This is a genomic window from Novosphingobium sp. NBM11, assembly GCF_015390225.1.
Classification (GTDB): Bacteria; Pseudomonadota; Alphaproteobacteria; order Sphingomonadales; family Sphingomonadaceae; genus Novosphingobium.
Window position 1 is genome coordinate 796,209 of record NZ_VUOG01000001.1, and the last position, 56,976, is coordinate 853,184.

A 56,976-nucleotide genomic window follows, 5' to 3' on the forward strand; every position below is an offset into this window, starting at 1 on the left:
GCGGATCAGCATGCCCATCTTGGCTTTTTGCTGTGCAAAGACATGCTCGACCCGCGCGCGGACCTTGGACTTTGTAGCATTCCCGCGCCGGATATGATCCGGCATCGGCTTGCCCCTGGGCTTGCGGCGATGGACCCGGCTGACCCGACCCTGCGCTTTGAGCCACTTCTCGTTGGACTGGCTGCGATACGCCGTGTCGGCCCAGACATCTGAAGCCGTGTTGTCGTTTGTCACTACATCACGCAGCGCGCCCATCGAACTTCGCGCCATCGGTGACCTTGCCCTTGCGGATGAAGCCGAAGGCCCGGCAGATCGAGATGCTGCTTTTGTAGCCAAAGCTGGGAATCGCGATGTCGATCTGCGGCTTTCCGTTAGCTGCCGGGCGGCCCTTGCCGAACTTGAGCGTCCAGCGCGCGTCTACATCCTTTTGCGCTGCTCGGGCAGGTTCGTCCGGCCAGATCTCGGCGGCAGTCTTGCCTTCCTTGATTGCTGCCTTTTCGGCGTCGGTGTTCCGCTGCTTGGGCGCGGCCACCAGCGTGGCATCCACGATCTGCCCACCCATGGCAAGATAGTCGCCCGTGAAGAATTCTGAAGCCCGCGGATAGGCGCGAGTTTTGCCGTGAATGAAGTAATGCAAATCGCAAGGTTCTGAAGATTTGGGCCGAAAAGCTTGCGAATTTGCTTGGGCGCGCGCGCAGGATATTCCCCTCGAGAGCGCACGCTTTGTGATTCTATCATCGCAGACCAGATGACGAGGGTATTTGCAATGGCGCTGAAGAAGCCGAAGCTGCGCGACGACGAGCTGTTTCGGATGCAGCTGACAAACATGATCGACATGGAACATCCGCTGGTGAAGGCGGCGCAGCTGATTGACTGGTCGCAGTTTGACGAGGGGTTTGGCCGGTTCTACACGCAGAAGGGCCGGCCAGGCTTGCCCACGCGACTGTTGGCCGGGCTGCATCTCTTGAAGCACATGGAAGGCCTGTTCGACGAGGCGGTGTGCAAACGGCAGTCGAGAACCCCTATTACCAATACTTCTGCGGCGAACAGTATTTTCAGCACAAACTGCCGCTGGATCGCTCATCGATGACGCGCGGGCGGATCGGGCCGGAGAAGCTGGAGTTGCTGTTGGCGCAGACGCTGGACGTTGCGATACGCACGAACGCGGTGACACCGCAGGCTTTTGAATGCGTGACGCTCGATACGACGGTACAGACCAAGGCTGTTGCCTATCCGACCGACAGCCACCTGCTGATGCGCGGCATCGAACTGCTCAATCGGCTCGCCAAGAAGCACGGCATCCCACTGCGCCAGTCATTCCTTCGGGTGGGACGCCGCGCCAAGCGTGACGTATCCCGGCTCATCCATGGTCGCGGCCACAAACAAGCGATGCGCTGGGTGCGCAAGATGCGGACCTGGCTGGGTGGGTCGCCTCGATCGCGACATCGGCCGCAAGATCGCCGGCCATAATACGCTGGAAGCTGCCTTTGCGGTGCCACGTGAGCGGATCGCCAGGATTCTGACACAGAAGGCAGGCGACACCGACAAGCTCTACGCCCTGCACGCGCCGGAGGTCGAATGCATCGCCAAGGGAAAAGCCAGGACACGCTATGAGTTCGGCGTGAAGACCTCGATCGCCGTCACCAACGCGCGGTCCGCCGGCGGCCGGTTCATTGTCGGCATGCAGGCACTGCCCGGCAGCCCCTATGATGGTCACACGCTCACCGGCCAGATCACGCAAATCGAGCGCCTCACCGGGGTGGCTGTTGAGCGCGCCTATGTCGATCGAGGCTATCGGGGCCACAAACATTAAGGCAAAGCTCAGGTTTACATCGCCCACAGCCGTGGCATCGTAATTGCTCACGGGGGTGGCGATGAGCATTATCAGGCGATGGCGAAGTTTCCATCGACGAGATCGCGGATGGCGTTCCAGTGCGGCTGTCCGTGGAGGCGAGCGGTACCGGTGACGGAGCGGTATCCGGCATGGATCTGAGCCCCCAGTCTGATCGGAAGCCGTTGGTCACCTTTCGGAAGACGACGGAGGGCCTGATCTCCCGTTCAGAGATGTTGTTGGTGGGCGGCACGTCGCGGTCGGCGAGGAAGACGAAGAACTTGGTGCGCCACGCCTTGATCTGGCGTTGCAGTTTGCGGCTGGCGGGATGTGCGGCGGGCACAGCGACGAGCGCGTCGAGTTTGCGGTCAGCCTTTCCGGCATAGGCGGTGAGCGTGCTGTCCTTCAATTCGGATCGTCGCTTGCCGACGCGGATCGCCCATCGCAGATGGTCGCGGATCTTGGGAGCGATCACAGTATCGCCGCAGTCGATGGCATATTGGACATCGCGCAGCACATGAGCGAGGCAGACCTGGTGTCGCTGCCCGAGTTCCTGCTGGCCGGCATAGCGATCCGAGACCCAGACTTCGGGCCGATAGTCGCCCAACACCTCCTCGGCGACGCTTCGCGCCCGGCGCGGCGCGATCTCGTGGAGCACCGCCTGGTCGGACAGGAACACCCATTGCCAGTGGGTGACGCCGTCGATCCGGGTCGTGGTTTCGTCCGAAGCGATCATCCGCGCGGCCAGCAGCTTGTCCTTGATCGCCGCGCGGGCCGTCGTCAGCGCGGCCCCGGCCCGGCGAAAACCATTGGCGATGGCGCCCTCGGAAATGCTCAGGCCGAACAACTCGGCCATCATCCGCGACAGCCGCTCGAAGCTCACATGATGGCTGTGATGAAGATAGAGCAGCAGCGAACGGATGCCCGGCCCGAACGGCGTGCCCGGCTGCGTGGCGCCATCCCCTCGGGCGCCTCGGCCCGGTAGCGACGCCCGCAGTCGCTGCAGCGACCACCGAGCAGTTCGACCCGCGTCACCACCGGCCGGATCGCCGGCAAATCGATATGATCATAACGGTGCCGGCAGCGCTGCACCGCGCCCGAAACGTCCGTCCCGCAATGCGGACAGGCCCCAACCATCCGCCGCTCCGTCTTGTCGGGCTTCTCGCTCAGCGGGCGGGACACACCGGGCCGTGACGGGCGAGGCCGCTTCGGTCGGATCGGGCTGCGCTTCCGGTTCGGCCGCTCGGGACCATCCTGAGACGGCGGCGTGTGCGAGTTCGAGGATGTCTTCTTCGGCTTGCCTTTGAGTGCCGCCTCAAGCTCCGAAATCCGAACCGCCATGCGCTCGATCACCGCCGCCTGCTCCAGCAGCAGCGCATCCTTCTCAGCTTCCGTCAGGCGATAACCAAAGGGCGGCTCCATGAGCATCTTGACTCATATTCCGAGTCTCGCCGCAACCCCCTTTTTGCCACCCCCGTGAGCAATTACGTGGCATCGCGTCACCGACAATCAAGCGGGAGCAGCGTCGGCGCAATGCCGTCGAGCCGATCATTGGCCATACTAAGAGCGATGGACTGCTCGAGCGCAATCACCTGGCCGGCGCGACCGGCGACGCCATCAACGCTATCCTGGTCGCCGCCGGACATAACATGCGCCTGCTCATCGCATGGCTGACTACCTTTTGGCATGCGCTGATCACGGCGCTGTTCTCAGCCATCCTGCCAACAAGAATCGTCGCCTGAAGCGCCACGCTATCAAACCGGGGAATTTTAAAACCACACTTTCTCCAGCGACAGCGCGAACTCCACAAAACCGCATTCTTCACGGACGACAAGATAGCCGCGAGTCTTGAGCTCCAGGTCGAAGGCAGCAAACAGCGGGTCCATGGCCCCGGCATGGGTCAGCCGCTCGCGGAACATGCGGATTGTGTTGGCATCCGGCGTCGCTGCGGCGAGATCGAAACCAAGAAAACGCAGCCAGCTCAAACGGTCGCGGATCAGATATTCCATGCGCGCGTCGCTCACGTTGTTCTGCGCCGCGAGGATCAACACTTTGAACATCGGGACCGCGTCATACGGTGGCCTGCCACCACCCCGCGAGCCATCCCCGTAGGACAGTGCCGTTACCAAAGCGGGGCGAAATATCTCAAAGTCGATGAGCCCGTTCAATTCCTCCAGCGGATCGCCATTCGCTGATAGCCGATTCAAATGCTCCGATAAGCCAAAAAGTCCCGATTGCCGCATGCCATGCTCCCGATCCTCGTCAGCAATGAATCATGCCCGCAGCCGTTTGGCGAGAAGTAAATGGAGGTGCCCAGGTTGCTGACTTCTTAGCTTATGTCGACTTCGCACTTGGGCGGAAGGCACCTCCACAGGGGCTAAATAGCGACCTGTTAAATCAGGCTCCGGAGCGGAACCTGCACGTCACCCGCGGCGGCAAGGTTGACGACCGCGCGCCTGCCAACTAGCCGTCGGCCAACCGCCATGTCCGCGCCCCGGTTGACGGTAAGAACACCTTCTACAATTTTATCCGAGAGAAAGAGGGCAGTAAAGCTGTCGCCCTCCAAGTCGCCGCGCAATATCAGCCTCAAGCTGTCGTCGATGCGTCCAGCGACCTGGATGTTGAAATCGTACTGGTCGGACCAGAACCAGCAGGGCTGAACATAGCCGCCAGCGCCACCCAATATTGCAGCGGCCGCGACGTCCGCCTGCCCAGCCGCGTTCTGAAAGGTCTCCAGCCTGACCCGCGTGCCGAAGAAGCCGGGCTGGTTGCTCACGTCGCCCGCTGCCCAGACATGGGGATCGCTCGTCCGGCCCTGCGCATCGACCACGATCCCGTTGGCCACACGGAGGCCTGCGGCCGCCGCGAGTTCGACGTTGGGATCGACGCCGATGCCCACCACCACGGCGTCCGATTCCAGCCGCACGCCGTTGGTCAGGATCACGGTGCGTACCGTACCGCCTTCCCGCTCCAGCGCAGAGACGCCCACTCCGTAATGCGCGGTCACGCCCCGCGCCCTGTGGAGTTCCGATAACCACCCTCCGAAACGGCCACCCAGCGTGCGCAGCATGGCCGCGCCGCCCGGTTCCACGGCGGTGACCCGACATCCGGCCTGGACGGCACTCGCCGCGACCTCCGCGCCGATCACGCCCATCCCCACCACGACGATCGCGGCCCCCGGCCGAAGCGCCGCGCGCAGGTCGTCCGCATCGGCGCGGGTCCTGAGGTGATGCACGTTAGCCGCATCCGCGCCCGGAAGATTGAGCCTGCGCGCCCGCGCGCCGGTGGCCAGCAGGACCCGATCTGCCGGGATGCAGCGGCTGTCGGCCAGCCGCAGTTGGCCCCCGGCACGGTCCAGCGCCTCGACCCTCGTCCCGAGTATCAGGTCGATCTGATTGTCGTCGTACCACCGCTCGTCTCGAAGCTCGAACCCCGCCGGCACCGTGTCCGACCGCAACCATTCTTTGGACAGCATCGGCCGTTGATAGGGCCGCCACGGCTCCTCGCCGATCAGGACGACGCGCCCCTCGAACCCGCCGGAGCGGACGGCGGCCGCCGCCTGAGCGCCGGCAAGATTGGCGCCGACTATAGCGATCGTTCCGATCATGGTCATGCCGGCCTCGTCGGTCCCCGCTACCTAGAAGCGGATTTCCGCACCGATGCCGACGCGCCGCGGACGTTCGTAGATGATATAGGTGCCAAGCGGACCCGGGGAGATTTGCTGCGCCACCTTCGCGTTCGTCAGATTGCTGGCAAACAAATTGAAGCTGATCTTCTCGCCGGGAAGGCGCAAGCCGATCTCCCCGGACAGCATCGTATAGGAATTCTGCACCAGCGAATTAAGGAAGTCGTAATAGACCTTGCCGCTGTGGAACAGGTTCGCGCTCGCGGTGAGGCGGCTTTTGCCGATGTCGACGCCATACGTGCCGCCCAGATTGAAGGTATAGCGCGGCGTGCGGATCATCCATTTGCCAGAAACATCTGCGGAGCTAACGATATTGCCGCCGGTTGACTTGGGGATGAAGACCTGGGCCTGCGGAAACTTGTCATACTCGGCATGTGTGTAGACCGCGGACGCGCGGAGGTTGAGGTCGCGTATGGGGACAACGGTGACTTCCAGCTCCCCGCCGTAGATCTTCGCCGTCGCCGCATTCTGCAAAATGAAAGCATTGCTGGCCGAACGCGCCGTCACCTGCAGGTCGCTATAGTCATAGCGATAGGCCGAAAGGTTGGTCCTGAGCCATGACGCGGGGTCGACCTTCAACCCGATTTCGGCCGCCTTGATCGACTCCGGATTCACCGCGATCGGCGACGTGCCGAAAGTGTTGAACACCCCGCTCTTGAAGCCGGTGCCGTAGCTTGCGTACACATTGGCGTGATCGGCAAAATTATATCGCAGCGCAGCGCGATAGGTAAATTTGTTAAATGATTTGCGGGCGGTGCCGAACGGCAGCGGTGTGCCATTGACCGATTGCTCGAATGTCCGTTTCTCGGTCGTGTAGCGCACACCGCCGGTCAGAAAGAGCGAATCGACGATCTCGTAAGTGCCCTCCGCAAAGCCCGCAAAGGAGGTTGTCGTGACCTTCGGCTCAAGTAGTGTTTGGCTCGGCACCGCAGTGGGAGATACCGCGCTGTAGATGAACACCGGCTGTTCGCCGGTCAGGCGAAACGCATAGGCTCCGAGGATCCATTTGAACCGCCCGACACCGGTGGAAAGCAGCCGCACCTCCTGGCTATACGTCTTGGGCCGGACCCGCATGTCAGTATAGCCCAGCAGAATGTTCGAGGCGTCCGAATCGGCGTATTGATTGACACGCGTCGTCATGAAGGCGCCGGTAGTCTCCAGGTTCACGCCGCCCAGATCGAACTGCGTGCGCAGCGACAGATCGAACCGGTTGTAGTCGGATCTCCCGCGCCCATTGAGCGATGCCTCCCAAGCCTGGTCAGGAATAATCACTCCCGGAAATGGCGCACCGGCGGTGTTTCCCCGGAACGGCTGCTGCGACGCCACCTGATCTTTCGAATCGACATACGCCGCGGTCAGGATGATTTTTGCCGAATCGCTGGGTTCGAACATTAGCTTGCTGCGTAGCGAAATCGTCCGCGCAGCGCCCAACGTCCCACCGGTGTTGAGGTCACTGATGTAACCGTCGCTCTTGCGGTATAACACCGCAAGATCGGCTGCGACTGTTTTGCCAAGCCCTCCGGTCACATAACCGCGAACATCGACGTCATTCGCCTCTTCTCGGGAGCGACCGTAGCGCGCGGCGATCCGGCCACTCGTCGTGAAACTGGGATCCGGCGTGATGACGTTGACCAGCCCGCCAGTGGCATTGCGGCCCGAACACGGTGCCCTGCGGGCCGCGCAACACCTCGACCCGCTCGACCTGGACGAGGTCGATCTGCGTCGAATATGGGTCCGCCTGATAGACGCCATCGACGTAGATCGCGACATTACTCTCGTCCCCGGTAGAATTCCCTGCCGAACCGACTCCGCGAATGCTCGGCTGCATCACGTTCTGGTTACGACCGCCGTTGAATGCCGGAATGATCTGGGTAAGGCTGCGGACCTCGCGCACGCCCGAATTTTCGAGTGCGTCGCCACCGATCGCCGTCACCGTCACTGGAATGTTTTGAAGCCGTTCTTCACGGCGCGTAGCGGTGACCACGATGTCGGCAATGCCGCTGTTATCGGGCGGGGTCGCGGCGGGAGCCGCTGGCGTGTCCTGCGGCGTGGCCGCAGCGGAAGGAACTGGCGCGACCGCTTGCGCCTGCGCGATCGCCGGGAAACTCACCGCGCAAAATAATGCGAACGGCCGCTTCAGAACCTGCATTCCCATATTCCTCTCCCCTTTGCCTCGTTGGGCAACACCAAGATACGCGCAGCTCATCCGGCGGACTTCCCGCTCGTCAATACGGCGGCGTATGTTTATGGTCCATTCTTGTCAATACTTATGTTTGCTCGCCCGTGGCGGTGAGGTGCGCGACACCAGAGATCCATCCCGGCGCCGGCCGATATTCTTTCTGTGCGACACGGTATTGACCCGTTGCTCCCATCGCCGCGGACGCGGCGACCCATGCCAAGAGTTCGTTGGCTCCCGAACCCGCGACCGCGTCGACCGCCGCGGTATCCAAGGCGTCGAGAGCCTCCCAGTCCTGCGCCGCGATCATTTCCAGGACACAAGCGTCCCAGGCGGGATTGAGCGGCCGTACCGGCCCCTCCCCGCGCGCGGCGTCCGCTGCGACGGCAAGAACCTTAGTTTCCCGTGCTCGCTGCTCGTCACGGGTCAGCGCTGCCGCCCCGGTCAGGCGGGCCCGCACTTCCGGGCTCGCGCCAGCGATCTGGGGCACCAAGGGGTCGTGGGACAGCCCGCCCGATGCGGCGAACAGGATGCGCAGGCTGCAGCGTCGCGCGAAACGTCCTACCGCTTCACCCAGCAGACGCGCGCGGCGATAGGTCGGCAGCGGCGGGGCGGCGCAGTTCACGAAGATCGGCACAACGGGATAGCGGTCCGCCCGGCCGAGCATCAGTTCCCACATCTGCACGAAGCCGTGATCAACCACCATCGCGTAGGAAAGCGCTGCGTCCACGTCTCCTGCACGTACCGCGTCGAGCACCTGCAGCGCGAACACTTCATCGACCTTCAGCGGTTCGTCTGACGTTGCCCAGTCACCATAGGAACGCGCAGCCGTCCCAACGCAGAAGCTCGGCATCAGACCGTAGTTGAAACCGTGAAAATGGTCAGGCGCGAACTGGATGATGTGATCGGGGGCAAAGTCTTCGACGAAGTTGGCCATCCGGTCGAAAGACGCCTTCACCGCCATGCAAGTGGCATCGTCCGCGAGTTCCGGGTTGAGCATGACGGGGGAGTGCGAGGCACAGGCGAGGGCGAACGGCATCGCTATTCTCCCCCGACGCCGGCGTCGCGACCGAGCAGGAACGCCAGGTGGATACGGTTGAACGTGTCCGCATCCTCATATTGCGGCCAGTGCCCACACTCGTTCATCACGGCGAACTGGCTGCCCGGAATCATGTCGGCGATCTGCTTGCCTTCGACTGCGGTCGCGGTGGGATCATGCGAGGTCCACAACACCAGCGTTGGCGCCTTGATCGACGCATATTGTTCGGGCGCGACCATATTGCGCCGCCGGATCTCCATGTCCTGAAGGCACAGGATCTCGCGCATCACAGCTGCGAAACCCGGCTGGCTGTAGATGCGCCGGCGCACCTCGACGAGATCGTCGGTGACCTTGGTCTTGTCGTGCATCAGCATCTCGAGGCGCTCGCGAATCATCGCAGGATCGGGATGCTCCACCGCCCGCATCGACAAGCGCCTGATCCGCTCCATCACCTCCGTGTGCGCGGTCCAGCCGCCCGCGGTATTGAGCACGACCCGGTCCACCGCATCCGGGTGGTTCACCGCAAGATAAGTCGCGATCCAGCCTCCGAGCGATTCGCCCGAGACGTGCGCCCGCTCGCGCCCGAGCGCTTTCATCGCTGCCAGCACGTGCCTCGCGTAATCGCAAATTTCATAACCGCCGGTCGGCTTGTCGCTCCAGCCATGCCCAACGCTGTCGATCGCCACGGTCCAGAAGTGCTCCGCATGCGCGGCGAAGTTGCGCACATAGGCTTCCGCATGGCCGCCGGTGCCATGGAGCAGCAGCAGCAGCGGCTTGTCGCTGTCGCCGGCGCTGATGAACCGCGTTCGGACACCGCCGGCGTCGATGAAGCCCTGGCGGAACTCGGTGGGACCGAGATCGGTCCAGATGCTGTGGTACGGCGTTTCCATTGGCGTATCCTGTTATCGTTGCTGCGGGGGTCAGGCGATGTTGTGATAGCCACCTCGCCAGTGGACGAGCGGCGGCCTGTCGTGGTGGCGCGCGTGCATTACGCGGCCCAGAAAGATCGCGTGATCACCGCCGGGAAACTCGTCGACCCTCTCGCATTCGATCCATGCGAGCGCACCCGGCAACAGGGGTATGTCTGCCATGCCGGTCGCCGCACGGAGCGCAGCGAAGCGATCGACCGGAGCGCAGAATCGCCGGGACACTTCCTCCTGGTCAGCGGCCAGGATGTTGGCCGCGAAGTGGCGCGCCTTGCTGAAAACCGCATAAGAGGGCGCCGTTCGACGCAGGCTCCACTGCACCAGCGGCGGATCGAGTGACAGCGAAACGAACGAACTGACGGTGACGCCGTGGGGCGCGCCCTGCGCGTCCCGAGTGGAGATCACGGTCACACCACTGGCCAGGCACGCCATCGCGCCGCGGAACGAATCCGCGCTAACGCAGGGTGAAGCCTGCCCCTCGGACCGGCCGTTCACGCCCCCGATCCTGGCGCGGCCCCTGCGGGTTGCGGCTCCCCTGCCAGCGCCAGAGCCGCATCCACCAACCGCCGGTAATCGGTGTCGTCAACCGCCAGATAGGTGCCGGCGATGTTGCGGACGGGATCGCCTGCATAATAGCGCTCATACTGGACGAGCCGCTGGCCAAACGCCTCGCCGGCCAGATCCCAGGCGAGCTTGAACAGCTTCACCCGATCGATCGACGGCAGCTGCGCGCCGGCATAATAGGTCGCGGTATCTCCGGCGATCTCCTCCGCCGCCAGATCGGCGCCCGACGGCATCAGCATGAACCCGCCGGCGCCGATCGTCTGGAGGATTTCGATCACGCGCGGATAGGCTTGCGGCAGCATCGTCCGCAGCGTCTGGAGCGGCGCGAGCGCAGGCCGGAGCGTACCGCTCGCGGTTCGCTCCGCCTCGACCTCGGCGCGTGCCAATCCGCTCTTGAGATGCTCGACATAGCCGATGCATTCCCCCAGCATGTGCTGCACATGCAGGAAGGTGTCGGCACCGATCGATCGGGCAACCGCCATGGCGAGGCCGGTGGCGAACTGCATTTTCGCCAAGGCGCGTGTATTGGTCTGGTACGCCGTGTGATTGCGGATCGCGGTGCGGAAATACATCTCCCCCGACAATTTAACGTTGCGGTAGCTAAAAACCCGTTGCCACGGCACGAACACGTCATGGAACACCAGAAGCGAGTCGTTTTCCTCGAACCGGGTCGAAAGCGGATGGTCGAACGAAGCACGCTCCCCTGCGATAACGTAGGGCTGGCGGCAGATCTGGCGAAGGCCCGGCGCACTGGCGGGGACCGCGCAGATCAGCGCGTGGTCCTCGTCGCCGGGCTTCATCCCGGGCAAATTGTACAGCAGGATTTCATCTGCGACAGGCCCCAGCGTGGCGATCATCCGGGCGCCGCTGATGCGGATCCCGCCATCTTCCTCTCCGGTGACACGCAGATGAAGTGCGCCCTGTTCGTGGCTCTGTTTGGTGCGATCGTTCTGCGGCGGGACCAGCGCATGGCTGAGAAACAGGTCGTGGCGGCGGACATGATCGTAATACCACGCGACGCTGTCCGCATATCGCTCGCCGGCCTCGCCAAAGACGCTCCGGTCCTCCCAGAGCGCCAGCAGGGTGGTATTGAGGAAATCGGGGGACCGCCCGAGCAGGCCGACGCTCGCCTCCGCCCAAAGCCTGAACCCTTCGCGCCGCCTGCGCAGGTCGTCGACGGTCTGCGCGGGCTCGAACGCGATTCCGCAGCGCTCGCCGGTGACAGCGTCGAGCGCGGTCAGGCTGTCGCGATGCTCGGGCTGGTGCTGCATGTCATACAGCGCCGCGATCTCGCGCGCGACCGCGCAGAACGCCGGGTGATCGGCGACGTTGTCGACTCGCTGACCGCCAACCCATACGTCGCGCGGACTCGATCGCAACCCCTGCAGATACTCGGCCCCGGTCCGCACACCCATCCACTCTCTCCCGCCGATCGAAACACCGTACCTGAGAGTATCTAATCCCGGGCGACTGGTTGCCCCAAGCCGAACTTCCAGACTGTTCGTCTGGTGAACAGTCAGTTGAGGAAACCGATTCTCGCTTCGAGCCGCTCGACGCAGTCGCGCAACGGCTGCAGAAACCGAGCTGCCGCGACCGCCGGCGTCAGCACCGAAGAAAAGAAAACGATGTTGACCGCACCGATAACATTCGCGTCTCGGCGCACCGGGAGTGCGATTGCGCTAGTACCGGATTCAATCAGGCCATGGCTGGCGCCGAATCCATCCCGCCGCGCCTGCTCAATGGCCCGGGTAACTGCGCCATCAACTGCGATCTCACTAGCGTCTTCCCCCGCTGCGGCGCGCACCAGTTCAAGCGTTTTGCGCAAGCTGCCCATCGTCCATTGCCGCCAGCATCGCACGGCCCAGGGCAGAGCGCAGCAGGGGGCGATGCTGTCCGATGAGCCGGCGAAAAACCGTCATTGTAGTCCGCGGGTGCGTGGAAGCGGCGATCGTCAGGCGCCCGTCCTTGATGACGGCGTAGTCGCTCGGCCAGCCGATTCGGACGACAAGCACATCCAACTCAGACTGTGCGGCCTGCAGTTCAAGATCGTCTTGCCGAATCTCCAGCCCGATCCGTTGCACCTTCGGCGCCAGATAATAGCGACCGTCGTCGCGGCGCAGGGCGAACCCTGCCGCGGCCAATGTCGCCAGCAACCGATAGGCGCTGGACCGGTCGATGCCGGCCCGGTTTGCGAGCGCGGTCGGCGATGACCAGCCCATGTCCGCCATCGCGTCCAGCAGCGCGAGCCCGCGTTCCAGAGCCCGAACCTCTCGATAGGGGCGGTTCGGCTCGGCCATCAGTATGAGGTCACTGCATCCGTTCGGGAAGTTCGAGAAGGAATTCCAAACAGACCTCCCGCTGCGCCCGAAAGGCCTGAAGTCCGACATCTCGGTGAATGACGTTGACTCCGATGAGATGCGACAGCGCGAGCAGCGCGGCGGCGGCGGCGCGAGATTTGCTCATCCCCATGTCGCGGTAGATTTCGGCGATGATCGTAAGCCGTTCGCTGTCGACGTCGGAGATGGCGTGGCGCGCCAGTTCGGAAGACCGCGCCCATTCGCGCAGCGCATGTTCGATCGTTCCGCCAGGGACGTCGCTGCGATCTTCCGACGCTAGTCCGAGAAGGTATGAGAGGCGGTCACGGGGCGTCTCGATCTTCGTGCGCACGAAGCGGCCGACCGCGGAGGTCAGGCTTTGCTGCCAGAACCGAAGCATTTCGCCCAGCAGCGCGTCGCGGTCCTTGAAATGCCAGTAGAAGCTGCCCTTCGTCACGCCCAGGGCGCGTGCCAGCACCTCGATGCGGACCTGCGCGACGCCACCATTCCCGACTTCTTGCAGCGCGGCCACGATCCAGTCGTGTTTCGACAGACGCTCTGACTGATCGGCATTTGCATGCGCCTGTTGTTTTGCCATGTAGACCGCCACCTCCGTTATTGCCTGGGCCCATATCGCAATCGTCGGCAAACCGGAATCACAATGACTCCGGGTCAAGCATTTTCCACATCGAGAACCAGCTTTCCAATGGTGCGCCCGCCTGCAAGTTCCACAAGCCCCTCCTGGAGCGCCGCGAACGGCACTGTCGCGCCGATTATGGGACGGATAGTTCCCTCTGCCAATGCCGTGGCGAGCCCCCTCTGGACCGCAGCGATGCCGGATGGATCAGCATCGAATTTCCAGAACACGCCCCGCGCCGACGCCGCCTTTACGAGCAGGCGGTTGGCGGGGATCGCGGGAATAGCCCCGCTGGCAAAGCCGACGATAAGAAGACGCCCGCCCCAGGCGAGCGCGCGGACGCTTTGCAGCGTGATGTCTCCGCCCACCGGATCCAGCACGACATCAATCCCGCCCGGCGCGATCCCGCGTAGCGTTTCGACCCAGTCTGCGGCGCGGTTGTTGACGATGGCACTGGCACCGTTGGCGGTCGCCACCGCTGCCTTTTCCGGCGCGGCGGTCGCCGCGATGACGCGCGCGCCGGCGTTGCGTGCGAGCTGCGTCGCGGCGATGCCGGTGCCGCCCGCTGCGGCGTGTATCAGCACGGTCTCGCCCGCTCGCAAGCCGGCGGTGTCGAAGAGCGCGATCGACGCAGTCGTATAGGAGATCGGGATCGCGGCGGCCTGTGTGGGGTCTGTGCCCGGCGCGAGACGGATCAGCCGCGCAGCGTCCACTGCGCAATATTCCGCATAGGCGCCCGAGGTAACCTGCGCCATCACCAGGTCGCCAAAGGCAAGATGTGCGAAGCCACCCGTATCGACGACCTGGCCGGCGATTTCCGCACCAAGGATAAACGGCGGATCGGTCCTGACTTGATATTCGCCGCGCACGCTGATGACGTCGGCGAAATTCAAACCGGCGCGCAGCACACGGACCAGCGCGCAGCCTGCCGGCACGACGGGAATGCGAACGTCCCGGATGCTGACGCGGTCCAGCGTCCCATACCCCTCAACCACCCAAGCCTTCATCGCGCCACCCTCCTGTTGCATCCAGCCATACGCAAAGGTATGTTTTCGGGCAAGGCGCACCGACGTCAGGATATCGAGAGGATAACGACCGCCATGACGACCTCCGCAACGCGCCAGCCCTGGGCCCGCTTCTATAATCCGCGCGCCGCAGCGCTGGCGTCGCCCGACCCCATGCCGCTGTCCGTCCTGCTCGATCGGGCAGCGTCGACCTTCGGCGCGCGCCCATGTTCGTCTTTCGTCGAGGAGAGCTTTAGTTACGCGGAGGTCGCAGCCTTCGTGGAGGACCTCGCCGCCGGTTTCGCCGCGGCGGGCATCGGCGCAGGCGACAGGGTCGGCTTCCTCGCCCCGGCCCATCCTTCATTCACCGTCTTCACCTTCGCCCTGTGGCACGTCGGCGCAATCGGAGTCGGGCTGAACCCGCTCTATTCCGTCAGGCGCCTTACCGACCAGGCCAACGATGCTGGACTGAAGGCGATCTTCACGCTCGACGATGCAGCGCTGCTCGGCAAGGCGGCCCAGATCCGGCGCGCGTCGGCGGTGAAGCCGACGCTGATCGCGACGAGCGCGCGCAGCGGCGATCCCCACGCGCCCGCATCGGTTGGCAACGGCGAAGGCACGCTGACCACCGCTGCCATCATGGCTGGAGCGGGCCGGGTCGCACGCGCCACGGTCGACCCGCTCACGCAGCCGGCGGTGCTGCAATATACCGGCGGCACGACCGGCGCGCCCAAGGCAGCGGTGCTGACCCATGCGAACCTGTCGGTCAACGTCGTGCAGATGCACAGCTGGTTCCCCGAACTGAGGCCTGGTGCGGAATCCGTGCTCGCCGCAGCACCCGTCACGCATGTGTCGGGCGTCGGACCCATCCAGAACTTCATGGTCAACATCGCAGGCGAGATGGCCTGGATGCCCCGGTTCGACGCCGACGCGGCGCTGGACACCATCGAGCAGCGGAGGATTACGTTGCTGTTGGCGCCGCCGACCATGTTCACCGCGCTGCTGCATGCCGCGGAAACGCGCGGCAAGTTCGACTGGTCGTCGCTGCGCAATGCGCAATGCGGCGCCGCGCCGGTCTCAGCCGAGCTCAAGAAGCGATTTCGCGACGCGACGGGCCTGACGATCACGACCCTGTATGGCATGACCGAAACGTCGCCCGCAGCGATCTATTCCTTACCGACCCCGCATCATGAGCGAGCAACCGGCATCCCTCTGCCCTTCACCGAGGTGGAGGTCCGCTCGACGAGCGATCCGTCGATCCGCATGGCAACCGGTGAGCCGGGCGAGATCTGCATCCGGGGGCCGCAGGTCATGCCGCACTACTGGCAGCGCCCCGATGCGACCGCGCAGGCGTTCGTCGACGGCTTCTTCCGCAGCGGCGATATCGGCACCATGGACGCCGATGGCGCGGTCACCGTGTTCGACCGGCTGAAAGACGTGATCATCGCCAGCGGCTACAACGTCTATCCTGCCGATGTGGAAAGCGCGGTCCTAAAGCACCCCGCGGTGCGCGAAGCCGCAGTGATCGGGGTACCCTGCGCCTACCGCGGGGAGACCGTGAAGGCGATCGTCAGCCTGCGCGACGCCGCCGGACTCACGATCGAGAATCTGCGGCTGTTCCTGGCCGACCTTCTGTCGCCGATGGAAATCCCCAAATTGCTCGAGATCGTCGACGAGATCCCTCGCAACGAGAACCTGAAGATCTCACGCCTCGCGCTACGCGAGCGCGAGGCCCGGCGACGCGAAGGCTAGGCAGGCACCACCACGTGCAGCACGCCGTCGATGCGGCGGAGAGCGTAGGTGGCGACCGGCTCGGTGACCGGAAAGGCGAGCGGCGCTCCGCTCCGGATGTCGAATCGCCCCGAATGGACCGGACATTCGATCTCGAACCCTTCGAGCCAGCCTTCGGCCAGAGACGCCTGGCCGTGGCTGCACGTGTCGGCGATGGCGTAAAACGCGCCATCCATGCGGAAGAGCGCGACCGGGCCGGTCGCTGGCGAACACAGGCGGCGGACGTCGCCATCGCCCATGCCGTCGGCTTCGGGGACAACAATAAGCACTTCACTCATGAAAGGGTCTTTCGATCAGGCCGCGCGGGCCTTGAGCATGTCGAGCGCGACGTCGATGATCATGTCTTCCTGACCACCGACCATCTTGCGACGGCCGAGTTCCACCAGGATCTCGCGGGTATCGAGGCCATATTCGCCAGCCGCTTTTTCGGCATGACGCAGGAAGCTGGAATAGACCCCCGCATATCCCAGCGTCAGGGTTTCGCGGTCGACCCGAACCGGCCGATCCTGGAGCGGGCGGACCAGTTCCTCTGCGGCATCCATCAGCTTCATCACGTCGCAGCCGTGTTGCCATCCCTTACGATCGATCGCAGCGATGAACACTTCCAAGGGCGCGTTGCCGGCTCCAGCGCCCATCCCGGCCAGGCTGGCGTCGATCCGCACCGCGCCTTCCTGGGCAGCGACGATCGAATTGGCGACGCCCAGCGAGAGATTGTGGTGCGCGTGCATCCCGCGCTGAGTCTCCGGCTTGAGCACACGGTCATACGCACGGAGCCGATCGGCAACCCCGTCCATGTCTAGCGCACCGCCCGAATCGGTGACGTAAACGCAATGCGCACCACAGTTTTCCATCACCAGCGCCTGCTGCGCGAGCGCCTCGGCATCGATCATGTGGCTCATCATCAGAAAGCCCGACACGTCCATGCCAAGGTCGCGCGCGATCCGCATATGCTGACGGGCAACGTCCGCCTCGGTGCAGTGCGTTGCCACGCGCACCGAGCGGACGCCGAGATCGTAGGCCCGTCGCAGCTCGTCCACCGTTGCGATGCCGGGCAGGATCAGCGTGGTCAGAACAGCATGCTCCACCACGTCAGCCACCGCTGCGATCCATTCCCAGTCGGTCTGCGCCCCGAACCCATAGTTCAAGGAAGCACCCGAAAGACCGTCGCCATGCGCGATCTCGATTGCGTCGACTCCCGCTTCGTCAAGTGCCCTGCCGATGGCCCGGACATGATCGAGCGTGTACATGTGGCGCACGGCGTGCATGCCATCGCGCAGCGTCACGTCCTGGATATAGAGGCGCTGATCGGGATTGCGGGTCATGCCGCCACCGTCCGAAGCTTGCGCGCGGCGATTGCGTCGCCCGTGGCCTGGGCCGACGCTGTCATGATGTCGAGATTGCCCGAGTAACTTGGCAGGTAATCGCCCGCACCCTCCACCTCCAGATAAATCGCCGTCTTCAGGCCAATAAAGTCTTCCTGTCCTGGGATCAGGAGCGGCCGGTTCGCGCCGTACCGTTCGAATTGCACTTCTTGCTTGAGCCGGTAACCGGGGACGTAACGCTGCACCGCCGCCACCATCGTCGCGACCGAAGCGCGCACCGCATCTTCGTCCGCCATGTCCGACAGCGTGAACACAGTGTCGCGCATGATCATGGGCGGCTCTGCCGGGTTCAGGATGATGATTGCCTTGCCGCGCTCGGCCCCGCCAACGACTTCGATGGCGCGCGCCGTCGTGCGCGTGAATTCGTCAATATTGGCGCGCGTTCCCGGCCCCGCCGAGCGAGACGATACGGACGCGACGATTTCGGCGTAGCGAACCCGCGCGACCCGGCTGACCGCGGCGACCATCGGGATTGTCGCCTGACCACCGCAGGTCACCATGTTGACGTTCGGTGCGTCCTGGTGCTCGTCGATGTTGACCGGCGGCACCGTGAACGGACCGATTGCTGCCGGCGTCAGATCGATCACCTGCTTGCCGTCACGGCGCAGAACCGCGTCGTGATGGCGGTGCGCATAGGCGGAGGTCGCATCGAACACGATCCCGATGTCCGGGTAGGCGTCCATCCCTACCAGTCCGTCGATCCCGTCGTGAGTGGTCGCCACGCCTCGTTCCCTTGCCATCGCGAGCCCTTCCGAGCCGGCATCGATGCCCACCATAGCGACCAGTTCCATATTTCCCGGCCGTTTCAGCATCTTGATCATCAGATCGGTGCCGATATTGCCCGAGCCGATTATGGCTGCTTTGATTCTACTCACTCGTTCTCTCCTGGTGGCTGCTGCTCCGCCGCAAGGCCTGCGAGCGTCTTGCGGCAGATCTTGTTCGCAGGAGTCTTGGGGATCGCGTCCATCAGCGTCACCGAACGCGGACGCTTGTACGCGACCAGATGGGCGGCGCAGTAATCCGCGAGGGCGGTGGGGCTGGCCGTTGCCCCGTCGCGCAGCCGCGCGAAGGCCACGGGCACCTCGCCCTTGCGCGCGTCGGGCGTCCCCACCACCGCCGCTTCGGCGACAGCGGGATGGCGCGCCAGCACTTCCTCTATCTCGCGCGGGTAGACGTTGAAGCCACCGACGATCAGCATGTCCTTGGTCCGGTCGACCAGCCGGAGATAGCCGTCGGCGTCGAACACGCCGACATCTCCGGTGTACAGCCAGCCATCCGCCCGCCCCGCGCCCTGCCCGCGATAGGCGTGGACGACGCGCGATCCACGGATGCGGATCTCGCCCAGTTGGCCCGTCGGCACCGCGCGCTCCGGATCGTCGAGCGCCGCGATCGAAACCTCGAGCCCTGGCAGCGGGCGCCCGACGGTGCCGAACCTGTGGGTGCCGTCGGTCGGGTTGGCGCAGATTGGCCCGCCTTCGGTCATGCCGAAGGCTTCGAGGATCGGAACCCCAGTTCGCGCATACCAGGCGGTCAGCGTCTCCATCAGGAACGGCGATCCGCCGCCGGGACAGATGCGCAGCGACGACAGGTCGGTGCGATCGATTCCCGCTGCGGCAAGGAGGCCGACATAGATCGCGGCAGGCCCGCCGCTGAACACCGTCACCCGGTGCCGTTCCAGCGCGGCAAGGACCAGATCGGGCTGGTAGCGGGATATGATCACCACGGGGCTGCGGCAATAGACGGGATTGAGACACCCCATCAGCGAACCCCAGACGTGGAACACCGGCGCGACATTCAGCCACACCTCTTGGTCGATGCGGGTCGGCCACGCCTGATGCATCCCGTGGACTATCTCGACCAGGGTGCCGTGGGGGCGATCGACGCCCTTCGGCACGCCAGTGGTGCCGCCGGTGAAAAGCAAGGTGGCCAGATCGCCGCGGTCGATCCTCACCGCCGGCCGCGTGGCGGCCTGCGCCACCAGTGCCGGTGTTGACAGGTCGCCTTCGCCGACCACCAGCAGGTGGTCAATGCTGTGCGCAGCGGCGATCCCGCGCGCAGCCCGCGCGCCGCCGACCCCGGCAATGATGACCTTGGGCCGGGCGATGTCGAAGAGCGGCGCCAGTTCATCCGCGCCATAGCCCGGATTGAGCAGCGCGACCTGCGCGCCGGCGGCCAGCGCCGCGTAGATCGCGACGTTCGCCTCGATCGAATTCGGCACCTGGATCGCGACCCGCTCCCCCCCCACGCCGATCGCCACCAGCCGCGCCGCCAGGGCCGCGACCGAGGCGCCATAGTCGCGGTAGCTCAGCGTCCGCTCGCCATCGATCAGGGCGATGCGGTCGCCCGCCGCGTCGACCGCCTCCCAGAACATGTCGACGACCGTCGCGAAGTCGGCGCGGTCGAACGCCGCGTCGTCATCCGCCGGCGACGGCCCGCCACCCGCCTGCGTCACGCCGTTCATAAGAACGTATTGATGTTCTTTGCCTGCAACACCGTCTGTTGCAGGCGGATGAGCCGACGCGCGAGCTTCAACGCTCCGGTCCCGTCACGGCGGACGAGGTCCTGGCGGCGGGCTGTCAGCGTCTGCTCTTCCGTCTCGTTGCGGTGCCGTAGATTGTGGACGAGCGAGTGGACCACCCATTCGTTCGGCAGCGCCGTCGCCTCCACCTCGACGTTGCCGACCATGTGGAAGTGCCGCGTGGGCGGGTCCTCCGCCCAAGCGGTGGTCTGCTTGGCGCGATCGACGCGCTTGGTCAGATAATCCAGGTCGTCGTCGAAAAACGCCATCCGCGTCCGGCTGAGCACGTCCGACCTGTCTGCGCGGTAGCGGGCCTGGATCCCGGGCATCCAGTAATGGATGTCGGGCGCCATCATCGCCAGCCACTCGTCATAGCGCTCCGCGTCGAGAAGCCGCGCCTCGCGATAGAGGAACTGCTCGATCTCGAACGCCAGGTCGCGGTCGACGCGGGCGGCCCCCGCATTGCCTTCGATGCCGCTCATCGTGCCGGCACGTCCGACCAGCGGGGTGCGGTCATAAGGTCACTCCAGCGCTGATAGAAAGCGCGGTGATTGGCCTCGTTCACCTGATTGCGGTGCACATGCCCCTTCAGTTCGGGGTGGTCGACCTCCGATCCGAGGCCAAGGCCGGTATGCAGCTTGCGACGGCGCGTGACCACGCCCGCGTTCGACGCGGTGCAATGCTCGAAATTCTCCCCGTCATCCATCTCGAAGATCCCCGCCGGCGAGAACGTTAGCATGACGCCACGCCGGTATTTTTCCCTCAGGCTGTCCGGCGCGTTGCGATTGAGGAACACCCAGGTGTGAAGCTCGGTCTCGCTCGGGCCTTTCGGATTCCAGGTGCGGAAGGTGTTGTGCCCGGCAAGGAAGGACAGGTTGGGGAATACCGTTGCGGAGCTCAGCGAGGCAACCATTCGGCTCCGCATCTTGCCGAGGCGTTCGGCGAACTTTGCTTCGTTCTCGCGCAGATAGTCTACGATCTCCGGCTCGCACAGAGTCGCGGCGTTGCCGATGAAGTCGAGTCCGAACTCCCAGCCATGCCCATTGGCGTTGACCTGGAACGATCGATCCGCCTTCATTGTCGGCGCGCCGCCGAACAGCGCCTGCAATGCGGAGCTGTGCGTCCAGGTCGCATGGTACGCGTCGCCGACGAAGTTTTCGGCCGGGAACTTCCAGTTACATTTGAGCCGCGACTTGATGTTGCCGTCGATGAACTCGATCCCGCCCTCATCGTTGTCGAGCAGCACGTCGAGATACCAGCGAAAGTCGCCAAGATAATCCGCGAGCGAAGGCGCCTCCGGATCGAAACAGGCAAAGTGCATGCCCCCATAGCTCTCGACCCGCGCATTATGCAGCCCGAGCTTGCTGCGGTCGAAGCTGGGGTTGTCCTTGTAAAGTTCCTCGGCCGTCACCCCGGACAGCGACCCGTCCAGCGCATAGGACCAGCCATGGAAGTTGCAGGTGAACCGTCGCGCGCTGCCTGCCTCGGCGAAGCACACGCGGTTGCCGCGGTGGCTGCACGAATTGATGAAGGCATGCACCCGGCGGTCGCGGGCCCGCGCGACGATGACGGCGTCCTCACCCACATAGGTCGTGACGAAATCGCCGACCTCCGGGATCTGGCTGTCATGCGCCACGAAGATCCAGCAGCGCGCGAAGATACGTTCCATCTCCAGCGCATAGACCTGGGGATCCCAGAAGATCCGCCGATCGATCCAGCCCTGTTCGCCGTCGACCATCGCCCGTATCGTCGCGGCATCGAGCGGTGCGGAATCCGGGGCCGGCGCCCGGTCGCGCGGCAGCTCCGCCGGCGTAATGCCCTGCCCTAGCGGCGTGGTCATGCCGCCGGTCTCATCTGAGCGAAACCCAGGCCGGTCACTGCACCCTCCCACGCGTCATAGGCGATCACCTCGCCCGAGCCGCCGGGCATCGCGCCCATCACGGCCAGGAAATGCCGTATCTCCATCGCGCCATTGCCTCCTTCGCGCAGGATTTCCTCGTCGGTCAGAGCGAGCAGCGAGTCCGCGTCGCCCGCGACTATGGCATCGAGCACCATTCGATCGAACGCCGGGTTGGTACGTCCCATCTCGCCCGTGCCGACCCAGTGGCTGATGCCGCCGCTACCCAGCACCACGACGCGCTCTTCGTCGTTCGCGGCCTCGACAGCAGCCTTCACCATCGCGCCGAATGCGTGCGCGCGGCGCAGCCGCAGGTAGGGCGCGACGCCGCTTGCCATATAAACCGCCACCGTCTTCACCGAGCCGTCCTCCGGCAGGCAGAGGTGAGCCGGCGCCCCGATGGCGTGATCCACGCCGAGCGACCGCGCGACCGCCAGATCGAACCCGACATCCTGGGCATGATCGAAGATGTACCCGGCAAGCGCGGCATTGTGCGGGATCGGACGGCCGGGCAGTCCCGGCAGTTGGTCCACAGGCCCATTGAGCTCACCCAGGCAGATCAGGATCTGCGGCAGGCATTTCGGGGTGAACAGGATGTAATGATCGGCGCCGACGATCACTGCGGAGGTCGCCCCGAGCGCAACGATACGGCGCCGGATTTCGGCATACGCGTCCATCAGGTGGCTGTTGTCCAGCTTTTTGGGATTAATGAAGACCGTTGGATCGTGCGGCATCATGAAGCCGCCCACTATCTTGCCCATCATTACTCTCCCGTGCCGAGCGTCGATGCAAGGGTCGGCATCTTGCTCAGATAGTCAGCCATCGACGCGGGCCCATGAAAACCCATATAGAATCCCATCAGCAACATCGGGTTCAAGCCGCGCCGGAAGAGTTCAGCGACTTCCATCTCACGAATAAGGGCCTTCTCCTCGTCGCTCAGCGCGTAGCGCGCCAGGAAGGCCTCAGGCTCGGCGGAATAACCCTTGCGCACCCGCCCCGAATTACCAAGGTCGAATACGCATTGCTCGACAGCGTTGAGGCTCATCGCGGCGACTCCGTTGCTGCAAGGAACATGAAGACCTGCGCCAGAAATTCCTCCTCGCGCTCCAACTGCACCCAGTGGCCGCACTGGCCGAACACATGCAGCTGCGAATTGGCAATGTGGCGATGTGCCCGGACCGCGACGTCGAGCGGGATCATGCGATCCTCTCGACCGTGCAGAATCAGCGTCGGCACATCGATGGCTTCCAGTTGATCGAGCGGGACACCGCGTACCGTCGCAGGTCTCCCGTCCGTCGGACGGGGCTGAAGCTCGCGTATCGTCTCAAGCCCGGTGTTGTGCTGAGCCACTGCGAAACGCGCAGCGATCATTTCGTCGCTCACGATCGCGGGATCGAAGGGAAAGCGGCGCATCATTGCGCCCATATTCTCTAAGCTGGGTTCGAAAGCGTAGCTGTCCGCCAGGCCCCCGGTTTGCTCGAACTCGCCTGCGGGCGTCCCCATAAGCACCAAAGCGCGGACACGATCCGCATGGCGCGCCATCATGGCCAGCGACAGGGCGCCGCCGAAGCTGTTGCCAACCAGCGTCGCCTCCTCGATCTCGAGCGCATCAAGGATGCCCTCGAGGTGCGCCAGCCATAGTTTGATGCCAGGCTTCTCACCCTCAGGCTTGGGGCTGAAGCCGAAACCTACAATGTCGGGAGCTATGACACGATAGCGCTCCGCCAGTCGGGGAATGATTCGCTGCCAGTTCTGCCAGGCCGTCACACCCGGCCCGGAGCCGTGCAGCAACACGACCGCGCGGCCGGCGCCTGCTTCGTGATAGTTGGTGGTCACGCCACCAATTGTAATGGTGCGGCCGATGTCGGGAAGTACCATGGCAACGCCTCTCCATACTTTATGGTATTGTGCCTAGCATCGCCAAATTTCCAAGTCAATCTGACTGACAGGGTTTCATTCGCAGTGACGGACATTGCCACAGACAATACCAATGCGTATGTTGATCGGCGGGAGGATGCGCATGGGGTGGCTTGAAGGACAGGTGGCGATCGTCACCGGTGCCGCGTCTGGCATCGGTCGAGCGGTCGCTGTGCGATTTGTGGCCGAGGGAGCGCGTGTAGTCGCTGTTGACCGCGCCGAGAGAGGGCTCGCGACGCTGCGGGCAGAGCTCGGTTCGGCCTGCACGTCGGTGGCGGGCGACGCCTCGCTCCCGGACGCCAACGCTCGCGCCGTAGCCGCCGCAATCACCAGCTTCGGGCGCCTCGACACCGTCATCTCGAACGTCGGAGTATTCGATTGGCACAAGCGGCTCGACCGTCTTTCGCCCGAGGACTGCATGGCCGCGCACGACGAGATGTTCGCAATTAACGTGCGGTCGCACGCGTTGATGGCTCGCGAAGCCTACCCGCATTTGAAGGAGGTCCGAGGCAGCCTCGTGATGACCTGCTCCACGGCCAGTTTCCGCGGAGGTGGTGGCGGCGCGCTGTATACCGCAAGCAAGTTCGCGGTGCGCGGCCTCGTCTATCAGCTTGCCCATGAATGGGCACCCGACGTACGGGTCAACGCCGTCGCACCGGGCGGCACCGTGACCGGCCTGTCAGGGATCGATTCGTTGGGCAGCGCCGGACGCCGGCTGGAAGATGACGATCGCATCGTCGCGGCAGTTGGAGCGGCCACCCCACTGGGATTCGCGGCCGCCCCGGAGGACCATGCCGGCGCCTACGTGCTGCTCGCATCGGCGGATAACTCGCGCGGCATGACCGGCACCGTCATCGTCAGCGATGGCGGGTTGCTGGCGAGGATCTGACAGGAGGAAGAATGACCGAGGATGCTGTCCACCGTGCCGCGCTGGAGCTGCGCGAGGCCTATCACACAGGCGCAATCGACCCAGTCGTCGACCGGCTGGTGCCCAACGACCCCCTGATTGCCTATCGAATCCAGGAGATCAACACAGCCCACTGGATCGCCGAGGGCCGGCAACTGGTCGGCCGCAAGATCGGCCTTACCTCACCCGCGGTCCAGGCCCAGCTCGGGGTTGGCGAGCCCGATTTCGGCATGCTGTTCGCCGACATGGCGGTCGCGCCCGGCGGCGCCTTCGCGGCGGCGAGCGTGTCGCAGCCGCGCGCGGAGGGCGAACTGGCCTTCGGCATCCGCCGCGCGCTGACCGATCCCGCGGTCGACGAAGCCGCGGTGGGCGATGCGGTCGAGTGGATGGCGCCCGCGATCGAGATCGTCGGCAGCCGCGTCCGAGACTGGCAGATCAGGATCGCCGACACCGTCGCCGACAACGCATCCTCCGCGTGCTACGCCATCGGCGACGACCGCCGCCCCTTCGACCGCGCCGTGATCGACGCCCTGACGATGGAACTCTTCGAGGACGCCGTGCGGGTGTCGCATGGTCCGGCAACCGCCTGCCTGGGCAGCCCGGTGACGGCGCTGGCATGGCTGGCGCGCAAGATGGTCGAGGTCGGCCGTCCCCTTGCCGCCGGCGACATCGTGCTGTCGGGCGCGTTCGGACCGCTGGCGCCGATGACGGCCGGCCGCCATTACCGGCTCGCCATGTCCGGTTTCGCCGACCTCGTCGTCGACTGCGCCGATTAATCGCTCCGCCGGCTGCCTCCAAACCGCGCAATATCAGAACCCTCGCACATCGCTCCATATTCCTGGAATGCCGCTCATCTGAATCCTCGTTATGCCTGTTCGGGGCTGGACGCGGGCGAGACGGTCCTTGCGGAGAATATCGCCATGCCTGCGACCCAACCCTGGATGGCCTCATAGAAATGCAGCCGGGATTCGGTCGGTCCCGCGGTGGCCAAGGCTGCCATCGCGGCCATCCAGCACAGCACTCCAGGGCCGCCCCGACCGGCGGCCGCGATCATATCCTCGGGGTGTAGATCGTCGAACTCGCCGGTCAGTCCCGCGCTGAGGCGATCGAGAAAGCCCCGATCCCATTTGCCGGAGACGGGCAGGATTGCGCCTCCGCCGGCATGGGCCTCACGCCCTGCCACCTTGGTGCGCTCCTCGCGCGCTGCCCGCTCCCCGGCAGTGGGGTTTTGGGGATCGAGCAATCGCGAGGCGACCTCTGGCGGCGATTTCCAGAAGCTGGGGATGGGCGGATCATGGCTGAGCCCGCCCGAGGTGGCGAGGAGCACTCGCTTTCCGCTCTGCAGGGCGAACCGGCCCACCGCTTCGCCCAACTGCCTAGCCCGACGGAAGGACGGAAGCGGCGGCGCGGCGCAATTGATGAAGATCGGGATGATCGGCAGGCCCGTGGCGGTGCCGAACAGACTCTCCCAGATCTGGACGAAACCATGATCGAGCCGCATGTGATGACTCTGCGCCACGTCAAAGTCGGCGCGCAGCAGGTGCCTGGAGAGCGCGACCGCCTCGTCATGCGGGACGTCGAGTGGTCCGGCCGTCGTATCCCAGTCGCCGATCGCGTCCGCCTTCGTGCCGACACAGAATGCGGGCATCAGCTCGTAGAAGAAGCCGCTGAAGTGATCCGGCGAGAACTGGATCACATAATGGGGATCGAAGTCGCGGATCGTGGCGGCGAGCGCGGCGAATCCTCGAGACACGCCGCTGCGGACTTCGTCGGAACAAGGCCCATCCCGCATCAGCGGCGAATGGGAGGCGCAGGCGAGCTTGAGCGGCATTGGCGTTTCCTTGTCCCGAGGCGTGGCTTGAAGGGCGTGGCGAGGCGGCTCGCGCGACGGGTCACGATCCGTTCGCGAACGATAGGCGGGCGCGGTGGGGCCACAATCGCGTTGCGCGATCGGTGCATCTGGTGCACACCGCAGGCCGATGGGGACCGCCTACAAGCCGGTGCGGGCGCTTGACCGCCTCGGCCGCGCGGGCGCCGCCGCACTGGCCCGTGTACCGGCATCGACCGCACGACCGTGCACCGGCTGCTGCACACGCTCGCCGCGCGCGATCTGGTCGTCCAGGCGACCGGTGACGGCAGCTGGCTGTTGCGGCCCGATGTTCGGCGGCTGTCGGACGGCTACCTGCCCACCGACCGGCTGGTTCATATCGCGGCGGTCGAATTGGGCAGGATGCTACCCCAGCGTCCAGTGGCCCAGCGACTTCGCGACCTTCGATCGCGGCACGATGACGATCCAGGAGAGTACGCACCGGTTCAGCCGCCTGTCGATTCACCGCGCCATGGTCGGGCGACGGCGGACGATGCTGGAAGCGCGCTTGGGCGGGCCACGCTGGCCGGGGCCGATCCAGGCACGCGCGCGATGATGTTGCAGCTCGTCGATGCCCTGCCGGGGGCAGAGCCGCACCGGCCTGAAGCGGTCGCGGCGCTGGTCGAGGATTTCCGCCGCCGGGGCTATGCATGAGCGGTCGGGCAGGCCGATTCCGACGTCGGCGCGATCGCGGTTCCGATCCGCAGCGACGGGCGGGTCCTGGGCGCCATCAATATCATCTTCTTTCGGCGCGTAGTGGTGCCCGGAGAAATCGCCGAGCGGCATTTGGCGGATATCCTGTCCTGCGCCGCCGCGATCGAAGCGCGCTTCGTCTCCGATGCACCGGACGACGAGTGCGGGCCGCCGGCGCCTCAACTACAGTGGCCCCGACTTTAAGATCGGCGATGTCCGGCGGCCGATCATTCGGCCGCCTGGAGTTCCTCGATCGGTACGAGGAACGCGGCGAGCCGGCTGTCGCGCTCGGCGAGGGCGCCGGGTACCGACCGGTCCTTGATATGGCCATAGCCGCGGATCTTGTCCGGATAACGGGCCAGCGCCACCGCCGCGTCGTACTTCACGGGGTCGAGATGGGTCGCGATGCTGTCGAGCACCGCCTCATAATCGCGAACCAACTGGCGTTCCATCCGCCGTTCGGCGGTACGGCCGAACGGGTCGAACGCGGTTCCACGCAGCCGCTTCGCCCGCGCCAGCAGGCCGAAGGCGGCCAGCATCCACGGCCCGAACTCTCGCTTTCGCGGCAACCCCGTCAACGGATCCTTGCGCGCGAACAATGGCGGCGCGAGATGGACGGACACGCGGTAATCGCCGGTGAACTGCTCGCCCAGCTTCGCGCGGAATTCACCGGACGTATAGAGCCGGGCGACCTCATATTCGTCCTTGTATGCCATCAGCTTGAACAGGTTTCGCGCCACCGCGTCGCTGAGCTCGGTGCGGCCTGGCGCCACCCTGGCCTCTGCCGCGGCGATCGCCGCGATCTTCCGACCAAAACGCGCGGCATAGGCCGCATTCTGATAGTCGGCGAGAAGCGCAGCTCGCCGCTCGATCGCGTCGCCGGTATCCGTCGACAGCCGGAGCGATCCTTCTGCAACCGCGGCAACTTGGTCGCCGAGCTGCGCCTCGATGGCGCCGGGCTCGACCACGGCCAGCCGGCCCAGCGCGAAGGCGCGCAGGTTGAAGTCGACCGCGACGCCGTTCAGCGTGATCGCGCGTTCCACCGCCGCCAGCGATACCGGCAGCAGGCCACGCTGCAGCGCGACCCCGACGACGAACATGTTCGCGCCGATGGCGTCTCCCATCAGGCGGGCCGCGACCCGCGTGGCGTCGACGAACGCGGAATCCGCGGCCAGCACTTCGCGCAACCGTCGCAGCGTCTGCGCGCCGGCAAAGTCTATGCCGGTGTCGATCGTGAAGGCCGCCGTGGGAGTAAGATTTTCGTTAATGACGCCGCGCGTGTGCCCGGGCTGAACCAGCGCCATCGCCTCGGCCCCGCCCGCGGTGATCATGTCGCAACCGAGCAGCAACTCCGCGCCGGCGATCGGAATGCGCGCCGCCGCGATGGCGTCATCGCTCGGCGCGATCCGCAGATGGCTGAACACCGCCCCGTTCTTCTGCGACAAGCCGGTCACGTCGATGATGCTTGCGGACTTGCCGTCGAGATGCGCCGCCATCCCCAGCACGGCGCCGATGGTGACGACGCCGGTGCCGCCGATCCCCGCGATCAGAATCGCGAGCGCGCCTTCGACGGGCGGCGGCGGGGCGGGCAGCGGCGGAATCGCAGCCGCCGGGGCGGCGGCTGCACGCCCCTTCAGGTTGCCGCCGCTGACCGTCACGAAGGACGGGCAGAACCCGTTGATGCAGCTGAAATCCTTGTTGCAGTTCGACTGGTCGATCTGACGCTTGCGGCCGAATTCGGTTTCGAGGGGCTGTACGCTGACACAGTTCGACTTGACCGAACAGTCGCCGCATCCCTCGCACACTAGGTCGTTGATGAAGATCCGCTTTGCCGGGTCGGGGAAGGTCCCCTTCTTTCTGCGACGGCGCTTCTCCGCCGCGCACACCTGATCATAGATCAGCACGGTCACGCCGTCGATCGTGGCGAGGTCGCGCTGCACGGCGTCCAGCTCCTCGCGCGGGCGGATCGCGACGCCGTCCGGGAAACGCACTGTGGACGGATATTTGTCGGGATCGTCGGCGACGACCACGACCTTGCGCACCCCCTCCTGCAACAGCTCGGACGCGATCTGCCACGGCGTCATTTGCCCCTCGACGGGCTGGCCGCCCGTCATCGCCACCGCATCGTTGAACAACAGCTTGTAGGTGATGCCGATACCCGCCGACACCGCGGCCCGGACAGCCAGCGAACCGGAGTGATGGTAGGTCCCGTCGCCCAGATTCTGGAAAATATGCCTGGTGTCCGTGAACGGGGCGACGCCGATCCAATTGGCCCCCTCGCCCCCCATCTGCACCGGCCAGACGTGCTTGCGATGCGGCATCATCGCCGCCATCACGTGACAGCCGATCCCGGACAGCGCAACCGATCCGTCGGGCACGACGGTCGACGTGTTGTGCGGACACCCAGAACAGAAGAACGGCATGCGGTTGAAAGGGGTCAACGCCGCACTCCCCGCCGCGAGCCTTGCCTCAATCTCCGCGCGGCGCGTGCGCAGTGGCTCGTCGACAAGGCCGAGCGCCTCGAGCTGGCCGAACAGGACCGCGCCGATCTCGGTGGGTCCGAGTTCCCCGTTCTGAGGAAGCAACGGGCGGCCGGTCGCATCGGCCTTTCCGGTCAGCACCGGGCGCTCGCCGGCATCGAGGTGATACAGCAGCGAGGCGACCTGCGGTTCGATGAACGCGCGCTTCTCCTCCACCACCAGCACTTGGCGATGCCCGCGCGCGAAGGCCCTGGTCACGTCCGGCTCGACGGGCCAGGTCATCGCCAGCTTCAGCACGCGGATGCCGAGCGCGCGGCAGCGCGCGTCGTTCAGGCCGAGCTGATTCAGCGCCTCGATCACATCGAGCGCGGCCTTCCCGGCGGTGACAATGCCGAGCGTCCGGCGATCACCGTCGCGCAGCACCCGGTCGAGCCGGTTCGCGCGAATGAACGCCTGTGCCGCCGGCAGTCGGAAATCGGTCGTCCGGCGTTCCATCGACAATTGCGTTTCGCCCTGGAAGATGTTGAGGCCCTCGGGGGGCATCTCCACTTCGGGGCAGAGCCAGCGGCGCAGCGGATCGCCCAGCGACGCGGTCGCGGTCGCGTCGGCGGTGTCGTTGATGCACTTGAAGCCGGCCCACAGCCCCGAAAAGCGCGACAGCGCGATACCGAAAGCCCCAAATTCCAGGAATTCGGCAACCGATGCGGGATAAAGCACCGGGATTAGCGAGGCGACGAGCGCCTGTTCGGACTGGTGCGCGGTCGTCGACGACTTGGCCGAATGGTCGTCCCCGGCCAGGACCAGCACCCCGCCAAGCGCGGCAGTCCCCGCGAGATTGCCGTGCTTGAGCGCATCGCCGGCCCGGTCGACCCCGGGCCCCTTGCCGTACCAGGCGGCGAACACGCCGTCATGGCGCGCGCCGGGAAAGAAGCCGAGTTGCTGGGAACCATAGACGGCGGTCGCGGCCAGTTCCTCGTTCACGCCGGGCTGGAAGACGATCCCCCCGTCCTTCAGCGCGCCCCGCGCCGCCCAGAGGGCAGTGTCGAGCGAGCCCAGCGGCGAGCCGCGATAGCCCGAGACAAAGCCGCCGGTGTTGAGTCCCTGCGCCGCATCCGATCGCCGCTGGGACAGGAGTACGCGGGTCAGCGCCTGCGTGCCGGACAGGAACACGCGCCCCTGATCCAGCATGTATTTGTCGCTCAGCGCCACTTCGTATGACATGCTATCCCTCTCATACCGGATTCTCGCGTACCATGCGGTCAAGTATGGAACAAGGGTTCGCCGGCTGCCGATGCTGCACGGCGGGAATTGTCGCCCTCCCACGAAAACCGAATGCAGACTCAACCGAGCCGCTTGATCAGGACATCGGTGGCGGTGGCCTGCGCCATTCAGCGCGCCCCGTCCGCAGGAGCCAGGGCGGAGCGGCTGCGGGTGGACAGACTGCGGAACGTGGTCGACCTGCGGGGACGATCCATCGGCGATACTGTGTCCTAAGTCCGCCGTCGGTCAAGGCGGAGGGCCAGACGTCGGCCTCCGACCTCAAACGCGCGCCTTGAAAAACGACGGTAACGAATGATTCCCTTCGCAGCTCCAAGGTTATACAGTGAAAATAATCACTTAGAACCTTGGCCGACGAGGCGAGTTGGGATTTGGTAGATTCTCGGGTAACGCTCGGGTAACTCCGAGTGGATCGCTAGAGAGCCAGCGATGAAGGTCGCCCCGATGGTCTGATCGCAATGATCAGTACGGTAATTCGCTTGCGCGGTCCTCACCAGGGCGGACTAGTGGTTCTCGCCTGACGGTTGAGTCCGATTAGGGATTCCCAGTCGGCTGCGGCCGTGCGAGTCAGCGGGCATGCGCAGTGGTATCGTCATCGACCTCACGTCCGCGGACCGCGAACGTCTCGAACGGATCTGCAAGGATCGTAACGCCCCTCAGAAGCACGTCTGGCGTGCCGAGATCGTTCTTCTGAGCGCCGATGGGGTCGGCACCAGCGAGATCATGCGCCGGACGGACACGTCCAAGACGTGCGTGTGGCGCTGGCAGGAGCGGTTCATGCAGGAAGGGGTTGAAGGTCTGTTGCGTGACAAGACCCGCCCTTCGCGCATCCCTCCGCTGACCCCGGAGGTGCTCGTTTGGGTTGCCACCGGGACGCGTGAGGAACCGCCGGGTGAGACGACCCATTGGACGGCCGCGCTGATGGCCCGCGAAGCGGGGATCAGCGCCAGTTCGGTTCACCGGATCTGGCGCGCCCATGGCCTGCAGCCTCACCGCGTTCGGCAGTTCAAGCTTTCCAATGATCCCGAGTTCATCGACAAGCTGCGCGACGTTGTCGGCCTTTATATCGCGCCACCCGCCCACGCGATCGTCCTGTCGTTCGACGAGAAGAGCCAGATCCAGGCCCTCGACCGATCCCAGCCCGGCATGCCGCTCAAGAAGGGGCGAGCCGGCACCATGACCCATGATTACAAGCGCAACGGCACCACCACGCTGTTTGCGGCGCTCAACATACTCGACGGGACCGTGATCGGCCGCAACATGCAGCGGCATCGGCATCGGCACCAGGAATTCATCCGCTTTCTCAATCTGATCGAGGCGCAAGTCCCCGCCGGTAAGGCGATCCACGTGATCCTCGACAACTATGCCGCCCACAAGCACCCCAAGGTCCGCGAGTGGCTCGAGCGGCACCCGCGCTTCACCTTCCACTTTACGCCAACGTCCTGTTCGTGGCTCAACGCCGTCGAGGGCTTCTTCGCCAGGCTCACGACGCCTCAAACGAGGCGTATTCCACTCGCTCGTCGATCTTCAGGCCGCCATCAACCGCTTCCTCGCCGAGCACAACGAGAGCCCAAAACCCTTCGTCTGGACCGCCGATCCTGATAAAATCATCGCCGCCGTCAGGCGCGGGCACCAAGTGTTAGATTCGATCCGCTTGGGTATGAACTATTGATGATATCACATCTTGGAGAAAAGCCTCAATGATACTTCAACAGCGGCGAGGCTTTGTGCACAACCGTATTAAGTTAATTTGGGTAGTCACTAATAATAACCATCTTGGACTAAGCGATTACCATCAGTTTTTCGAAATTATTTCAGAAGTATTCAAGGGAGTAGAACCCAGGCTTGAATCGGTGGGTTCCCCCCACCCAAGCCCTAGCGACTTTTGAATGGCGACATAACTTGCCGTAAGAGCCGCAACAGCACTTTGAAGGTTTGATGCAGCAAGCACTTTCTGACGACCGGACTCAAGTGCGTCACTGCGGGTAATGACCTGTCGCTGGAAGCGTTGTTGTGTCAAAATGTCTGACTCGTCGGCCGATCGCTTGATCTCGGCGAGCGCTGCGACATTGCGACGTTGCTGTGCAAAGCGCGCAAGCGAATTCTCGGCGTCCTGAAGCGCACCTAGAACTAACTGTCGATACTGTGTCTCGGCTTCGTCTCGTCCAGCGCGCGCTTGCGTTATCTGGGCCGAAGTTCGTCCAAAATCGAGCAGCCCCCATTGTAGCTGGGGCACGGCAATGTTGGAGATATTTCCCAGATCGACCAGGTCTCCGACAGACGTTCCGCCGATGCCTAGGATCCCCATAAAGCTGATCTTGGGAAAACGCGCTGCTTCAGCGACGCCAATCCGGGCGGTCGTGGCCGCCAGATTGCGCTCGGCGGCGCGTATGTCGGGTCGACGGCGAAGGAGAGAGGCGGGATCGCCGATGGCGACGACCTGTGGCGGCAAGGGGACGTCACGCGGGACAGCCAGCAAGGAATCGAGCCTCCCTGGCGCCTCCCCTGCAAGCACGGCGAGCGCATTGAGATAAATTCCGATCTCCGCCTCAGCCGTAGCGAGATCGCCGTTGGTAGCCTGAATGGCGCGGTTCGCCTGACCAATGGCAAAGGCCGGCACCGTGCCCTGCTGAAAGCGTTGCCGAGCGAGGCCTAGCTGCTGCTTCTGCAGGTCCAGCCCCCCACGAAGTGCAGCGGCGCGCTGCTGCCGGTCCCGCAGATTCGTATAACTTTGCGCAACGTCGGCTGCGAGTTGAACGTGTGCATCTGCCGCGTTGTAGGAAGCCGCTGCGGCTAGTGCGTTAGCGGATTCTATTTTTCGGATCTGGCCTCCTGCAAGATCGATTTCCCAATTTGCGTTCAGGCCGAGATTGAAAAACTGGAGAGAGGAATCCGCGTCCTGGGAAGGGGGCGTTGCGCCGTTCCCCTGAGCCGACTGCAGATCGATCCCGGGAAGGTCGGCGAAGATTCCGGTCGCTTGTGCCCCAGCTTTCGGAAAGCGGTTAGCGCGCTCCTGGCGCACGGATGCACGCGCCTGACGGAGTCGCGCCTGGGCGACATCGATCGACGGATTCGCTGCAAGTGCGCGTCGCTCAAGCTCGTTCAGGACCGGATCTTGAAGAGCCGTCCACCACTCAGCAACTGCGGGGTCATTGGTGCTCGTACTCGCGGTCTGGCGCACGAACTTGGATTGGGGGGCGGCGCGACCCAATCCCGGCGGTCCGGCGTAGTCCGGGCCAACGACACATCCGCCGAGCAGCAAGGGGGCGAGAACGAGACCTCTGAAGTTTGTCATCGCAGCCTCAATGCATCGCCATGGACTGCCCTTTGGGCAGCGGGCGCAGGAACAAAACGAGTGGAAGCGTGGCCAGTGTCGCAAGCGCCATCGCCAGGAAAATGTCATTGTACGTCATGATGAAGGCCTGCTGCTGAATGGTCCCGGCAAGCGACTGAAGGGCGGCGTCCATCTGGCCGAACGTCCTGGCCATGCCGGCGAGATAATCCTGCAACCTTGGGTCGTTTGCCCAAAGGGTCTCTTCCATCCGCCGGCTATGGAGCGACATTCGCTGGTCCTGAAAGGAGGCCAGGGCGGCCAAAGCGAACGACCCGCCGAGATTTCGTGCGGCATTGAAGATGCCTGATGCATCACCGGCATCCTCCTTGCTGACCGAAGCGATGGTGGCCTGGTTCAGGAACAGCATGGTGAGGATCATGCCGACACCACGCAGTAACTGTCCGGCGGTAAAGGCTTCTCCGGCAGATTCCGCGGTGAGGCTGGTGTTGACGAGGCAGCTGGCGGCCATGAGCGCAAGGCCTGTGCCGACGGCGAGCCTGATATCGACGACGCGGATAAGCAGCGGGATGACGGGCATCAGCAAGAAGGCAGGCACACCCATGAGGAAAATCACCTGACCCGTCTCAAGGGCGTTATAGTCAGCGATCAGCGCGAGGAATTGCGGGATGACGAAGGTCGAGCCGTACATCACCATGCCCAGCGCCAGCGCCATGACGACGACGCTGCCGAATTGTCGATTCATCACGATCCGCAGCTTAAGCACAGGCTTGGCGGCCCTGAATTGTCCGATACCCAACATGACAAAACCAATCAGGGTCATGATCGTCAGCCGGACGATGTACGTCGATTCAAACCATTCTTCACGGTGCCCTTCCTCAAGCACGACCGTCAGTCCTCCCAGGCCGAGGATCATGCCGACGATCCCGAACCAGTCCGCCTCGCGGAAATAGACCCAGTTCGTTTTCTCGTGCGGCAGGCCGAGAAGCAGCAGCAGCAAGAGCAGACCGCAGACCGGCACGTTGACGAAGAAGGCATAATGCCAGCTCAGATTTTCCGTGAGCCAGCCTCCGAGCAGGGGGCCAAGAACCGGACCCAGGATGACGGTCATTCCAAAAAGGGCCATGCCGATCGGCTGTTGCGATGGCGGGAGGCGCTTTGCGACGATCGTCATCGCTGTCGGGATGAGCACGCCGCCCGTGAACCCCTGACCCGCCCTTCCGACGATCATTGTCATCAGATCCGTAGCGGTGCCGCACAGGACCGAGAATCCTGTAAAAGAGGTCACCGAGATGAGGAGAAGTGTCCTCAACCCCAAAAGCCGTTCCAGCCACGCGCTCAGCGGTATGATGATGATCTCGGCAACGAGAAAAGCCGTGGCGATCCACGTTCCTTCCGTGCCGGTCGCTCCGATCTCCCCTTGGATAGTCGGCAGCGCCGAGTTGACGATCGAGATGTCGAGCGTCGCGAGCAGCGCGCCCAGCGCGCCGGCCGCGACCGCGATCCAGGCCGTCGAGTCGGCTCGCTCGGCGCGTAACGTCCCCGGAGATGCAGCAACCGTCGCCACGCTCAGCGCTTCCGACTTACGGCCTGCCGGATTCTCTCCAGGTCGCCTTTGGCCGAACGGGTATCGACAGTAATGCCGACCGACATTCCGGGAACCAGAAGGGGCCTGACTTCGGGCGGCGCATCGATCGCGATACGGACGGGCACGCGCTGAACGATCTTCGTGAAGTTGCCGGTCGCGTTCTGCGGCGGGAGCACGGAGAACTGGGCACCTGTGCCCGGTGCGAAGCTGGCAACCCGCCCTTTCAGCTCGACCCCGGGGAGCGCGTCGACGTCGATACTGACGGGCTGGCCGACTCGCATGAGACCTAGCTGCGTCTCTTTAAAATTGGCCTCGATGAAGAGGCGCTCCACCGGCACCAGCGTCATCAGGCGCGTTCCGGGCTGTACGAACTGCCCTACCCGGACAGCGAGATCGCCGACGCGACCATCGATCGCTGCCTTGAGCAACGTCGCTTCGGTGTTCACACGCGCGGCTGAGAGCTGAGCACGAGCAGCTTCGGCCTGCGATTGCGCCTGTCGTACCTGGGCACCAAGCGTGCCAACGCGCCTTTCTGCTGCGGTAAGGCCGGCCTGAGCAGCATTGGCGCGCTCATCTGCCTGTCGTGCCTGCGTCTGAAGCTGGGCAAATCGCTCGCCTGGCTCTGCGCCAGACGCCGCCAGCGGCTGATAGCGCGCAACCTGCTGCCGCGCGAAGGCGGCCTCGGCGCGCGCCGAGGCCGCCTGAGCACGCGCCTGGACGATTGTCGCCTGCTGTTCAGCGATCTGCGAACGGCTCGTCTCGACCGCAGCTTTCGCTGTGTCGATCTGGCTGGTGATCTGCTCGCTTTGGGCTCGATATTCGCGAGGGTCTAGTTCTGCCAACTGCTGCCCTTTGCGGACCGCTTGGTTCGCGCTGACAAACACGCGCTCGACATATCCGGCAACTTTCGGGGCCACCACGACAGAGTCCGCCGCCACATAAGCGTTGTCGGTTTTCTGCATGAACTTGCCGCGGTTCTGATGGTCAAAATACCATACCAACCCCGCTCCCACGATCGCGACCGCGACAACCAACAGCGCCAGCCGAACCCGTACCGACTTGAGCGGACCAGCGGGCCGCTCGCCGACATCGTCATGGTCGCCTGAACCGACTGTGGGATCTTCCACCATTCTATTCCCGATCAACTATCGATTCAAAGAGCCGGGGGACTTGCCACGGCGGCCAAGCTTCGGCAATACCACATTATATGGAACCTCACCAATCGGGTATACGTGGGATCGCAACCACCTTCGGCTGGACCTGGTACAGGATGCGGCGGCTGATCGACGCCTATCTTGCCTGTCAGGGTGCATCGATGGCCCAACTAAAACTGCTCGCGTATCTCGCGGAACAACCGCGCCGCTCCACCGACATTGCGAGCTTTTTCGATCAGGCGCCCCGCACTGTTACTCAGGCGATCGACGCGCTCGAGCAAAATGGTCTCGTGTTCCGATCGCCTGCTCCGGACGATCGCCGGTCCAAACTGGTGCAGATAACAGACGCCGGCCGGGCCACGTTGGGACTGGCCATGCCGCTCTACGACGACATCGTAGGGCAGACCTTCGGAAGCCTGACAGCGGATGAACTCGAGGGTCTCGACGCAGCGATCAAACATTTGAACCGGCTCGTCGACCATCTGGAGACGAAGGCCAGCGTTCCCGAGACCCAAGTTCCCGCCCCGAAAAGCCGGGCGCATGATTGATCTAGCTCCTACCGATGAAGCCGATACGACTGCTCTAAAAGAAAGGGAGCGGTTCGCGCAGATTCTCGTCCTGTTCGGCCGGCACGGTCTCAAGGGGCTGGCCGCTCGGTTGGGTCTGGGGGCGGGGGGGGGGGCGAGCCGATTGAAGATACCCGGCCGGAAGCGATCGTCGCGCTTTTGCGGGATATCGGCCCTGTCGCGGTCAAATTCGGACAGATCCTCGCGATGCGAAGCGACCTTCTGGAGCCGGCATGGGTCGATGCACTTTCAAAACTGCAGGACCGCGTTCCTCCGCTTCCATTCGCGGCCGTGCAGCCGCTGATCGAGGAGGCGATCGGCGGCCCAATCGAAACGAGTTTTAGTCACTTCGACACCGAAGCGCTTGCGGCGGGTTCGATCGCTCAGGCGCATGCGGCGACGCTGCTCGACGGGCGTGACGTTATCGTCAAGATTCGCCGCCCAGGCATCGAGCGGATCGTCGATGCCGATCTTCGGCTCTTGCGAAGACTGGCCCGGGTTGCGGAGCGCCGTATCCCCGAGATCGCAAGACTGAAGCCGGACGAGTTGCTGCGCCATTTCGCCGAGAGCCTCGCCCGGGAGATGGACCTCAGCGCAGAAGCGCGCGCCAGCGACGCGATCGGTGAATATCTTAAAAACTACGGGGTTCGAACCGCACGCTTCGATTGGGAGCTTTCGGGAAGGCGAGTGAACATCCAGGAGCGGCTCCGCGGATTTCCCGCAAGCGATCTGGACGCGGCACGCCGAAGCGATCTCGATCTGGCTGCGCTTGCCCGCACCTATGCGCAGGCGATCCTGCGCATGATCATCATAAACGGTCACTTCCACGCCGATCCGCATCCCGGCAACGTCTTCTTCCTTGAAGACGGGACGCTTGGCCTGATCGATTTCGGCGCTGTGGGCACCCTCCTGCCGAGACGCCGGGAGGAACTCGTTCGGCTTGGCCTCGCGATCGCTTCGGAGGACACCGGCGGTATCGTCGATATTCTCATGCTCTGGGCCGGTGATCCGGACGTGGACCGGGTCCGGCTCGAAGAGGCAATGGCCGAACTGATCGACCGCTTCAGCAACGTCCTGCTCGATCAGATTGACCTCGCCGACATTTTTCAGATGGTATTCGCGATTCTGCGCGACTTTCATCTCGCGCTTCCACCGGACCTTGCCCTGGTGCTCCGGACCTTGCTGACCGCCGAGGGGTTCGTCCGGCGCATCGATCCGGCATTCGACATTGCTCGAGAGCTTGCTCCGATAGCAAAGGAAATGATGCGGGAGCGGGCTAGCCCTGCCCGGCTGCGCGGCGAGGCAGGCAAGCTGCTCGCAGCGCTCGGACGAGTGGTTCTGTCAACGCCGAACCTCGTCGGACAGATCGAGAAGATTGCGCGAACCGGCTCGATCACCGTCAGTATCGCGCCCAAGGACCTTGAGCGTTTACGCGGAAGAGAGCGTGCCGGCAGGGTTACTCCGCAGCTCTATCCTGCCACCCTCGCGATCTGCGCGGCGATAGTGTTTTCCTCGCCGCCGCGCACCTGGCGGGACTGTTGGCTCTCGGTGCTGTTGCACTGGCCGTTTTAGAAGGTGTGAGGCGGCGATGAGCGCGGCGCACGCAGAGCCGACCGCGAAGCATCGCTCCTGGCGCGACGGGCCTCGGGATTCCTAGCTCCCGATGGAAACGCATTCAAACTGGTTGAAGGTAAGCCTGATCGTGGGCATGCTCATGATCACTGCGATCGGATTCGCTTTATGGCTTCTCCAGGAGAGCGATGCCAAGGGGCCGACGTACGAGATTCGATTTGAACAATCTGTCGATGGCCTGCAACCAGGGTCAGCCGTGAACCTTCTCGGTGTTTCCATCGGCCGCGTAACTGAGATCCAGGTTCAGCCCAGGAATCAAGATTTCATCACCGTCCGGTTCGCGCTGACCAGTGACACGATTCTTCATCGCGGTGTGACAGCGTCGATCGAACGATCGTTATTTGATGGATCGGCAAAACTGAGCCTGAGCGGCGACAACAATCGCGACCCAGTGCTCGCGGCGCGAGAGGGGCAGCCGTTCCCGATCGTACCGGCAAAAGGCGGCGGACTCTCCCCGCGCCCGCGGGCGAAGCTTCTGAAACAAGCGATGCGAACGTATACCGAAACTGGAAAAGATCTGGTTCGAGAATAATCGGATGAATACGTCGCAGCCTGGACACTTCGGTCCCAATCGCGTCACGCCGGACCAAGGCCACATAATTGATCCAGTCTGAGAAGGGCACCGAGCACCATGCGTGAAATCCCGTCCGATATCGTACAGACGTGGGCGCCAGATCCTGCATGCCTGCCCGATTGGTTTGTCGGCGCGCTATCCGTGCCGCGGGAGGAGGGCTTCGTCGAGGTTTCTGGTGTGAGAATGCATTACTTCCGCTGGGGAGATCGTTCCGCGCCTCCTTTATTGATGACCCATGGCTTTCTCTCTCATGCACGGTGCCTGGCGTTCGTCGCGCCTTACCTCGCTGAAAATTACCATGTGATCGCCTACGACCATTCAGGAATGGGGGACAGCGACGTTCGCGAGAATTGTGACATGGTCGCGCGAGGACGGGAGATGATCGGGGTCGCGGAGGCCCTTGGACTTTTTCGCCATGAGCACAAGCCGATCATCGTCGCACACAGCTTTGGCGCGGCAGTCGCGCTCAAGGCGATCACCCTGGCGCCGGATGCCTTTGCCGGCACGGTGATCTGCGATCTGATGGTGCTGCGTCCGTCCAGCTTTGACGCCGTTTGGGGGGGCGGCCGCACCGGCCCGGGATCGGGCGACCCCGATCGCCCGCATAAGCGTTACCCCGATTACGCAAGTGCCCGCGAGCGGTATGTTCTATCTCCGCCACAGCCCGTTGGTCAGGCGTTCCTGATGGATTACATGGCCTACCACTCACTTCGACGCGAAGGCGAAGCGTGGACCTGGAAGTTTTCGCCGTCGGTGTTCAAGCGAGATAATGTGCCGAGCGAATGGCTTGAAATGGGCCAAACGCTGGTCGAGGCGCCAGGCCGCAAGGCAATAGTACACGGCGAGCAAAGCCTGCTTTTTACTAGTGATTCCAGTGATTACGTCCGCGAACTCGGCGGCATCAACATTCCGATTATCGCTGTACCCGAAGCACGGCATCATCTGATGCTCGATCAGCCGCTGGCGTTCGTCGCCGCCTTGCGCGCGCTGCTTGCCGGTTGGAGCATCGAGCAAGATTAGCCCGTCTTATTCATGGGGGGCCATCTGATCGGTTGGCGGGAATGGCATAAAGCACTGACTTGCTGTAGGGAATTGGGTGTCTAGACCAACCTGCAACGAGGCATAAAATGCCACAGGCCACACCCGCCAAGATCGGTGATAGCGCCGCTCCGATTTCGTTTCCAGCGGTCGGACGCAAGAAAGTCACAGCCGCGTTTGACGGTGGTCGGCTGACCTCTGATGGTGGTGTATTGCTGCTGGCGCGGGCTGAACGTGCGATGGGGATCTGTGCGCAACTGGCTGCCTGCATTGCCGACCGGCGAGATCCCGCCCGGGTCACCCACAAGCTGGACGACATCCTGCGGGCACGCATTCTGGCGATCTGCTGTGGCTATGAAGACGCGGACGACCTCGACACGCTGCGTGACGATCCGGGCTTTCGCCTGGCGCTCGGCAAACTGCCCGGATCGGGCGCAGGACTTGCCAGCCAACCGACCATGAGCAGGTGGGAGAATGCGCCGACCACGCGCGAACTGGCGCGCATGATGGGGGAGATGGTCGGCATATATTGCGCCAGCCATCCGACCCCGCCTGCGGCGGTGACGTTGGATATCGATGATACCTGTGATGTCGTCCACGGATACCAGCAATTGTCGTTCTGGAATGGCCATCATGGTGAGCGCTGTTTCATGCCGATCCATGTCTACGATACCGCGACCGGACGACCAGTCGCCATGCTGTTGCGTACAGGCAAGACGCCATCGGGTGCTGAGGCGGCTGGGCACATTCGACGGCTGTTTCGCCATATCCGCCGTCACTTGCCCAGCACCCACATCACGATCCGGGGTGACGGGCACTACGGCAGGTAACCGGGGCATATTTCCGGGCGGGGGTCTTTTCAAACGGACGGCGGTGTGATTCACTGTCGATGACTCGTGGACGTTCTGGCCCTTTCGATGATGTCACGTTGTCGGATGTTCGGCGGGTCATTTCGGCTATGTCGGATCAACTTGGGGCTCTTCAGGAAGCGGTCGCGACGCTGACGGCGGAGAATGCGGCGCTGAAGGCCGAGAACGAGGCGTTGAAGGACGAGATAGCGCGGCTGAAGGGGTTGCCGCCGCGGCCGAAGTTCAAGCTCAGGCCATCGGGGATGCCCACAAACGCGGTGCTGCGTGCCGATCCCATAATCGTGACAGTGGCCGATGCCTGCGCAACCCAGCGCGCCGAAGAAGATCGCCCGGTCCTGCGCCTCTCTGCCGAGACCCGCTACGCCGCGAAAAGCTGGAAGCACGAGCGCCGCGTTGTCGCCCGGATCGAAGCCCGCACCATGGGCATGGACATCCGCACCGTCGTCACCTCGTTGACCGCGCCCGGCCCGGAGAACCTGTACGAGGTCTATTACTGCGCACGTGGCAATGCAGAAAACCTGATCAAGCTGCACAAGAGCCAGCTTTCCAGCGACCGGACCTCGTGCCGGTCGGCCAACGCCAACCAGATGCGCCTAATCCTGCACACCGCTGCCTACTGGCTGATGTGGCGCGTACAGCAAGCCATCCGCAAAAAAGCCGCGCTCGCCACGGCCGAGTTCGCCACAATGCGCGTGCGTCTCCTCAAAATCGCCGCCCGCGTCATCGAAACATCCACCCGCATCCGAGTCGCGTTCGCTTCCGCCTGCCCAGATGCCGACTTGTTCCGCACCATCGCCAACGCGCTTAAACCTGCGCCACATAGTCGACGCGGCGGTGCCGCCGAACACTCGAACCCTGTCCGTAAAACCTGCAAACCTGTCGATCCGCCGCGATGAAATAGACGCAACGACGGAGTACAGCCTGCTTGGGCCTATGTCCCTGCCGAAAGCCAGACCGAACCAGTCAGCGCACCCTCACGAATAAGAGAGGTTAGTCCGGTTAGCAGGGGAATCGGGTGAAGGCATCAAGCGGCGATGAGACCTGCGAGGAAGTCATCGTCCCATGCGGCGATTTTGCGTCGCGATCGAAGCGAATCGCTGGTGTTGGGCAGTCGCAGGAGATTGGTCGCGATGTGCTTGATGGTGGTGAAATTGGCGGGAGCGTTGTCGGTTCTGACGCGGCATTCGTCATCACGGAACACCATATCCAAAACCCAGTGCAGGCTGTTTTCGACGGCCCAATGGCTGCGGACGATCGGCCCGAGTTTGTCGGCCGGCAGGTTCAGGGAACTGATATAGAAGCGGGTTTCGCGCTCTATCTTGCTGCCGGTTTCACGGATGCTTTCGATAATGACGATGGTCTTCAATCCGGGCCATTTGTGGCGCTCTTGTAGCCAGATGATGTCGTGGATGACCGTGGCGACCCGGGTCTCGATCCGGCCGTGATCGCCATCGACCGTCTCATGGCGGCTTATTTTGGTGTCGGCAAAATTCCTGGTTTTCTGCTCGGCGGCGAACAGCCTGACGTCGTCGTGAAGCGCGCTTTGATTGCCTTTGAGCGCGAGGACATAGTCGGCCTTCTGATCGATGATCTGCCGCGTGATGGCGCGCTGGCAGCCCATGGCATCAATGGTGATGATCGCACCCTCGATCTCCAGCATCTCCAAAAGCCGGGGGATGGCGACAATCTCGTTAGCCTTGTCGGCGACCTTGACCTGACCCAGCACCAATCGTTGGCGCGCGGCAAAGGCCGATACCATGTGGATCGCTGCCTTCGCACCCTTGGATCGCCGCACCGTCTTGCCGTCGATGGCAATCACCTCTGATGCCATGCCGGTCAGTGACGATACCCAGGCGACAAAACAGTGCTGAAACGCATCGGCATCGAGGGTCGCCAGTATGTCGCCGAGATGATCATGGGACGGCGTGCCACCCGCAAACGACCGAAACCGGCGTAGGAACGCCAGCTTGCGAGCTCCAAAATTGGCGATGTCCGTGATCGTCTCCGCCCCCGACAACACCGCCAGCAGGCACAGCAGAAGAACCTCGGTTAGCGGATAACGCACTTTGCCCGGCTGTCGCGCGTCGGGAAGATCCTCAAAATACCCCAGAAATAGACCCGCTTCCGCGAAAGCCCCTTCATCCACCCGTCCGCTCGCCATCCTCCCTGCCGCTCCTCCTGTAGAAAGGAGCCCCACTGATTCAGCACATCAGCGCTTTGTCACGAACTTCTTCACCCGATTGCCCTGGTCCGGTTAGGGTCAATACTGTTCACTTAAGATAATCTTTGCTATGGTATTTGCTATGATAGTAGCCGGTGCTAGGCATCGGGAGGCATTGGCATGGCACGGACAGTAGCAGAACTTCCTTCGGGTCGCAGACATCAGGCGGCGCATGATGCGCTGACCGCCGAAATCCTCGACGAGGTAATTACTTATATGGGGAGGAGTTATCCGGGATAGCATTATGGCGGCATTTCGTAAATCCTGATCATTGGCTGGATCCAAGGAGAGAACCCGTTGCATGACGCGACTCGATACCGAGCCTGATCCAACTTATATACGGTCGCTGCTCGAGGCAGCATCGCCAGCATTCCGCATTCGGCGGACTTGGGTTCATCGACGAGACCAATCTCAGCGAGCGGCTTTTCAGGCCCTGTAATTACGCGGTTCGTCATCCGAGCATCCACCCAGGGCTCGAAGCCGTGGGAGAATTCCAAAAAGGGCGTACGGAGCGCTACGCGGTGGTCAATTCGGCGCCCTCGATGATCACGCCAGCGCTAACATATTTCCATAGAGCCACGAGCAACTTGCGGGCGAGCGCGACGATTGTCGATGACGTGACCGGCAACATCCTTTGTGGCTACGACAAATTTCGACATCTTCTCGCCGTTCCCCGGCGCCAGGGACGTGACCAACCATTTCGATTGCGAGAGTTCCAGCGAGATAAAAATCGCGGTAAGCTCGGTGCGAACAGCGGACGGCGCTTGGGAACGATGAGCTGCAACCGGCATGTCGATCTCCAGAGTGAGTTTTTTAGCGAGACCAGTCTGGCAGAGCGCCGCTCGCTGTTTGACCTCCTCATGGAATCTATGCGAAGCTCTACGAACCTGGCGCGGATGGGAGCCCGCGTTTCCGGGAAGCAGCCTGCTTTGCCCATTGGCGACGCGATTTCCACGACATCTGGACGTCCCAAAAATCCGAGATCGCACACGAGGCGCTCGAGCGTATCGGGCAGCTCTATGACATCGAGCGCGAGATCGCCGGCAAGTCTGCCTATAGCCCCACATCATCGTGCTGGCCCAATCAGGTCGAGCGCTTCTTCGCCCTGCTGACCGAAAAGAGGATCAAAACGAGGGGCCGATAGCTCCAGGAGGGCGCTAATCGAGGACATCGAAAGCTTCATCGACAACACATCCAATCGACAAAGCTGCAAGCTCGCCTGTCGTCTCTTGGCTCAGTTGGTTTATCCACTCACCCCCATCGCTAGTGCTTTTTGCAGCGCGACGAACTGTGTCGTCAGGGCCATCCGGGCCTGAATCTGTAGATCCGCAGCCGCCAACTGATCGTTTTCGGCGGCAAGCGCGGCAAGCGCGGACGACCGCCCTGCACGCCAGGATTGCTGGGCGAGGCCAGCGCTGTGGTCCGCCAGCAGAGAGTTGCGCGTCTGCATCGCGAATGCCTTGCGCGCCTGGCCGAATCTGTTGAGTGAACTTTCCGCATCCTGAAGGGCCACGAGCACGGCGGCGCGATACGCTGCCGCCGCCTCATCGCGACCGGCGACGGCCTGCAACACGCCCGCCCGCCCGCGTCCAAAATCGGCAAGGTTCCATTGGATCGTCGGACCGGCGAGCGACCAGAGATTGTCGGCACTCGCAATATCGCCCTTCATGGCGCTGCCAAGACCGACCACGCCTGCCAGGCTGACCTTGGGCATCCGCGCGGCTTCCGCCACGCCAATCCCGGCATTGGCGGCATGCAGGTGCTGCTCGGCCGCCCGGATATCGGGCCTGCGGGCGAGCATGGCGGTGGGATCGCCGACCGGGACGGCGGCGGGGGGAAGCGGAACCGGGCCCGTGCCATCGAGCATGGCATCGAGCGCGCCAGGGGCTTCTCCCAGCAGCACGGCTATCGCGTCCTTGCGATCGTTCCGGTCCGCTTCCAGAGCCGCGATGGCTTGCCGCCGGACTTCCACGGTGCGATCGGCCTGATCGCGCTCGATGCGCGACAGCTTGCCCGCGCCTTCAAGCTGCGCCGTGAGGTTCGCGATCTTCTGCTGGTTGGCAAGCAGACGGCGCGCGAGGTCCAGACGTTGTCGGCTGGCGCGCAGGGCAAGATATTGGCGCGCGATCTCCGCAGTCAGGCTGAGGCGGGTATTCTCCGCATCGGCCTGCGCGGCCTCGAATTGCGCGCGCGTGGCCTCGATATTCCGCCGCGCTCCACCGAATAGATCGATTTCCCAAAGGGCGTCGAAGCCTGCGAGGAAGAGCGACGAGGACTTGGCCTCTCCACCCGTCACCAATCTCGATGCCTGGATATTCCCGGCCCCTGCCCCGGTGCCGACACCCGGCGCCAATGCCGCGCGCGAGCTTCGCAGATGGGCCCGCGCCTGCCGGACACGCGCTTCGGCGATATCGATCGCCGGGTTGGAGGACAGCGCCCGCCCGATCAGTTGATCGAGCAGCGGATCGTTCAATTCCCGCCACCATGGCGTCAGTTGCGGCGTGGCGGGCATCGAAACCTGATCCGTCCGCAAGAAGGAATTGCCCATCGAGGCGGGGGGTGGCGGTGCACCTTTGTAATTCGGCCCCATCATACATCCGCCGAGTGTGGGCAACAGCAGGAGCGGAGGGACAAAGACAAGCGCACGCATCGACAGTATCTCCGGTTCAGGGCCGTAGCGACGCAAGCTTGCTGGACAGCCACGGACGAATCACTTACTAACCGACTTAACGGTCGTTCAACAAGTGAGCATTCCATGTCCGACATGCGGTCCCAATTACTCGAAACCGCCGCCCGGCTTTTCGCCGAGCGCGGCTACGAAGCCGTGTCGATGCGCAATATCGCCAGACTGGTCGGGGTGACCCAGGCGAACCTCTATTATCACTTCCGGGACAAGGCCGACCTGATCGAGGCCACCCTCGCCTCGGTGTTCGAGGCTTGCGCCCGCGATCTGGATGCGTGGCTGGCCCAGCACCCTTCGAACCAGCTCGAGGCTTTTGTGCGATGGTTCGTCCGGAGGCTGATGACCGACCGGATATTCGCCCGCCTGCTGTATCGAGAACTGCTGGATGGAGACGAAGCCCGCATCGCCACCCTTTCACGCACGGTACTTCGGCAACCATTCCAATCGATCGTCGCTGCAGTGGAGCAAGGCAGAACGGACATATCTGCCAAGGAGGTCGCGTTGTCGCTGGTTGGCTTCGCGCTTGGACAGGTCCTGATCCTGCCCCTCGCCCCCGGCCTGACCGGAGACAGCGAGAGGTCCGAATCCGTGGATCAGGTGGCCTCTCAACTTCTCGCCCTGATCCAGTCCGCTTCGGTGGTTGGCTGACATGGAGCGCAAGCACCGTGTGGCGAAGGCGATCGCCCTGTCGTTTCCTATCCTTCTCGCAAGCTGCGGCGGTGGGGACCAGACATCGCAATCGGCGGAACCTCCCGCCGTCAACCTGCCCGTGACGACTGCATCCCTGACGACATCCATGGACGGAACTGCCGCGAGCGGCACGGTCGAATCCGATGATCGCGTGCAACTCGTGGCCCGCGCCTCGGGCACTATCCGGGCACCCGACCTTTATGACGGCCAGCCCGTCAGGCGCGGGCAAATCCTTGCGACCATCGACGCGCGGCAGGCCGAGGCCGCTGTTCGGCGCGCCAGCGCCGCGCTGGATGCGGCGCTGGCCGAACAACGCAATGCGCATGGGGATGTCACGCGCGATGCACCGCTCGCCCAAAGCGGTGCCTTGGCGATGGATGCCTATCGCAAAGAACAGCTTCGAGACAGCGCGGCCGCCGCCGGAGTCACCCAGGCACAGGCGGCACTCACCGCTGCCCAGGTGGACCTCGCCTACACCTCGGTTGCCAGCCCTTTCGACGGTTTCGTCGTTTCCCGGCAAATCCGCGACGGAGACATGGTGATGCCAGGATCGCCGCTGGTGACGGTGGAGAGCCGTGGCCAATTGGTGTTCCGCTTTGCCGCGCCCCAGGCCAGTCTCGGGATGTTCGTGCCGGGAGCGGCGACTCCCGTGCTGCTCGACGGGCGCGAAGATCGCCCCGTAACCGGCAAGGTCCGGGGCGTCGTCCCCTCCGCGGACCCGGCTACCCGCCGCTACACGGTAGAGATCGTTCTTCCCGCCGATAGCGGAATCATGCCGGGCATGTTCGGTCGCGTCCGGCTCCCATCGGCGACGAATCACGGGGTCAGCGGAGATACCGTCGCGGTGCCTGCCGCCGCGATCACCGACCGCGGCGGGCTGACCGGGGTTTTCGTGGTGGGCCAGGACAAGCGTCTCACCTTCCGCTGGGTGCGGCCGGGTGACCGGCTGGGCGATCGGGTCACCGTAACCTCCGGCCTGTCGGCTGGTGAACGCATCCTCGCCCGTGTCGATCGGACCGTTCGGGACGGCGCACGCCTCGCCGGCGGAGCCACGCGATGACCGAGGCGCCGCTCAATTTAGCGGGCCGCCTTGCCAGGACATTCATCACCTCCAAGCTGACGACCGTCTTCCTGCTGGCCGCGCTGCTGCTCGGCGCGCTCGCCGTGTTGCTGACCCCGCGCGAGGAAAATCCCCAGATCGTGGTGCCCGGTGCGATGGTCACGGTCGCCCTGCCCGGCGCCACCGCCGAAGAGGTGGACCGGCTGGTGGTGGCACCGCTTGAAGGCGTGCTCAGCGAGATGACCGGGCTCGACCACAGTTACGGCACTGCCCAACCCGGCCTCGGCACGGTGCAGGTGCAGTTCAAGGTCGGCCAGCCGCCCGAGGATTCGCTGGTCAAGCTCTACAACCGGGTGATCGCCAACCGCGGCAGGCTTCCCGCCGATGCGGCTATCCCACTGATCCAGGCGGTCGATGCCGACGATGTGCCCATCGTTACCGTGACCCTCGCTTCCTCCGCCTATGACGACTTCGGCCTCAAGCGATTGGCGGATTCGATGGCTGAGCGCCTGCGCAGCACGCCGGGCGTTTCGGTGGTTTCCGTCTATGGCGGGCGCAACCGAGAGATTGATGTCGCGCTCGATCCGGTCCGATTGCAGTCCTTCTCGATCTCGCTCGCCGAGGCACGCGGAGCGCTGGGCGCCTCCGATGTGGGCCTCAACCTCTCTGGGCCGGCACGGGCGGGCCGACTGGAACGACTGCGCTACTCCGGCGAGCTGGGATCGGTGGCGGCGGTACGCGATCTCGTGATCGGGGTGCGCAATGGCCGCACGATCAAGATCGGAGATGTCGCAACCATCTCCGACGGCCCGCATGTCGAAATCACGCGCCTCAGCCGTTTCGGATTTGCGGCGGGCGACCCGCGCGCCAAGCTCGGTGAAGGCGAAATGCCCGCCGTCACCATCGCCATTGCAAAGAAGAAGGGTGAGAATGCGGTCACCGTGTCCGAAGCCGTGGCCAATCGGGTCGCGCGGATGCAGGCCAGCTTCATCCCGCGCGCGGTCCATGTCGTAACCACCCGCGACGACGGCCAGAAAGCCGACGAGGCCGTCAACGCGCTGATGGAGCATCTGGCGATCGCGCTGATTACCGTCAGCTTCATCATGCTGTTGTTCCTCGGCTGGCGCGAGGCGCTGATCGTGTCCGTCACCGTTCCGGTCATCTTCTCGATCACGCTCGGAGCGGACCTGCTCGGCGGGGTGACGATCAACCGCATCACCCTGTTCGCGCTTATCCTGGCGCTGGGCCTGCTCGTCGATGCCTCGATCGTCGTGATCGAGAACATCCACCGCCACTACCATCACGAGCGCTCCGACGCTTCGCAGGAGGATGTGACCGTCCTTGCCACCAACGAGATCGGCGGCGCCACCAATCTCGCGACATTTGCCGTGATGCTGGTGTTCGCGGCCCTGCTGCTCGTGACCGGCATGGCGGGCGATTATTTCTATCCATCGCCTATAATGTGCCGATCGCGATGCTCGCGTCGATCATTGTCGCCTATATCGTCACGCCCTGGGCAGCGAACCGCTGGGTCAAGCGACCTGCCTCTACCGGCGGCATATTGGATGATGGAAGCGCGGAAGAGGCCGGTGCTCATGCGGAGCGCAAGCCCGACAAGTTGCGGGACGCCTATCTCTGGCTGATCCGACCGCTTCAGGAGCACTCAAAGGCACGTCGTGCCCTGATGATCGGCGCGGTCGTTGCCCTGCTCCTTTCGATCGCGCAAGGCGGCTGGCAGTTCATCCGCCCGGCGGGCGTCGGCGGGCCGGTGCCGCCGCTTGGGGTTGCCATGGGCTTCCTTCCCAAGGACAACAAGAACACCTTCAACATCGTGATCACCATGGCCGAAGCCAGCCCCGTCGAGAATACGGCCCGGATGGTTCACGAGATCGACGGCCTGCTTGCCGCCAATCCGCTGGTGGTGAACTACCAGAACTGGATCGGCCAGGCTGGGGTCCCGGATTTCAATGGATTGATGCAGGGAACGGCGGCTCGCACGGGTGAGAATGTCGCCGAAATCCGCGTCAACCTCCTGGACAAGCACCAGCGTTCGGAAAGCTCGATCACGTTCGTCCGCGAATTGCGTCTGAAGATCGAAGCCATTCGGACCCGCTATCCGGGCGCCCGGGTGAGACTGGTCGAGGATCCGCCGGGGCCACCGGTGCGTGCGACGGTGCTCGCCGAATTGCACGGCGAAGATCTCGTGGGCTTGCGCCGGCTGGCGAAGCAGGTGGAAGCCGAGTTCGCCAACACCTATGACATGGTCGATATCTCGAACAGCGAGCCTACCGACGTGTCGCAATGGCGCTTTGTTCCTGACCGCGAGAAAGCAGCGCTCTCCGGCGTGTCAGCTGCCGATATTGCCGAGGTTCTGGGACTTGTCTATGATGGCCAGGTGGTCGGGCGTGCCCATATCGATCCAGAGCGCAACCCCGTTCCGATCCGCGCCTATGTGCCGCGCGCGGATCAGCCCGCCCCCGCACGGCTCGAAGGCCTCTACGTGACCAGCAGGGACGGCCGCCAGATACCGCTGGCCGAATTGGTCCGGCGCACACCATCGACCGCCGACAAGCCGGTCCAGCGCAAGGACAATGAGCGCGTGATCTTCATCGGAGGAGAACTTGCGCAGAGCGTGCCGGTCTATGCGGTGCTCGATCTCAACCGGCGCTTGTCGAGATTGCGCACCCCGGACGGGCAGCCGCTCGCCACCGGCAATCTCAGCCTCAGCGAAAAGGCACCTGACATCATCGACGGCTACCAACTGCTATGGAGCGGCGAAATGCGGATGACGCTCGATATCTACCGCGACATGCTGATGGCGCTCGGGGCGGCGCTGACGGCGATCTATTTCCTACTGGTTGCTTATTATCGCTCGTTCCTCACCCCGCTGATTGCCATGTCCGCAGTGCCTCTGGGGGTCATCGGCATCTTTCCGGGCCACTGGCTGCTGAAAACCGACTTTTCGGCGACCTCCATCGTGGGCATCATCGCACTGTCCGGCGTGGTGATCCGCAACTCGCTGCTCATCATCGACTTCATCCAGGATAACCAGAAACATGGCATGCCGCTGGCGGAGGCGGCGCGGATGGCCGGCGCGGTCCGCCTGCGGCCGATCCTGCTCACCACGCTTGCCATCGTGCTGGGCTCGGCGATCATGATCCCCGATCCCGTGTTCGGCGGCCTTGCGATCTCGCTGATCTTTGGCACGCTCGTCTCGACCGTGCTCACTGTCTTCGTGGTGCCGATCCTCTATGAGCGCCTCATGCGCGCATGAGGCTTCCGTCCCATGCCGCGGCCCTAGGAAAGACGTTTGCGACGCAGGCTGACGAGCACGAGGATCGCCGCGCGCCGGATCCCGGTAGCGGGGCTTCCAATTCGGCTTACGTCGCGTGGTCGATATGTTCCAGCAGCGCCGCTGGCGGCGCATGGTCCGGCCTTCTCGCAAGATTGCGATAATGCCACGCGGCCTCTTCAAGGATGGAATCCGCTTCGATCCGGGCGTCTTTGGGACGACTTGATCTCAGCCCGGCCAGTTCGGCGGGCGAAAGGCCGGCCCTGAGATCGCGCAGTGCTCAGCCGTTGGCGGGCTGTCGAATGCCCCGCGCGTCGTGAGGAGGGCGAGCCGATGGCCCACCCAGCCTCCCACAGCGGCGAGAAGCCCGGCGATCTCGGGCGAAATGCCCCCTGCCCCCCAGACCGTCGTGCCGACAGCACGGTGCCGGCTTTGGGTGGGGTCAAGGTTGGCAGCAAGTTCGGCCTGCCGCACTGTACCAAGCCGCTGCGCCATCGCGAGGGTGTCCATGCCCATCGTGCTGGCCTCGATGCGGGCGAGGACGCGGCGCTGGCATGCCCATTTTTTGGCGCCGTAGTGGTCTCGGCATAATTGCGCAGGACCGGATGCTGCGCCTTCGCCCGCCTGACCGCACAGGCATCGGCAACCGTGACGATTTCAAGATCGGCGCGCAGCACGGCGTTGGTGGGCAGGCCGAGCGTACGCTTCGCGAAGGCTCGGCCATCACGGCCCCGCCATCCCTCCTTCCCAGCCGCCGCCGAGCGCAAGGAACAGCCGAACGCGATCCGAGGCGATGGACGCATCCGAGGCCGCCAGCGCCGCTTCGGTTGTGGCAAGGCTTCGCTGCGTGTCGAGCAGTTCAAGACCCGTTCCAAGACCGCCCCGAGTCATCCGGGCCTGGAGCCCGAAAGCCCTCCCGCTCTCATCACGCGCGACCCTGAGCTTGGCATTCTGGTCCAGATCGCGGGCATAGGTGCTGAGGACCGTCTCGGTTTCGCGGAGAGCTGCGAGGACGCTGCCGTCAAATGCCGCCAGCGTCGCGCGCGCCGCTGCATCGCTTTCCGCGATCCGCGCCCTGGCGACGCGTCGGTTCGGGAAGGACCACGAGATGAGCGGGCCGAAGCTGAACCGCAACGCCGAATCGTCGACCAGCCCACCCACGCTCCGCGAGGTCGTGCCGAGCGATGCGCCGAGGCTGACGCTCGGATAGAGGTCCGCCGTCGCCACTCCGATGCGCGCCGTCGCAGCCGCGAGCCGGCGTTCAGCTTCGCGGATGTCGGGCCGGCGCCGGATCAGCGCCATACCGTCGCCAATCGGCAGGGGGCGGTCGACGGAAGGGATGATCCGGCAGGTCGCGAGATTGGGCGGATAATCTTCGGGCGTCCGGCCGAGCAGCACGGCAAGACTGAATAGTGCAGCTTTGCGGCCTGCCTCGATCGGCGGCAGCGCTGCCTCGAGCTGAGCCAGAAGCGCGCGCGAGCGGGTAGCGTCGAGCGACGTGTAGAGGCCGGCGCGCACGCCTCTTTCGGTGAGGGCGAGGCTTTGCCGCTGCAGTTCGACCGAATGGCGGGCAACGGTCATCCGCGCGCCGGCCGCGCAGGCATCTCCATAGGCGCCGACCACTCCGGCCACGACCGTCGTGCGCGCAAGGTCATAGGCGGCGGCCTGCGCTTCCGCATCGGCCTGCGCGGCCTCGATCGTGCGCCGAATCCGGCCCACGACGTCGAGTTCATAGGATATGCCGACGCCGGCGTCGAATGTCGCATGGGTCCCGTTGGGCGAGCCGAGACCGAGATTGGACGGCTCGCCCACCGATACGCCGCCCGCCGTGGAAGTCTGGACGCCCGCGCCGGCCTCGACCTCCTGGACAATCGCGCGCGCGCGTTCGAGATTGGCCGCCGCGACCCTGAGGTCGGTGTTGGCCTCGATCGCTTCCTGGACGAGCGCATCGAGCTGGGGAATAGCGTAGAGGCGCCACCAGCGCTGGGGCAAGGGTTCAGCCGAATAGGCCGGCGATTTTCCTTCGGCAAAGCTCGCGGGCCGATCCGAGATGCCTGCGGGCAAGGGCGGCGCCCGATAGCTGGGGCCGACCGTGGCACAGCCAGCGAGCATCAGCGCGCCCATCAGTCCGAGCGGCCTTTTCGTTCCGACGCGCCCCATCGTCATTCGCTCCGGCCGGGGCCGAGCGCATTTTCCGCGCCATTGAGCGTCACGGTGACCGTCCGGCCCGCGATCAGATCGATGCCGGGCGGCACCTTGTCGATGGCGATCCGCACGGGGATGCGCTGGGCAAGACGGACCCAGCTGAAGGTGGGATTGACATTCGCGAGTAGCGTTCCGGACGCGGTCGTCCGTTCGCGATCGTCAATGCCCGCCGATCGGCCTTCAACATGGCCAGAAAGCGGCCTATCCTCGCCCATTACCCGGATCGTGACGCGGACGCCGGGGCGGATGTGCGAAAGCTTCGTCTCCTCGAAATAGCCGGCAACGTAGTAGCTGTCGGAATCGACCAGCGTCATCACGGGCTGCCCGGCGGCGGCATAGGCGCCGGGGCGGAGCGAGAAATTGGTGACGATGCCGTTGACCGGCGCACGCACCTCGGCGCGCGCCAGATTGATGCGGGCGAGATCGCGATCAGCGATCGCCTGGGCATAGCGTGCGCGGGCCTCCTCGGCGGTGGAGCGGCGGTCGTCACGTTGCTGCCCCGAGACGATATCAGAGAGGGCCTGATAGCGGCGGTTCTCCCGTTCGGCGGCGTTCAACGTTGCCCGTGCCGTGGCGACAGCGGCCTCGGCCTGCTCAACGGCATTGCGCAGCCGAACATGGTCGATGGTAAACAGGATGTCGCCGCGCCTGACCACCTGGTTGTCGCGAACGTGGACCTGCTCGACCCGGCCCGACACGTCTGCCGCGAGAGGGACCACATCCGCCCTGATCTTCCCGTCGCGCGTCTGTGGCGCGTAGGTGTAGTAATTATAGAGGTGCCAGAAGACGAACACGCCCGCACCCACCACCAGCAGGGTGAGCAAGGGCTTGAGCAGGCGGAGGAGGGTATCGCGATCTAGGGTCATGGCGGGCACTTCAGGATGCGGTGACAAGGCGTAGAGCCAGAAAGGCGGTGCCGGTCAGGATGAGGAACAGGGCGGTGTCGAACAGCGGGCGCTGCCAGACGAGGCGGTAGAAGCTGATGGACTCGAGCACCCGCGACAGCAGCAGGCGCATCGCGAAGCCGAGGATCGCGCAGAGGAGCAGCGGCGAAACGAACACGCCCGCGATGTCGATTTCGCCGATCATGTCGCCGGTACCCAGGCCGGCGCGCGCTCGAACAGGGCGATGCGCAGACCCGCTAAGGCATGAATGGCGCGGTCGGGGCGAGCGCCGGGCGAACCATCTCCCGGCCAGAGCGCATCAAGTGCTTCGTCGATGAGCGCGAGCAGACGGGACGACGGCTGCGGCTTGTCGAACTCGCTGCGGAGTTGATCGAGAACCCGATCCGTCGCCTGCCGCCCATCGGCGGGAAGCGCGTTGCCCATCGAGCGCAGGTCGGCGACGTTCGCGCCGACCCGCAGCCGGATGAGCAGGCCGGCGCTCCGCTCGACCTGCCCGGCTGCGGCAAGGCGCGCCGTCACCACCGAAATGCGGTCGAGCGCCCGCTGGACATAGCTGTCCCGCAACCGTCGGCTGGGCGACCGGCTCAGCCGCGCGATCTCGCGCGCTTCGATGCGGAGGACGCGCTGAAGCTGATGCTGCACGCCCCAGGTACGGAACAGGCCGGCGCCGAGAATGGCGGTGAATATGCCCAGCATGCTGGCGACGCTCGCCTCGACGAAGGTTCCGAAATCGGGCGGCGAATAATGGCCCTGTAGATTGATGTTGCTGAGCCCGAAGGCGAGGATCAGCGTCGCCATCGGACTGACGGCCGCCCAGACGCCCAGCGGCAGCATGAACAGGCCCATCATCATCGCAAAGGTCGCGAAATCGGCAGCGAGCGGGAGCAGGCCGTAGCACAGGATCCCCGCCAGCAGGGTCGCGAGCAGGGCGAAACGCGCGAACATTCCGATCGCTCTGCCAGGCTCGTCGCCGCCGCCGAAGAAGGCCAGCGCTATCGTGCTGAACAGGACAGCGTTCGCGCCCTGATGCCAGCCCGTCGCATACCAGAGCCCGCAGAGGAGGGCGTAGGTTACGAGGATTCCCGCCGCGATCCGGGCAGCGTGATCAATGTCGGGGTTGAGCGGAAACGCCTGCGTCTCGCTGACTGTTCGCGCGAGCGCGGGCGCAAGCTTCGCCTTTCCGCTCAACGCCGCCTCGATCCGCGAAACCTCGCTCCAGAGCGTCAGCATTTCCGTCAGCATGTCGGCCAGCGCATCATGAACGAGTTGCTGCCACGCGCGCGCGCGACTGGCATCGAGCGGAAGCGAGCGCACGGCATCGGCCAGATCGGGTGGCGGTTCCGTACCGGCATCGAGATGGGCCCTGGCCGTGGCGAGAGAGGGTCGGAGGGCCAAGCGCTCCGCTTCGCCAAGGCCCGCGATGCGGCTGCCGATCGCGGAAAGGAGCGGGACTATGCGCAGCAGGCGTTGCTGGATCGCGAGCGCGTGCCGCAGGTCATCGCGATGGATCGTCGGATCGTAGCGCAGCGCACCGGTCAGCTGTGACAGGGATGTGATGTCGGCCAGCGTCTTTAGCCGGTCATGCTCTCCTTGGGCGTCCGCCTCATGGCCATCAAGGACATCCTTCGCCCAGGTCTCGATGCTGGGCAGCCAGCGATGCAGGCGCGCGCGTAGCGCACCTTCAAGAGAACGCGGAGCGATCACGCCGTCAACGAGGGTCGTCGCGAGGATGCCGAGGGTGATTTCGCTGACCCGCGCCACAACGGTATCGAACATGATCTCCGGATGATCCACGCCGGCGACCGCCACCAGCATGAGCGTGATCGCGAAAAGCTGGAAGCCGTAGCTGCGCGGCGTGCGGTCGAGGAAAGAAATACCGAACGCCAGGGTTGCCACGATTCCCGACGCCGCGATCAGCAGCAGCGGCGCGCTCGCAAATAGCGCGACCATGGCAAGCGTGACGAAGCCGGCGCAGGAAGTTCCGGTGAACCGATAGACGGCCTTCGACCGGATCGCCCCGCTCATGGGGTTCATGCAGACGCAGCAGGTGACAAGTGCCCAGTAAGGATTGGGCAGGCCGATCCGCACCGCTATCGCGAATGCGATCATGCCCGCGACGAACAGCTTAACAGAGAAGATCAGCTGATCGGCGCTGACCTTCATCGGCCCGTCCGCGTCTGCTGCAGGAACTGACCGATCCGTTCCTCGAACAAACGCAGCGTGCGCGTCGTCGTTTCGATGTCCTGCGAAGGAAGATCACCAAGGAGATCGTCGCGGAGCCGCATGACCGCCTTTTCCAT

General features: G+C 64.1%; 49 protein-coding genes and 7 pseudogenes (2 of these 56 running past the window's edge). 18 read left to right on the forward strand and 38 right to left on the reverse strand.

The features are described 5' to 3' along the window. A protein-coding gene (locus tag F1640_RS25965) for a transposase (RefSeq protein ID WP_206694622.1) crosses the window boundary here: on the reverse strand, positions 1-255 show its 5' portion. Its footprint begins 102 nt before the window's first position; only the first 255 of its 357 coding nucleotides appear in the window; the start codon lies at positions 253-255; the stop codon falls past the left edge of the window. Further along, positions 239-562 carry a hypothetical protein gene (locus F1640_RS25970; RefSeq protein ID WP_206694623.1) on the reverse strand — a complete coding sequence of 108 codons (324 nt, stop codon included), beginning with the start codon at positions 560-562 and terminating at the stop codon, positions 239-241. The genes F1640_RS25965 and F1640_RS25970 overlap by 17 nt, the downstream gene beginning before the upstream one ends. Positions 563-766: 204 nt before the next feature. On the opposite strand from F1640_RS25970, the gene F1640_RS03800 reads away from it, so the two are divergent. Genes F1640_RS03800 through F1640_RS03810 form a run of 3 tightly spaced genes read left to right on the forward strand, consistent with a single transcriptional unit; the run spans position 767 to position 1,813 of the window. Continuing rightward, the gene (locus F1640_RS03800) at positions 767-1,090 is read left to right on the forward strand and encodes a hypothetical protein (RefSeq protein ID WP_194917838.1); all 324 of its coding nucleotides are present in this window, start codon (positions 767-769) and stop codon (positions 1,088-1,090) included. After that, positions 1,087-1,470 (forward strand): hypothetical protein, encoded by a 384-nt coding sequence (locus tag F1640_RS03805; RefSeq protein ID WP_194917841.1) that lies wholly within the window; start codon positions 1,087-1,089, stop codon positions 1,468-1,470. The genes F1640_RS03800 and F1640_RS03805 overlap by 4 nt, the downstream gene beginning before the upstream one ends. Beyond that, positions 1,424-1,813, forward strand: coding sequence for a hypothetical protein (locus F1640_RS03810; protein WP_052192316.1), 390 nt, complete (start codon positions 1,424-1,426; stop codon positions 1,811-1,813). Before F1640_RS03805 ends, F1640_RS03810 begins: the two co-directional genes overlap by 47 nt. A gap of 71 nt (positions 1,814-1,884) precedes the next feature. Here F1640_RS03810 and F1640_RS03815 read toward each other — a convergent pair. Next, positions 1,885-3,253 (reverse strand): annotated as a pseudogene (locus F1640_RS03815) (IS66 family transposase). 65 nt (positions 3,254-3,318) lie between these two features. Here F1640_RS03815 and F1640_RS25080 point away from each other — a divergent pair. Further along, positions 3,319-3,537 (forward strand): annotated as a pseudogene (locus F1640_RS25080) (IS5/IS1182 family transposase); the annotation flags it as partial. Between the two features lie 63 nt (positions 3,538-3,600). Here F1640_RS25080 and F1640_RS03825 read toward each other — a convergent pair. The 12 genes from F1640_RS03825 to F1640_RS03880 form a co-directional block, all read right to left on the reverse strand. Continuing rightward, positions 3,601-4,074: a transposase gene (locus F1640_RS03825; protein WP_255530212.1), complete on the reverse strand. Its 474-nt coding sequence runs from the start codon at positions 4,072-4,074 to the stop codon at positions 3,601-3,603. A gap of 149 nt (positions 4,075-4,223) precedes the next feature. Continuing rightward, positions 4,224-5,444 (reverse strand): NAD(P)/FAD-dependent oxidoreductase, encoded by a 1,221-nt coding sequence (locus tag F1640_RS03830; RefSeq protein ID WP_255530213.1) that lies wholly within the window; start codon positions 5,442-5,444, stop codon positions 4,224-4,226. 24 nt (positions 5,445-5,468) lie between these two features. Further along, positions 5,469-7,043, reverse strand: coding sequence for a TonB-dependent receptor domain-containing protein (locus F1640_RS03835; protein ID WP_206694624.1), 1,575 nt, complete (start codon positions 7,041-7,043; stop codon positions 5,469-5,471). A gap of 19 nt (positions 7,044-7,062) precedes the next feature. Then, positions 7,063-7,722, reverse strand: coding sequence for a TonB-dependent receptor plug domain-containing protein (locus F1640_RS03840; protein WP_194917845.1), 660 nt, complete (start codon positions 7,720-7,722; stop codon positions 7,063-7,065). A gap of 61 nt (positions 7,723-7,783) precedes the next feature. Further along, positions 7,784-8,731 (reverse strand): 3-carboxyethylcatechol 2,3-dioxygenase, encoded by a 948-nt coding sequence (locus F1640_RS03845; RefSeq protein WP_194917847.1) that lies wholly within the window; start codon positions 8,729-8,731, stop codon positions 7,784-7,786. Between the two features lie 2 nt (positions 8,732-8,733). Continuing rightward, the gene (locus tag F1640_RS03850; RefSeq protein WP_194917849.1) at positions 8,734-9,621 is read right to left on the reverse strand and encodes an alpha/beta fold hydrolase; all 888 of its coding nucleotides are present in this window, start codon (positions 9,619-9,621) and stop codon (positions 8,734-8,736) included. A 30-nt stretch (positions 9,622-9,651) separates the two neighbouring features. Then, positions 9,652-10,152 (reverse strand): flavin reductase family protein, encoded by a 501-nt coding sequence (locus tag F1640_RS03855; protein ID WP_206694625.1) that lies wholly within the window; start codon positions 10,150-10,152, stop codon positions 9,652-9,654. Continuing rightward, complete coding sequence (locus F1640_RS03860; RefSeq protein WP_194917851.1) at positions 10,149-11,636, reverse strand: 4-hydroxyphenylacetate 3-hydroxylase family protein; 1,488 nt, start codon at positions 11,634-11,636, stop codon at positions 10,149-10,151. The genes F1640_RS03855 and F1640_RS03860 overlap by 4 nt, the downstream gene beginning before the upstream one ends. Before the next feature lie 101 nt (positions 11,637-11,737). Continuing rightward, positions 11,738-12,055: an IclR family transcriptional regulator C-terminal domain-containing protein gene (locus F1640_RS03865; protein ID WP_194917853.1), complete on the reverse strand. Its 318-nt coding sequence runs from the start codon at positions 12,053-12,055 to the stop codon at positions 11,738-11,740. Continuing rightward, positions 12,030-12,518 carry a helix-turn-helix domain-containing protein gene (locus F1640_RS03870; protein WP_194917855.1) on the reverse strand — a complete coding sequence of 163 codons (489 nt, stop codon included), beginning with the start codon at positions 12,516-12,518 and terminating at the stop codon, positions 12,030-12,032. Before F1640_RS03870 ends, F1640_RS03865 begins: the two co-directional genes overlap by 26 nt. 10 nt (positions 12,519-12,528) lie before the next feature. Then, the gene (locus F1640_RS03875; protein ID WP_194917857.1) at positions 12,529-13,146 is read right to left on the reverse strand and encodes a TetR/AcrR family transcriptional regulator; all 618 of its coding nucleotides are present in this window, start codon (positions 13,144-13,146) and stop codon (positions 12,529-12,531) included. A 62-nt stretch (positions 13,147-13,208) separates the two neighbouring features. After that, positions 13,209-14,201 carry an NADPH:quinone oxidoreductase family protein gene (locus tag F1640_RS03880; protein ID WP_375336177.1) on the reverse strand — a complete coding sequence of 331 codons (993 nt, stop codon included), beginning with the start codon at positions 14,199-14,201 and terminating at the stop codon, positions 13,209-13,211. Positions 14,202-14,273: 72 nt separating this feature from the next. Here F1640_RS03880 and F1640_RS03885 point away from each other — a divergent pair, with 72 nt between their 5' ends. Further along, positions 14,274-15,929: an AMP-binding protein gene (locus F1640_RS03885; protein WP_194917862.1), complete on the forward strand. Its 1,656-nt coding sequence runs from the start codon at positions 14,274-14,276 to the stop codon at positions 15,927-15,929. On the opposite strand, the gene F1640_RS03890 is transcribed toward F1640_RS03885, so the two are convergent. From F1640_RS03890 to F1640_RS03930, 9 genes are all read right to left on the reverse strand, one after another. Beyond that, complete coding sequence (locus F1640_RS03890) at positions 15,926-16,246, reverse strand: non-heme iron oxygenase ferredoxin subunit (RefSeq protein ID WP_206694626.1); 321 nt, start codon at positions 16,244-16,246, stop codon at positions 15,926-15,928. The genes F1640_RS03885 and F1640_RS03890 overlap by 4 nt on opposite strands. Before the next feature lie 15 nt (positions 16,247-16,261). Beyond that, positions 16,262-17,290, reverse strand: a complete 1,029-nt coding sequence (dmpG, locus tag F1640_RS03895; protein WP_194917865.1) for a 4-hydroxy-2-oxovalerate aldolase — start codon at positions 17,288-17,290, stop codon at positions 16,262-16,264. Further along, complete coding sequence (locus tag F1640_RS03900) at positions 17,287-18,225, reverse strand: acetaldehyde dehydrogenase (acetylating) (protein ID WP_194917867.1); 939 nt, start codon at positions 18,223-18,225, stop codon at positions 17,287-17,289. Before F1640_RS03900 ends, dmpG begins: the two co-directional genes overlap by 4 nt. Next, positions 18,222-19,811: a class I adenylate-forming enzyme family protein gene (locus tag F1640_RS03905; RefSeq protein ID WP_194917870.1), complete on the reverse strand. Its 1,590-nt coding sequence runs from the start codon at positions 19,809-19,811 to the stop codon at positions 18,222-18,224. The genes F1640_RS03900 and F1640_RS03905 overlap by 4 nt, the downstream gene beginning before the upstream one ends. Beyond that, on the reverse strand, positions 19,808-20,350 hold the full coding sequence (locus F1640_RS03910; protein ID WP_194917872.1) for a 3-phenylpropionate/cinnamic acid dioxygenase subunit beta: 543 nt from the start codon (positions 20,348-20,350) through the stop codon (positions 19,808-19,810). The genes F1640_RS03905 and F1640_RS03910 overlap by 4 nt, the downstream gene beginning before the upstream one ends. Beyond that, entirely contained in the window at positions 20,347-21,606 is a 1,260-nt protein-coding gene (locus F1640_RS03915; RefSeq protein ID WP_156142983.1) for an aromatic ring-hydroxylating dioxygenase subunit alpha, read from the reverse strand. Before F1640_RS03915 ends, F1640_RS03910 begins: the two co-directional genes overlap by 4 nt. 98 nt (positions 21,607-21,704) lie before the next feature. Then, on the reverse strand, positions 21,705-22,529 hold the full coding sequence (locus F1640_RS03920) for a protocatechuate 3,4-dioxygenase (RefSeq protein WP_206694627.1): 825 nt from the start codon (positions 22,527-22,529) through the stop codon (positions 21,705-21,707). Further along, a complete protein-coding gene (locus tag F1640_RS03925) occupies positions 22,529-22,810 on the reverse strand; it encodes a hypothetical protein (protein ID WP_052192264.1) in 282 nt (93 codons plus the stop codon). The genes F1640_RS03920 and F1640_RS03925 overlap by 1 nt, the downstream gene beginning before the upstream one ends. Further along, positions 22,807-23,643, reverse strand: coding sequence for an alpha/beta fold hydrolase (locus F1640_RS03930; protein ID WP_033964364.1), 837 nt, complete (start codon positions 23,641-23,643; stop codon positions 22,807-22,809). Before F1640_RS03930 ends, F1640_RS03925 begins: the two co-directional genes overlap by 4 nt. 112 nt (positions 23,644-23,755) lie before the next feature. Between F1640_RS03930 and F1640_RS03935 the strand changes: the two genes are divergently transcribed. Together F1640_RS03935 and F1640_RS03940 are read left to right on the forward strand one after the other, a co-directional pair. Further along, positions 23,756-24,571 carry an SDR family oxidoreductase gene (locus F1640_RS03935; protein ID WP_255530227.1) on the forward strand — a complete coding sequence of 272 codons (816 nt, stop codon included), beginning with the start codon at positions 23,756-23,758 and terminating at the stop codon, positions 24,569-24,571. Positions 24,572-24,582: 11 nt separating this feature from the next. After that, on the forward strand, positions 24,583-25,365 hold the full coding sequence (locus tag F1640_RS03940; protein ID WP_033964363.1) for a 2-keto-4-pentenoate hydratase: 783 nt from the start codon (positions 24,583-24,585) through the stop codon (positions 25,363-25,365). A gap of 89 nt (positions 25,366-25,454) precedes the next feature. Here F1640_RS03940 and F1640_RS03945 read toward each other — a convergent pair whose 3' ends face one another. Continuing rightward, entirely contained in the window at positions 25,455-26,420 is a 966-nt protein-coding gene (locus tag F1640_RS03945; protein ID WP_033964362.1) for a 3-carboxyethylcatechol 2,3-dioxygenase, read from the reverse strand. A 228-nt stretch (positions 26,421-26,648) separates the two neighbouring features. Between F1640_RS03945 and F1640_RS03950 the strand changes: the two genes are divergently transcribed. Continuing rightward, the gene (locus tag F1640_RS03950; protein ID WP_156142981.1) at positions 26,649-27,110 is read left to right on the forward strand and encodes a hypothetical protein; all 462 of its coding nucleotides are present in this window, start codon (positions 26,649-26,651) and stop codon (positions 27,108-27,110) included. A 266-nt stretch (positions 27,111-27,376) separates the two neighbouring features. On the opposite strand, the gene F1640_RS03955 is transcribed toward F1640_RS03950, so the two are convergent. Then, positions 27,377-30,952 carry an indolepyruvate ferredoxin oxidoreductase family protein gene (locus F1640_RS03955; RefSeq protein WP_309229191.1) on the reverse strand — a complete coding sequence of 1,192 codons (3,576 nt, stop codon included), beginning with the start codon at positions 30,950-30,952 and terminating at the stop codon, positions 27,377-27,379. Positions 30,953-31,483: 531 nt separating this feature from the next. On the opposite strand from F1640_RS03955, the pseudogene F1640_RS03960 reads away from it, so the two are divergent. Next, a pseudogene (locus tag F1640_RS03960) lies at positions 31,484-32,579 on the forward strand (IS630 family transposase). Positions 32,580-32,702: 123 nt separating this feature from the next. Here F1640_RS03960 and F1640_RS03965 read toward each other — a convergent pair. The 3 genes from F1640_RS03965 to F1640_RS03975 are packed head-to-tail and all read right to left on the reverse strand — an operon-like array spanning position 32,703 to position 36,917. Then, positions 32,703-34,202, reverse strand: a complete 1,500-nt coding sequence (locus tag F1640_RS03965; RefSeq protein WP_194917875.1) for an efflux transporter outer membrane subunit — start codon at positions 34,200-34,202, stop codon at positions 32,703-32,705. A gap of 7 nt (positions 34,203-34,209) precedes the next feature. Beyond that, positions 34,210-35,766 (reverse strand): MDR family MFS transporter, encoded by a 1,557-nt coding sequence (locus F1640_RS03970; RefSeq protein WP_033964360.1) that lies wholly within the window; start codon positions 35,764-35,766, stop codon positions 34,210-34,212. Positions 35,767-35,768: 2 nt separating this feature from the next. Further along, positions 35,769-36,917 (reverse strand): HlyD family secretion protein, encoded by a 1,149-nt coding sequence (locus tag F1640_RS03975; RefSeq protein ID WP_194917877.1) that lies wholly within the window; start codon positions 36,915-36,917, stop codon positions 35,769-35,771. 140 nt (positions 36,918-37,057) lie between these two features. On the opposite strand from F1640_RS03975, the gene F1640_RS03980 reads away from it, so the two are divergent. The 5 genes and pseudogenes from F1640_RS03980 to F1640_RS25975 all read left to right on the forward strand — a co-directional run. Then, positions 37,058-37,489, forward strand: coding sequence for a MarR family winged helix-turn-helix transcriptional regulator (locus F1640_RS03980; protein ID WP_052192263.1), 432 nt, complete (start codon positions 37,058-37,060; stop codon positions 37,487-37,489). A gap of 177 nt (positions 37,490-37,666) precedes the next feature. Further along, the gene (locus tag F1640_RS03985; RefSeq protein ID WP_194917879.1) at positions 37,667-39,079 is read left to right on the forward strand and encodes an AarF/ABC1/UbiB kinase family protein; all 1,413 of its coding nucleotides are present in this window, start codon (positions 37,667-37,669) and stop codon (positions 39,077-39,079) included. Positions 39,080-39,170: 91 nt separating this feature from the next. Further along, positions 39,171-39,671, forward strand: coding sequence for an MlaD family protein (locus tag F1640_RS03990; protein WP_033964358.1), 501 nt, complete (start codon positions 39,171-39,173; stop codon positions 39,669-39,671). A 99-nt stretch (positions 39,672-39,770) separates the two neighbouring features. Next, on the forward strand, positions 39,771-40,733 hold the full coding sequence (locus F1640_RS03995) for an alpha/beta fold hydrolase (protein WP_033964357.1): 963 nt from the start codon (positions 39,771-39,773) through the stop codon (positions 40,731-40,733). A gap of 107 nt (positions 40,734-40,840) precedes the next feature. After that, positions 40,841-42,438 (forward strand): annotated as a pseudogene (locus tag F1640_RS25975) (IS1380 family transposase); the annotation flags it as partial. Positions 42,439-42,644: 206 nt separating this feature from the next. On the opposite strand, the gene F1640_RS04015 reads toward F1640_RS25975, so the two are convergent. Both F1640_RS04015 and F1640_RS04020 read right to left on the reverse strand, forming a co-directional pair. Beyond that, on the reverse strand, positions 42,645-43,781 hold the full coding sequence (locus F1640_RS04015) for an ISAs1 family transposase (RefSeq protein ID WP_052191964.1): 1,137 nt from the start codon (positions 43,779-43,781) through the stop codon (positions 42,645-42,647). A gap of 686 nt (positions 43,782-44,467) precedes the next feature. Continuing rightward, positions 44,468-44,632 (reverse strand): annotated as a pseudogene (locus F1640_RS04020) (IS110 family transposase); the annotation flags it as partial. Positions 44,633-44,706: 74 nt separating this feature from the next. Between F1640_RS04020 and F1640_RS25980 the strand changes: the two are divergent. After that, complete coding sequence (locus tag F1640_RS25980; protein ID WP_375336197.1) at positions 44,707-44,985, forward strand: transposase; 279 nt, start codon at positions 44,707-44,709, stop codon at positions 44,983-44,985. A 99-nt stretch (positions 44,986-45,084) separates the two neighbouring features. On the opposite strand, the gene F1640_RS04030 is transcribed toward F1640_RS25980, so the two are convergent. Continuing rightward, a complete protein-coding gene (locus F1640_RS04030; RefSeq protein WP_033963035.1) occupies positions 45,085-46,491 on the reverse strand; it encodes an efflux transporter outer membrane subunit in 1,407 nt (468 codons plus the stop codon). A 105-nt stretch (positions 46,492-46,596) separates the two neighbouring features. Here F1640_RS04030 and F1640_RS04035 point away from each other — a divergent pair, with 105 nt between their 5' ends. The 3 genes and pseudogenes from F1640_RS04035 (at position 46,597) to F1640_RS25085 (ending at position 51,548) form a co-directional block, all read left to right on the forward strand. Further along, the gene (locus F1640_RS04035; RefSeq protein ID WP_025549970.1) at positions 46,597-47,172 is read left to right on the forward strand and encodes a TetR/AcrR family transcriptional regulator; all 576 of its coding nucleotides are present in this window, start codon (positions 46,597-46,599) and stop codon (positions 47,170-47,172) included. A gap of 1 nt (position 47,173) precedes the next feature. Next, positions 47,174-48,274, forward strand: coding sequence for an efflux RND transporter periplasmic adaptor subunit (locus F1640_RS04040; RefSeq protein WP_063872397.1), 1,101 nt, complete (start codon positions 47,174-47,176; stop codon positions 48,272-48,274). Further along, positions 48,271-51,548 (forward strand): annotated as a pseudogene (locus F1640_RS25085) (efflux RND transporter permease subunit). The gene F1640_RS04040 and the pseudogene F1640_RS25085 overlap by 4 nt, the downstream one beginning before the upstream one ends. Before the next feature lie 492 nt (positions 51,549-52,040). Here the strand turns inward: F1640_RS25085 and F1640_RS04050 are convergent. From F1640_RS04050 to F1640_RS04075, 6 genes and pseudogenes are all read right to left on the reverse strand, one after another. Continuing rightward, a pseudogene (locus tag F1640_RS04050) lies at positions 52,041-52,261 on the reverse strand (IS1380 family transposase); the annotation flags it as partial. Between the two features lie 28 nt (positions 52,262-52,289). After that, positions 52,290-53,690: an efflux transporter outer membrane subunit gene (locus tag F1640_RS04055; protein WP_033963134.1), complete on the reverse strand. Its 1,401-nt coding sequence runs from the start codon at positions 53,688-53,690 to the stop codon at positions 52,290-52,292. Between the two features lie 38 nt (positions 53,691-53,728). Continuing rightward, positions 53,729-54,637: an HlyD family secretion protein gene (locus tag F1640_RS04060; RefSeq protein WP_025549997.1), complete on the reverse strand. Its 909-nt coding sequence runs from the start codon at positions 54,635-54,637 to the stop codon at positions 53,729-53,731. 10 nt (positions 54,638-54,647) lie between these two features. Next, positions 54,648-54,860, reverse strand: coding sequence for a DUF1656 domain-containing protein (locus tag F1640_RS04065; protein ID WP_024018728.1), 213 nt, complete (start codon positions 54,858-54,860; stop codon positions 54,648-54,650). Further along, entirely contained in the window at positions 54,857-56,839 is a 1,983-nt protein-coding gene (locus tag F1640_RS04070) for an FUSC family protein (protein ID WP_025549996.1), read from the reverse strand. The genes F1640_RS04065 and F1640_RS04070 overlap by 4 nt, the downstream gene beginning before the upstream one ends. Then, positions 56,836-56,976 carry the 3' end of a MarR family winged helix-turn-helix transcriptional regulator gene (locus tag F1640_RS04075; protein WP_025549995.1) on the reverse strand. 342 nt of this gene lie beyond the right edge of the window, so 141 of the gene's 483 nt are visible here — the last part of the coding sequence; the start codon falls outside the window, past its right edge; the stop codon is at positions 56,836-56,838. Before F1640_RS04075 ends, F1640_RS04070 begins: the two co-directional genes overlap by 4 nt.

What these genes read in the sequence shown, in the direction of transcription:
- F1640_RS25970 (WP_206694623.1), bottom strand. Translation starts at nt 562, where the DNA reads ATGGGTGGGCAGATCGTGGATGCCACGCTGGTGGCCGCGCCCAAGCAG.
- F1640_RS03800 (WP_194917838.1), top strand. Translation starts at nt 767, where the DNA reads ATGGCGCTGAAGAAGCCGAAGCTGCGCGACGACGAGCTGTTTCGGATG.
- F1640_RS03805 (WP_194917841.1), top strand. Translation starts at nt 1,087, where the DNA reads ATGACGCGCGGGCGGATCGGGCCGGAGAAGCTGGAGTTGCTGTTGGCG.
- F1640_RS03825 (WP_255530212.1), bottom strand. Translation starts at nt 4,074, where the DNA reads ATGCGGCAATCGGGACTTTTTGGCTTATCGGAGCATTTGAATCGGCTA.
- F1640_RS03830 (WP_255530213.1), bottom strand. Translation starts at nt 5,444, where the DNA reads ATGACCATGATCGGAACGATCGCTATAGTCGGCGCCAATCTTGCCGGC.
- F1640_RS03840 (WP_194917845.1), bottom strand. Translation starts at nt 7,722, where the DNA reads ATGAGCTGCGCGTATCTTGGTGTTGCCCAACGAGGCAAAGGGGAGAGG.
- F1640_RS03845 (WP_194917847.1), bottom strand. Translation starts at nt 8,731, where the DNA reads ATGCCGTTCGCCCTCGCCTGTGCCTCGCACTCCCCCGTCATGCTCAAC.
- F1640_RS03850 (WP_194917849.1), bottom strand. Translation starts at nt 9,621, where the DNA reads ATGGAAACGCCGTACCACAGCATCTGGACCGATCTCGGTCCCACCGAG.
- F1640_RS03860 (WP_194917851.1), bottom strand. Translation starts at nt 11,636, where the DNA reads ATGGGTGTGCGGACCGGGGCCGAGTATCTGCAGGGGTTGCGATCGAGT.
- F1640_RS03865 (WP_194917853.1), bottom strand. Translation starts at nt 12,055, where the DNA reads ATGGGCAGCTTGCGCAAAACGCTTGAACTGGTGCGCGCCGCAGCGGGG.
- F1640_RS03870 (WP_194917855.1), bottom strand. Translation starts at nt 12,518, where the DNA reads ATGGCCGAGCCGAACCGCCCCTATCGAGAGGTTCGGGCTCTGGAACGC.
- F1640_RS03880 (WP_375336177.1), bottom strand. Translation starts at nt 14,201, where the DNA reads ATGCAACAGGAGGGTGGCGCGATGAAGGCTTGGGTGGTTGAGGGGTAT.
- F1640_RS03885 (WP_194917862.1), top strand. Translation starts at nt 14,274, where the DNA reads ATGACGACCTCCGCAACGCGCCAGCCCTGGGCCCGCTTCTATAATCCG.
- F1640_RS03890 (WP_206694626.1), bottom strand. Translation starts at nt 16,246, where the DNA reads ATGAGTGAAGTGCTTATTGTTGTCCCCGAAGCCGACGGCATGGGCGAT.
- dmpG (WP_194917865.1), bottom strand. Translation starts at nt 17,290, where the DNA reads ATGACCCGCAATCCCGATCAGCGCCTCTATATCCAGGACGTGACGCTG.
- F1640_RS03905 (WP_194917870.1), bottom strand. Translation starts at nt 19,811, where the DNA reads ATGAACGGCGTGACGCAGGCGGGTGGCGGGCCGTCGCCGGCGGATGAC.
- F1640_RS03910 (WP_194917872.1), bottom strand. Translation starts at nt 20,350, where the DNA reads ATGAGCGGCATCGAAGGCAATGCGGGGGCCGCCCGCGTCGACCGCGAC.
- F1640_RS03915 (WP_156142983.1), bottom strand. Translation starts at nt 21,606, where the DNA reads ATGGTCGACGGCGAACAGGGCTGGATCGATCGGCGGATCTTCTGGGAT.
- F1640_RS03920 (WP_206694627.1), bottom strand. Translation starts at nt 22,529, where the DNA reads ATGATGGGCAAGATAGTGGGCGGCTTCATGATGCCGCACGATCCAACG.
- F1640_RS03925 (WP_052192264.1), bottom strand. Translation starts at nt 22,810, where the DNA reads ATGAGCCTCAACGCTGTCGAGCAATGCGTATTCGACCTTGGTAATTCG.
- F1640_RS03930 (WP_033964364.1), bottom strand. Translation starts at nt 23,643, where the DNA reads ATGGTACTTCCCGACATCGGCCGCACCATTACAATTGGTGGCGTGACC.
- F1640_RS03935 (WP_255530227.1), top strand. Translation starts at nt 23,756, where the DNA reads ATGCGTATGTTGATCGGCGGGAGGATGCGCATGGGGTGGCTTGAAGGA.
- F1640_RS03940 (WP_033964363.1), top strand. Translation starts at nt 24,583, where the DNA reads ATGACCGAGGATGCTGTCCACCGTGCCGCGCTGGAGCTGCGCGAGGCC.
- F1640_RS03945 (WP_033964362.1), bottom strand. Translation starts at nt 26,420, where the DNA reads ATGCCGCTCAAGCTCGCCTGCGCCTCCCATTCGCCGCTGATGCGGGAT.
- F1640_RS03965 (WP_194917875.1), bottom strand. Translation starts at nt 34,202, where the DNA reads ATGACAAACTTCAGAGGTCTCGTTCTCGCCCCCTTGCTGCTCGGCGGA.
- F1640_RS03975 (WP_194917877.1), bottom strand. Translation starts at nt 36,917, where the DNA reads ATGGTGGAAGATCCCACAGTCGGTTCAGGCGACCATGACGATGTCGGC.
- F1640_RS03980 (WP_052192263.1), top strand. Translation starts at nt 37,058, where the DNA reads ATGCGGCGGCTGATCGACGCCTATCTTGCCTGTCAGGGTGCATCGATG.
- F1640_RS03990 (WP_033964358.1), top strand. Translation starts at nt 39,171, where the DNA reads ATGGAAACGCATTCAAACTGGTTGAAGGTAAGCCTGATCGTGGGCATG.
- F1640_RS03995 (WP_033964357.1), top strand. Translation starts at nt 39,771, where the DNA reads ATGCGTGAAATCCCGTCCGATATCGTACAGACGTGGGCGCCAGATCCT.
- F1640_RS04015 (WP_052191964.1), bottom strand. Translation starts at nt 43,781, where the DNA reads ATGGCGAGCGGACGGGTGGATGAAGGGGCTTTCGCGGAAGCGGGTCTA.
- F1640_RS04030 (WP_033963035.1), bottom strand. Translation starts at nt 46,491, where the DNA reads ATGCGTGCGCTTGTCTTTGTCCCTCCGCTCCTGCTGTTGCCCACACTC.
- F1640_RS04035 (WP_025549970.1), top strand. Translation starts at nt 46,597, where the DNA reads ATGTCCGACATGCGGTCCCAATTACTCGAAACCGCCGCCCGGCTTTTC.
- F1640_RS04040 (WP_063872397.1), top strand. Translation starts at nt 47,174, where the DNA reads ATGGAGCGCAAGCACCGTGTGGCGAAGGCGATCGCCCTGTCGTTTCCT.
- F1640_RS04055 (WP_033963134.1), bottom strand. Translation starts at nt 53,690, where the DNA reads ATGGGCGCGCTGATGCTCGCTGGCTGTGCCACGGTCGGCCCCAGCTAT.
- F1640_RS04060 (WP_025549997.1), bottom strand. Translation starts at nt 54,637, where the DNA reads ATGACCCTAGATCGCGATACCCTCCTCCGCCTGCTCAAGCCCTTGCTC.
- F1640_RS04065 (WP_024018728.1), bottom strand. Translation starts at nt 54,860, where the DNA reads ATGATCGGCGAAATCGACATCGCGGGCGTGTTCGTTTCGCCGCTGCTC.
- F1640_RS04070 (WP_025549996.1), bottom strand. Translation starts at nt 56,839, where the DNA reads ATGAAGGTCAGCGCCGATCAGCTGATCTTCTCTGTTAAGCTGTTCGTC.